This is a genomic window from Spirosoma oryzae, assembly GCF_003002825.1.
Taxonomy (GTDB): Bacteria; Bacteroidota; Bacteroidia; order Cytophagales; family Spirosomataceae; genus Spirosoma; species Spirosoma oryzae.
Map to the genome: position 1 here is coordinate 1 of NZ_PVTE01000038.1, position 40,619 is coordinate 40,619.

Below are 40,619 nucleotides of genomic sequence, written 5' to 3' on the forward strand. Positions count from 1 at the left end.
GATGACAGCGTCAAGGGTCATAGTGAAGATAGATACAGAATGTCCAAGAACGGAAACTTACGATCAAAGCCCGACTTGTGGGTAAACCTCACCCCTAACGGGGAGGGGTTGGGGGTGGGGTCCAGCTACTATGAAAAAACTACTGACTACGCTGCTCGCTGTCGCCAGCCTGACGACGGCGCTGGCGCAGGAGTCGCCGAAGGAGGAAGACTTCTTCAAGATTCAAAAACTGACCGCTCCCGAAGGTACGCTGCTCGAAGTAGGCGGGCTGGTAACGCTGCCGGGCGGTAGTCTGGGCGTAGCCACGCGCCGGGGCGACATCTGGATCGTTGAAAACCCGACGAGCCGCACGCCGTTCTTCCGCAAATTCGCGTCGGGTCTGCACGAAATTCTGGGTCTGGCTTACAAAGACGGGGCGCTTTACTGTGCACAACGCGGTGAGCTGACCAAGATGCAGGACACCAACAACGACGGCAAAGCCGACGTCTTCGAAACCGTATACGCCTGGCCACTATCGGGGCACTATCACGAATACAGTTTCGGTCCGAAGATTGCGCCCGATGGTACCTTCTTCGTCACGGGCAACGTAGCCTTCGGCGACGAGGAATGGTGGCGGGGTGAAAGCCGGGTCCCCTGGCGCGGCTGGACGATGAACATCACGCCTGAAGGCAAGATGCAGCCCTGGGCAACAGGCATGCGCTCGCCATGCGGGCTAGGCATCTTCGACAACGAACTGTTCTACGCCGATAATCAGGGCGACTGGATGGGTTCGGGTGGTATCGTTCACGTCAAGAAAGGCTCCTTCGTCGGTCACCCGGCGGGTCTGCGCTGGACGAGTATGAGCAATTCGCCGGTGAAGCTGTCGCAGGAAGCGTTCTTCGCGAAAATCGACGAACGGCGTCGGCGCGACGATAATGGCCGGGCTATCAAACCCGAAAATATCGCCAATGAAAAGCCGACGCTGCTCTACACGATGAAAGAGCAGTTTCCGGGTACCGACGTACAGGTGCCGGCGGTGTGGCTGCCCCACGGTGTGCTGGGCATTTCCAACTCCGAAATCGTAGAGATTCCGCAGGGTGTATTCGGTCCGTTTGCCGGTCAGTTATTGGTTGGCGATCAGGGCATGAGCAAAATCTCGCGGGTGTTCATGGAGAAGGTAAACGGCGAATACCAGGGTGGAGCCATTGAACTCCGTAACGGCTTCCGGTCGGGCGTCTTGCGGATGGCCTGGGCCAAAGACGGATCACTATTCGTTGGTGAAACTAACCGGGGCTGGGGCTCTGCCGGCGACGCCAACGAAGGTCTGCAACGGTTGGTCTGGAACGGGGCTATACCGTTCGAGATTCGCACGGTAAAAGCGATGCCCGACGGATTTGAAGTAGAATTCACAAAGCCCGTCGACCGGAAATCTGCCGAAGATCTGGCGTCGTACCGCGTCGAAAGCTTCCTGTATAAGTACCACTCGGTTTACGGTAGCCCAACGGTCAACAAAGAAGCGCTACCGCTGAAAGGCGTGAAGGTGTCGGCCGACAACATGAAAGCCCGCATCATCGTAGGTGACATGCGCCGGTACTACATCCATCAGCTGACGCTCGATGGTGTACGCGGTGCCGAAGGATCGTACTCGCTCGTTCACCCGATTGCCTACTACACGCTGAACAACATTCCCGACGGACAAAAGCTGGCGATGAATGAAGTAAGCACCCGCAATTCGGCTACAGCGCCCACCTCAGCAGCACCGGCAACAGCTCCTGCAACGGGTAAGAAAGCAACCGCGACGAAGGGTAAGGTAACGACCGGCGAATCCACGCGGGGAGCGAAGCCGAAGATTCAGGAAGGGCAGGCCGTTTCGATGGCCAAAGCACCAACCTACGACGAGGTGAAAGGCCTGCTCACCCGGCACACTTGTCTGGCTTGTCACCAGGCTAACAAACGGCAGGTTGGTCCGGCCTACGCGGACGTGGCCAAACGTCGGTACACCAACGACCAGATTGTTGAGCTGATCTACCATCCCAAGCCCACCAACTGGCCCGACTACGCCACCGAGATGCCACCCATGCCGCAGGTTCCGAAAGCCGACGCGTTGAAGATTGCCGCGTGGATCAACTCGCTGGCCCCCGCCAGTGGTAGCGGTAGCAGCAGTAACCCTGACGCGCCAAAGCAGTAGTATCGCTTGCCATAGTTGTACAGCCCCCTTCTGGTGAGAGAAGGGGGCTTTTTTATATACTGTCAGTGACGTGTGAATAGCGTCCATTCCCAAAACACCCTATTTTGCGCTTCCCTCTTGTACTGAACGCTACACCGATGCCGCCCCGCTATAGGCTTGCGATCGACAGGCCATCCCTGATTCAACGATTATACGTATTCCTGTTTATCTTGTTACCGGGTGCGTGCTGGTATTGGGGAAACGGCTTGTCCGGCGAGTACTGGTATCTGGTCTGGCTGGCTCCTGTTCCTACGTTGGTAAGCCCAGCTTACACGGACCGAAAGACCAGCTTCCTGTTCGCGTTTGTCGCCTGTCTGATGGGCCGGCTCAGTTGGTTCGTTTATCTACACACTGTCGTTCCACCAGTGCTGGCCAGCCTACTGACAGGAGCGCTGGCGTATGCGTTTGCACGAATCGCTGTTTATTCCGGCGTACAGCTCTGTACGAAACGCAACTGGCGCAGTCTCTTCACATACCCAGTACTGATGACGGCTTTCGAGTATCTGGTGCTGACATGCTCCCCCGATGGGACGGCTACCAGTATGGCCTACACCCAGTCGGATGTACTACCAATCATTCAATCTGCCTCCCTTGCAGGCACACCGGGCATTACCTTCCTCGTCAGTTTATTTCCGGCCTTATGCGCGTTTGGCTGGCTAGCCTGGCAACAGCGAGCGCGTATTCTTCAGGCAGCAGGCCTGGCTCTGCTTATCTACGGATCGGTGCTGGGTTACGGCCTGCTCAGGCTCCATGCGCCGATGTCGTCAGCCGCCCTACAGGCAGGTGTGGTTGTCCTTGACGAAACGAAACACCATACCGACCAGCAGGATAGTCAGCAACAAATGCGCGCGGTGCTGGCTGACTACGGGCGGGCCATTACCACTGTAGCAGCAACTGGTGCACAAGTCGTTTTGCTTCCTGAAACCGCATTTCGACTCACCCCCTTAACCGACAGTCTGGTGATGAACTCGTTGCGGCACATGGCGAAACGTGCCAACACGCGACTTATCGTTGGACTAGCCGACTACAGTCAGCCTGATGCCCACAACACCGCCGTGGTAATCGATGCCAGCGGAAGTCTGTTGACGACCTACACGAAACGCCATTTGGTACGCGGCTTCGAGTCTCAATTCAGTGCGGGTCGGCAAACAGGGCTTTTTCCGATTGACACACTACAGGCAGGCGTCGCTATCTGTAAAGACCTGGACTTTCCGGGCACCATTCGCGACTATGGGCAAGCCCGTACAGCCGTGCTCTTCGTGCCAGCCAACGACTTCAGAATCGACGATTGGCTGCACGCCCGGATGGCGATCCTGCGTGGTGTCGAAAACGGATTTTCCGTCGTACGGGCAGCCCGACAGGGGCGGCTGACAATCAGCGATTCACGGGGACGTGTGTTACGCGAAGCGAAAACAACCATAGGTAACCAATCGCAACTTATCGGTACTGTACCGCTGTCTGCACAAACCACACTGTTTACTCGGGCTGGCAACTGGTTCGGCCTGCTAAACCTCGTCGTCGCTTTTTTCATAGTCCTACCCTACCGACGACGAACATCTGTGTTGCGCATCACTAACTAGTCTTTTTCGGCAGTGCGACACTTTGTCATCACCCCTCTCCCATTTTGGGCGGTCCGCCGTCGCGGGAGGGGCCGGGACGGACGGCCGCTACCAGTGAGGATAAATTACTTCAACGTCAGCACATTCCGTTTGTAGGTGGCTGTCCGGGCGTCGTTGATGACGCCTTTCCAGTTCAGGCCGTAGCCGAAATCGTAGGTGTGGCCGTCGGCGTCGACGTAACACTGCATATCGCGGGGAACGTCTTCCGCCTGTTGCTCGACCGTGCGCATGTTGGCGGGCATTTGCAAAGGCAGGAGCGCTGACGGTTCGTGCGTCCCCGATACGATGTCGAGCAGGGCCTGATCCTGAATACCGAAGTTGGCCAGAATCGCATTAGTCGACGGCTCCAGCTCGGCAAATACCATCGGGTTGTTGAGTCGCACCGACACAACGACGGGCTTACCGTTCATCTTCGCATAAGTATCCGTCACCATCGTCAGATCGGTTGCGTTGATTGTTTTGGTCGATTTGCCGTTATAGCTGCGGTTGGTAAAATTCTCCAGTGGGTCGCCCCCGCCGATACTTGGATTACGCGCTCCCTGCGCCGTGTACGGCCGGTATTGCAGGCTGATCGGTACGTAGCCTGTCTTGCCATCTTTGGCCGTTTCCTTATCGTACCCCCCACCCGACTCCGGGCTCTCGATCACGACAAGCGCGAAGTCCGCTTCGGCAGGTTTGTCAGTCAGCGTGTAGTACTTCTTGAGTACCTCTACGTTGATGGGATAGTTGTTGCTTTCGGGCGTCGGTATACCGAGAAAGTTACGGCCCGCCGGAATAAACCGCTTCGGCACGTACACTTTTTTACCCTTACTTACCGGCAACGCATTCCGCTTGTTTTTCAGCAGCACCACCGACTGCAACTGCGCCTGATAGCCCGCGTTCATGTAGTCGGGCTTACCAACCGTTTGTTTGGTCTGTTCCGGGTTCAGATACGGATTTTCGAACAGGCCCACGCGCAGGCTATTTTGCAGCAGCCGCACCGCCGACAACTCGAATCGAGCCCGCATTGCGGTTTCGCCATGCGCCTTCACGCCCAGTTGGTACGCGCCCATCACTGGCCCCGCATCGTTGTTACCACCATATTGATCGACACCCGCCATCAGGGCTTTGTAGTGCCGTTCGGCCAGCGACAGCTTCTCGACACCCCACGATTTACCGGTCAAAAAGACATCGACAGCCGTTTCATCAGCCGTGATGAGCCAGTCGGTGCAAACTACACCGTCGTACCTGTATTTCTGCCGGAGCAAATCGCCGACGATGTATTTGTTGTAGCTGTTACCGACGTTTTCACCATATTTCTTGTCTTGCCCAAACGAGATCGTGTAATAGGGCATGACAGCCGCCGACGTACTGGTTTTACCGTTCAGCTTGAACGCGCCATCGATAAATGGCATGAGGTGCGTACTGAAATTATTACCGGGATAAACCGCGTATTTACCGTAACCATAGTGCGCATCGCGACCGCCTTCGCCCGAGCCACCACCCGGCCAGTGCTTCACCATCGCGTTGACGCTCGTGTACCCCCAGCCGTTGTTTATTTCCTGCTTACCCGTCGACGTCTGAAAGCCATCGATATACGCACGGGCCAGATCGGTCGTCAGTTTAGGATCTTCGCCAAATGTACCGCTAACCCGGTTCCAGCGCGGATCGGTTGCCAGATCGACCTGTGGCGACAGGGTTGTGGCAATACCCAGCGCCCGGTATTCGGCGGCAGCCACCTGCCCGAACTGCCGTACCAGTTCAGGGTTGAACGTGGCCGCCATACCCAGCGAACCCGGCCACATCGAGATGGTACCGCCAGCACCGGCGTTGAACTCGGCATCGGCACGGGTACCATGACGCGGGTCAGAACTGCTGTTGATCGGAATGCCCAGCCCGATTCCTTCGACCAGTGCCTGTGCATTGTTGTTCCAGTTGGCAGCTGCTTCCGGACTTTGCACCGACGTAATCAGCACGTGCCGCAGGTTATCATTGGTCAGAAACGCCTTTTGCTGATCCGACAGATCACTGACATTGGCCCCGCTCTGCGCAAACACTTTTCCACCGTACGTACCCGCGAAAGGCCCGGCCGGTGCCGCTGGAATAGGCTGGTGTTTACTATACAGCATCAGCCCCGCAATCTGCTCGACGGTCATGCGACTAGCCAGGTCTTTCGCCCGATCCAGCGCAGGTAATCGCCAGTCTTCGTAGGGGTCGAGTCGTCCGTTTTTGTTGAGGTCTTTGAACGCCAGCCCGTCGACGGTGAGCAGTTTGACGCCGGAAGCGGTCGAGTAACCAAGCGTTTGTCCACCGGGATTCGTCACACGAACAATCGTACCAGTTGTTTGGGACGTCCATTGCTGGGGCGTCTGCGCCTGCGCATCGGGCTTTGCCAGCAACAGACTCAGAACGAATGGGTAAGCAAGTAATTTCATACAGGCGACAGGGTTATATCGGCAAGTCTTTAGGTTTCCCAGTAAATGTAAAGCCGCGCTACCACAACTCAATGTCGTGATAGCGCGGCTTTATGTATTTTGTACATACTGTATGATCTGTTGTAGCTTGGACAGGTCCAGGCTACTCATACTAGCAGGCACAGCAACGGCCAATACAGCTCCCGCCTACATAAATTAGCCTGACGGCTCCAGACGTGGACGTCTGGGCTACAATAGTCTACACTTTCTCGAAGACGACGTCGGTGAAGTAGCCTTTACAGTCGGTGAATGACTTCACGACCCGGAAGCCGGTTTGCTGCGCCAGCTGCTCGATCTGGGCGGGGGTGAATTTGCGCGAAATCTCGGTATGGATAATTTCACCGTAGGCAAACGGCACCGTCATGTCCAGCGTATCGATACGTACAGTCTGGGCCTTTTGACTTACCAGATAGCTACGCGCTTCGCCAGTTTCGGGGTTGTACGTTTCGTAATGATCGAACGCGGCCAGATCGAAGTTGGCGTCGAGATCACGGTTCAGCCGACGGAGCAGATTCAGGTTAAAGGCCCGTGTCAGACCCTGCCGATCGTTGTAGGCTGCGTGAATAACAGCGGGGTGTTTTTGCAGGTCAATACCTGTCAGGACCAAATCGCCGGGGCGGAGCCGGTCGTGCAGCTGCCGGTAAAAATCGACGGCTTCGTCAGGCGTAAAATTGCCGATGTTTGACCCAAGAAACAGCACTACCCGCCGGGAGTCAGATTCTTCCGACAATTGCGCTAAGGCGTTGAAATAATCGTCGTGCCGGGCGTTGAGTCGCAGGGAGGGCCACGACCGACGAACATCGGCCACCAAGCCATTGAGCGCATCGACCGAAATATCGACCGGTGCGTAGGCAAAGTCGGCCTGCTCTTCCACAAAGTGACTTAACAGCAGCTTTGTTTTCAGGCCGTCGCCCGCGCCCAGCTCGACCAGATCGAACGAGCGGTCGCCTACGGCAAATAGATCCAGCAAATCAGCCTTATAGCTGTCCAGAATTTCGTACTCCGAGCGCGTCAGGTAGTATTCCGGCGCATGCATGATGTCCTGAAAAATACGGCTCCCTTCCGCGTCGTAGAAGAACCGCGACGACAAGCGTTTGGGTGTCTGTTGCAACCCAGTCCGCACTTCTTCGATCAGCGCCGGATCAATGGTTTGTTCTATCGTAGATTGGTCGTCCTGCGAATCAATCAACCCGTCGAGTACTGCGGGTTCCGCTACTTCACCAATCGTATTCCCGTATATTGCCATTGTGTGCTCGGATGAAAAAAGTTGCGATATGTCGAGCGGGCATGGCCGTCGGGGGTAGCGATCGACGCCCCCCGCAACACGATTTGCCCGCTCATGAATTTGCCATTGTACTCGCCGACCGCGCCTTCGGCGGTAGCGAAACCCGGATAGGGTAGATACGCCGAGTTTGTCCATTCCCAGCGACTCCCCCAGTTGATTTGACTGGCCATGGCTTCCCATTCAAACTCGGTTGGAAGCCGCTGTCCTTTCCAGCGCGCGTAGGCATCGGCTTCGTACTGACTGACATGACATACAGCCGCGTCGGGATCAACCGGTTGAAGTCCATTGAAGGTGTAGGCATGCCAGACATCATCGATGCTGTGCCAGTACAGCGGGGCTTTGGCACCGGTGCGTTTCACCCAGGCCCAGCCATCGGAAAGCCAATACTTAAAGTGTTGGTAGCCACCGGCCTGTATAAAATCGAGATACTCGCCGTTCGTTACCAATGTCCCCGACAGCGTGGTGTCATTCAGGTATACCTTGTGCAGACCTAGCTCGTTGTCGAAACAGAAATCAGTCCCCTTATGACCGATGGTGTACACGCCCTCACGGATCGACACATCCGGTCCGTTTACCAGCCGTGGATTTTCCTGCACCGGCATGTCGATGGCAGGCAGCAGTGGGTTATGGCCCAGAATGTATTTGATGTCGGTGATCAGCAATTCCTGGTGCTGCTGCTCGTGGTTAAAGCCTAGTTCAAGCAGACAAATCAACTCAGGCGTCGGGTCGGCGGCATCGAGGAAGCGGCTCATATGCTCATCGACATAGGCCCGGTACGCATAAATCTGTGAAACGGTAGGTCGGCTCAGGTTACCCCGATCGGTTCTCAGCACCCGTTTTCCGACGGTTTCGTAATAGCTATTGAAGACGAAGCTAAAATCATCGTGAAACACGCGATAGCCCGGCGCATGGGGTACCAGTACGAACGTTTCCCAGAACCAGGTAATGTGCCCTAAATGCCATTTCGGTGGACTAACGTCAGCCATCGGCTGCACCACGTAGTCTTCGGTTTCCAGCCCCCGACAGATAGCTTCGGAATAGTGTCTGACGCGCAGGTATTGCTGCGTAAGCGTATGTTCAGCAATCATACCCCGTTAACTGACTATAGTAGGTGGGTGTTTGCTGTCGTTACAATTATTTATGTGGATAACCGGTATCTGTATACGTCAGCACGGGTTACGGTATTCGGTTTACCGTTTTCGGTACTCCTTATTCCGGCCTTTTCCTCGACCATAGCTCCGTCGAATAGTGCCCCCGTTGCTCACCACAAACCGTAAACCGCATACCGTACTTAATTCTCCGCCAGATACTTATGCACAAAGCTGACGGCCATAGCCCCTTCGCCAACGGCGGAGGCTACGCGGTTCATGGCACCGGCGCGCACGTCGCCCGCAGCAAAAATGCCGGGACTACAGGTTTCCAGCACGAAAGGCTCGCGGCTTTGCTTCCAGACGCGCTTGTACTCGGCATATCTACCCATGTCACGTCCGGTGGCAATAAAACCTTTCGGGTCTTTGATGATGTCCATTTCGATCCAGTCGGTCAGGGGTTTAGCGCCGATGAAAATGAATACACCGCTGGCCGGTTCCGTTTTTTGTTCGTGCGTGTCCATGTTTTCCAGCACCACGCATTCCAGTCGTTCATTACCGGTAGCCGAGACAACCTCCGTGCAGCTTAGTACGTGAATGTTTGGCGTATTGCTGATCTGGTCGATCAGGTACTGCGACATAGTTTCCGACAGGTCGGGGCGACGGATGCAGATGTACACATCCGAGGCCGTGCGGGAGAGATACATGGCCCCCTGCCCCGCTGAATTGCCACCACCAACGACGTAAACCGGCTTTCCTCTGAACGCCAGCGCTTCTGTGGTTGCTGCTCCATAATAGACCCCCGCGCCGGTAAACTTGTCGAGGCTTTCGTTTTCCAGCGTCCGGTACGAAACGCCCGTGCTGAGCACGATGGCCCGCGCGACAACTTCGCTATCGTCGGCCATGCGGATGTGCTTGTACTGCCCCTCCGAATGAATCGATACAACTTCCTGCGGAGCGAGAAACTCGACCCCGAACCGTTGCGCCTGCGTAATGGCCCGGCGCGTCAGATCAGACCCGCTCAGTCCGTTCGGGAAGCCCAGGTAGTTCTCGATGCGTGAACTTGTTCCAGCCTGCCCGCCCGGTGCGCGCTTGTCGATCAAAATTGTCTTTAACCCTTCCGAGCCACCGTAAACGGCAGCCGCCAGCCCCGCCGGTCCGGCACCGATAATCGCCAGGTCGTACAGGCTTTCGTTGGCCGTTGGCTTCAGGCCCAGCTTTTCGCCGACGTCGACCAGTTCTGGTTTCGGCAAAGCCGTCCCGTCGCCCAGCACCACGACCGGCAAGTCCGCCCGACTTAGTTTGTGCAGATCAAGCAGTTCCTGCGCCTGCGGATCGTTCTCGATGTCGAGCCACTGATACGGAAACAGGTTGCCTGCCAGAAAATCCTTCAGCGCGTGCGACTGTGGCGAAAACTGGTAGCCAATCAATCGCAGCCCCTCGAACGTGGGCCGGTAGTTTGATTGCCAGTCGCTGAGCAGATCGTCGAGAACAGGATACAGTTTCTCCTGGGGCGGGTCCCAGGGTTTGGCAATGTAATAATCGAGTTGTACTTCGTTGATGGCCCGCACAGCGGCATCGATGTCGGAGTACGCCGTTAGCAGGGCGCGTTTGGCATTCGGGAAAATCCGGCGCGCTTCGGCCAGAAACGCGACACCCGTCATCTGCGGCATCCGCTGATCCGACAGAAACAGGGCAACTTCCTCCCCTTTCTTTTTCAGCTCGCCTAATGACTCAAGCGCTTCGGTCGCCGAGGTTGTCGCCAGCACCCGGTACTGCTTACGGTATTTCTGCCGCAGATCGTGCTGAATCGCCTGCAACACCTGCGGATCGTCGTCAATGGAAACTATGATGGGAAGACGCATGAGCTATTGATTGAGTGATCGAATGATTGAGTGATGGAATAAGCTGACGCGTGCTGCCATTCAATCACTCAATCATTCGATCATTTAATTGATCGGTAAGCAAATACTAAACTCGGTATGGCCGGGTTGGGAAGCGACCTTTATGGAGCCGTTGTGGTGGTTGACAATGCCCTGCACGATGTCGAGCCCAAGCCCGGTGCCCTTTCCGATTTCCTTTGTCGTAAAGAACGGGTCGAAGATGGAGTCGCGAATGTCGTCGGGAATGCCGGTGCCGGTGTCGCTGATTTTTGTCAGAACAAATGTCAGGCCGTCGTTATGGTGCTCGACTTCGCTGGAGATGGTCAGTTCCCCCCCGTCGGGCATGGCGTCAATAGCGTTGTCGATCAGGTTGGTCCAGACCTGATTCAGCTCACCCGGCCAGCCACAGACCGCTGGCAAATCGTTGGCCAGATTCAGCATAACCGTGACCTTGCTGCCTTTGACCTTGTGATCCAGCAGGGTCAGCGTACTGCGGATACCTTCGCCCAGATCGACCGTCGTTTTGCCCGCCCCCCGGTCCATATGCGTGTAGTTTTTGATCGACCCGACCAACGTACCGATCCGCTCCGACGCGTCGCTGATATCGCGTACCAGCGACTGCGTCACCAGGTTATTGACGATCCAGCTTGTCACGCCACTGATATTGTCAGGACCGACCTGGTCGAGCAGCCAGTTCAGGTCGTCGGTCGTAAAGCCGAACTCAATAAGTGGCCCGACCAGATCCAGATTACCACTATCGACGCCGTAATCGTCGAGCCAGTCGGTCAGTTCGTCTTCGTAGCTACTGCGCTCCAGCAGGCTAAGCTGAAGCGCTTTCTGATCGAGTTTTTTAAACAGCTGCTCATTGACGATATCGACTTTATCGTCGGCTAGTTGCAGGTGCATGATCTGCTTGAAGGCGTCGGGCGTGGCTCGCAAATGCGCTTTCATCGTCTCGGCCGATCGGACAATGGCGGCCACCGGATTGTTCAACTCATGCGCCAGTCCCGCCGATAGCCGCCCCAGCGACGCCATCTTGTCTTCCTGCTGTGTGTAGCGGGTGAAATTGCGCACCCGGGTCGTCATCTGCTGCACCAGTACCTCCGTCAGTTCATAATGCAGGCAGGCCATATCCCGCAGCTTGTCGCGATGCACCTGTAACACCTGCGACGTACTCTCGGCTACTATCCGGTTCGGGATGCTGGTCATGCGCGAGTACGGCAAAGCCCCCAGAATACCGTACTTGTCATACACGGCAATATCGTCTTCGGGGCCGTTTTGTCCGGTGTCGATCACGATACGCCCGTCGAGCACCAGCGTCAGGTGGTTGACCGTTTCGCCAGGTTTTACCAGCACCGTCCCCGCGTTGATGCGCTGCTCCTCCCCGTTGTCGATCAGCCACTGCAACTGTTCGTCGGGGACGTTGGCAAAGACCGGAAACTGTCGAAGTTGTTCAAGCATGATTATGCGGTTGCGTTCATACGGAAACCCAAATTCAAGGAATTAGTTGGCGAACTATTAGTGGTTTGTCAACGTCCGGTAGACAGCCATTTTTCGTTTATCCGTTATGCGCCCTACTCTGCTGCTCCTGTTTGGCTTACTCGCCCTCTCCTTCCGGCCCGATAAGCCCGCCTATCGTCTGTACGACGCGAAAATCAAAGCCGTTTCGTACGAGCAGCTACTGCGCCGGGCTGCCAATGCCGACGTGGTGCTTTTTGGCGAGCTGCATAACAATCCGATTTGTCACTGGCTCGAATTACAATTGGCGAAAGACCTGGCCGAACAGAAAAAAGGGCAACTTGTGTTGGGAGCCGAGATGTTCGAAACCGACAATCAGGTGGCCTTAACCGACTACGTGCAAGGTCGCAGCAGCGACAAGGAGTTTGCCGCGCAGGCCCGGCTGTGGCCTAATTACGACACCGATTACAAACCGCTGACCACGCTGGCTCGTGCGCAGAAACTACCGTTCGTGGCGACGAACATCCCCCGGCGCTACGCTACGCTGGTGGCCCGCAACGGCCTGTCGTCGCTGGACACAGTCTCCGCAGCAACCAAGCGACTTATCGCCCCACTACCTCTAACCGTCGACCTGACGCGGCCGGGTTATAAGGCCATGATGGAGATGATGGGTGGTTCAGGACACGGCAGCAGTGGTGCGCCAAACCCACACGGCAGCACAATTGATATGGCGGCCAACTTCGCCCGCGCTCAGGCGATCAAAGATGCCACGATGGCGTATTTCATTCTCCAGAACCGCAAGCCCGGCCAAACCTTGCTACATATCAATGGTGACTATCACTCGAAAAACTTCGACGGTATCGTCGGCTACCTGCGCGATATGGCCGGCCCTTCGCTGAAAATTCTGACCATATCCTCCGTCGATGTTCCTGACCCTGAAAAACCGAAAGCCGACAGTGAAACGAACCTGAACCAGTTAGCCGATTTCATCCTTGCCATTCCTTCAGACATGACCAAGACCTATTAACCGGCAGGGGGCTAACAATAACGAGTGAAATAATCCGCCCGGCACCCGACGGCCGGTCTTTGTCTATAGAGGTATGAGCTTGTAAGGAAAAGCCACGTATCTGAAGTCGGCACGGCTATGTAGCCTGGACCGGTCCGCCGGCGCGGGTCCACGTCCGGGTGGCCGCGTAGCGGCCTGAAAAGCTACCGCCTGCTTCACTTGGCCTGACGGCCACCCGGACGTGGACCCGCGCCGGCGGACCGGTCCAGGCTACATAGCCGTGCCAGACTACTCGTGCAGCATACTATATTCCAGCACCAGTGCCCAGCAGTGCGCGTCGCAGTGCCAGCGCATCTGCGTGATCGGGCGATGCGCCCATCGGCGGAGCCACGGTGTTTCATAGGCCGTCAACAGTCCGGCGATAAAGAAATTAAACCCGGCGAAATCCGCTTCGATAGCCTCCGTGTCAATCACCGGCGGACGTTCCCCCAATCGCAATAACGTAGTGGCCAGTACGATCTGTTCGAGCCGGTTTGTCGCCTGATTAAGTAGCTGCCGGGCATCGGCGATGAGTTGCGAACGGACCGGCTCCAGTTCAGGAATGGCGAATGCCTGCATGAGCCGACTTATGTGGTAAGCAATCAGCGACGGACGGGCGTAGTGGGGTGCGCAGCCAAACGGATCGCTGCGGTACCGGCCCGACCGGATGATGTCACGCAGATACGTCAGCGAATCGGCATCATGCTGATTGCGGGGCAAGTCGTATTCGTACACACAGTACAGCAGATTACTGAGGGCGCAGGCGTCGAAATCGATGGGCATGGTCTTGCCGAACCAGGTCGAATACGCGCGTAATGACTGGTAGGCCGGGAAGGTATTCCGTACCCAGTACACCGCCCCGTTGGCGTGTTGCGTCAGTTTTTTTTTGAGCCACAACAGTGCTGCTTCGTCGGGCGTCGTGGTCAGGTACACCATCGCCGTATCGTCGATGTCGTCAGGAATGCGAAAATGATCGAATCGTCCAAACAGGTGGCCGTTGGGAAAATGCCGCGAAGGTTTGGTTGGCCAGAAATTATACGTGTCCAGCCCGTCCTTGTTTTTGAACAGCGGGTACGCGTCGACGGCTTTTCGGGTAACGTCATCAACGAGCGCCTGCCCCTCGGCTGGCAATATTGGTCGTAACCGCTGCAAGGTAAAGACCGTGACTGCCGTAAAAAAAACGTTGGTATCTGCCCGCGCGTAGCGAAGACTACGATTACGCCGAACCGACGGAAACAGCCCGTCAGTCTGTTGAAGCCGGGCGATCTGACGCAGTATGTCGACGGGCGAAAGAGTAGTCATTTGGTAACAAAGAGACTACTTTTTTCTGGATAAAGGTTGGATATTTACGACCTGATTTTTCTGCTCCACTCATGGCTACGCTGATTTTATTCGACGATCCCGCTCTCCGCACATCCCTGCTGCCACTGACCTTTACACGGCCAGTAGCCGGCATCCGATTCGGTATTCAGACACTGACTGAAAAGTGGGCTGGCTGGCTGGAGCAAACCCCATCGTTCCTGACGGAAGCGTACCTGAGCGTTAAGTTTCCGATGCAGCCGTCGGACGACAATCTGTACGTCAACGGCGCGGTTTGTCCAACACCGGCCCTTGTCGACGCCCTGAACGAACTAGCGACGGGGCATGGCCTGCGCGATAGCGATGGGCTGGTACTCGCCGTCCGAACGCCACATGCCTTGTCGCAGGCACCCGACATCACCGACGCTTACCACTGGCAGCCGTTTGCTGAACCGCTAACCGTGCTGCGGCACCTGTGGGACATTTTCGTTGAAAACGGCGATCAGATTCGGGCAGATTTCAAGCGACTCACCGAAGGCCGGACTTCCGAGCCGATCACCGATCCATTTACCCGCGTCTATGCACCCGAGAACGTTTTTGTCGAACCGGGCGCAACTATCCGGGCGGCTATTCTCAACGCTGAAGGTGGCCCCATCTACATCGGCAAAAACGCGACGATCAGCGAAGGTAGTATCGTCATCGGGCCGTTCTCACTGGGTGAAGGGTCGACGGTGAACTGGGGTGGGAAGATGCGGTCGAACACGACGATCGGCCCGTTCTGCAAAGTAGGTGGCGAGGTTGGCAACTCCGTATTCTTCGGCTACAGCAACAAAGGCCACGATGGGTTCCTGGGCAATTCGATTATCGGCGAATGGTGTAATCTGGGTGCCAACGTCAACAACTCGAACCTGAAGAACGACTACAGCAACGTCAAAATTTACCATTACGGTACGAAGCAGTTGGAAGATACGGGTCGGCCATTCTGCGGGCTGACTATGGCCGACTACACCAAAGCGGGCATCAGCACGATGTTCAACACCGGTACGGTTGTCGGTGTCAGCGTCAACGTGTTTGGGGGCGGTTTTCAGTACAAACACATCCCGTCGTTTTCGTGGGGTGGTGCCGCCGACGGGTTTACTACCTATCGACTCGACAAGGCGATGCAGGTAGCTGCCGAAGCGTATGCCCGACGGAATCGCCCGTTCGATGAGGTCGAAAAAAACATTTTACGGGCTATCTTTGACCAAAGCCACAGCCTTCCTCCCGAACCGTTGTTTTCATTTTAAGTACAGTATTCGGTTTTCAGTTTACGGTTTTAACCGCTCCCGATCACGCGTCTCGAACAGGGAACCACACAGCACCGTAAACCGTAACCTGTATACCGTAAAACCGTATGCAATTCTCCGATATCGTAGGGCAGGACGCCGTTCAGCAGTTGTTGCTTCGGGCGGTGCAGACAAACCATCTGGCCCACGCGCTGCTGTTCGATGGCCCGACGGGCAGTGCAAATCTGGCCCTAGCGCTGGCGCTGGCTCAGTATGTCAACTGCGAGGACAAACAAGCGACCGATTCATGCGGTCGGTGCGCGTCCTGCGTGAAGATGCAGAAGCTGGTTCATCCCGACCTGCACCTGGTGTTTCCGGTTGCCAATCTGGCTAAGGGAAAGACCTCGGAAGCGTACCTAACCGACTTCCGCAAGTTTCTCCTCGAACAGCCGTACCGCACCCTACCCGACTGGCTCGAAACCATCGGTGCCGACAACAAGCAGGGTAATATCTCGGCCGAAGAAGCGCGCTCGATTCTGCAAAAGCTGTCGCTAAAAGCGTACGAGGGGCCGTACAAGATCATGCTGATCTGGTTGCCGGAGCTGATGAACGTATCGTCGGCCAACGCGCTGCTGAAAGTGCTGGAAGAACCACCCGCACAGACGCTGTTTCTGCTCGTAACCAATCAAGCCGATAAGCTGCTGATTACAATCCTGTCGCGGACGCAGCGCGTGGGCGTACCCGCCTTCGCCGACGACGATATCGCGACGCACCTGCGGCAACACCTCAACCTCGACGAAACCACTGCCCGGCGTATCGCTTATCTGGCCGACGGTAACCTGGCCGAAGCACTACAGCTGAGTACACAGGAAGGCACCGACGACGAACACGCTTGGTTTGCCGAGTGGATGCGCGACTGCTACCGGCAGGATCTGGCCAAGCTGGTCAAGCAGGCGGATCAGTTCGACGGATTCAGCAAGGAGAAACAGAAAGGACTGTTCGACTACAGCATTCGCCTGTGCCGCGATCTGTTTCTGTGGCAACAGGGCGCGGGAGCCTTGCTTCGCCTACCCGACGACGAAATGGCTTTCGTGAAGAACTTTGCCAAGGTGTTGACCACGGCTCATGTCGAGCGTATCGTTACCGATCTGAATCAGGCGGCCTACCACATCGAACGAAATGCCCGCGCCAAGATGGTCATGCTCGATTTGTCACTTACCTTCACCCGACTTATAAAATGAGTTGTAGAGTTTTAGAGTTGGAGAGTTTTACAGTTGTAAAGTTGTAGAGTTGCGGTTCCCCGACGGGACTGGCGCGTTCTGTTTGCGGCCGGATGGGCTGACGCGCCAGCTAACTTTACGACTATCCAACTCTAAAACTCTACAACTACAAAGAAGATGTCCAAGCAACTAATCGGCATGACAGACCGGATCGACTTGCCTGATCTGGGCTTATTCGATATCCATGCCAAAGTCGACACGGGGGCGTATACATCGGCGATACACTGCAAGGATGTTAGGCTCGTACGTACGAAGTCGGGGCAGAAACTCCGGTTCTGGCTGCTTGGTGGCGCAGGCGAGCAACCCCGCCCGTTTTACAGTGGTCAGTTCAGTCAACGCATGATCCGCAACTCGTTTGGCGTGGCTGAATTACGCTACGTCATTCAAACCCGTATAAAATTGTTCAATCGGTTGATTCGGGTCGAATTTACACTGGCCGATCGTGAGCAGATGCGCTACCCGATCTTACTGGGCCGCAAAATTCTGCGTAACCGATTTATCGTTGACGTGTCTCAAAAAGACCTTTCCTATCAGGCTAAACTCGATCAGCCACAGGTGCCAAGTAACGAAGCGCCCTAACCTGTTCTTCAGGAATATCCAGCTCACCCCCTGCTCATTCCGACAATTCACCGCGCTATGCGTATTGCCATCCTATCAACGAACCCCGGCTTGTACTCGACACAACGGCTGCTGACGGCCGCTGCGGAACGTAACCACGAAGCCGTCGTTGTCAATCACCTCAACTGCCACGTCATGATCGAAGGGGGCCGGCCCACGGTGCTACTCGACGGGCAGGAACTCGACTCATTCGACGCGATCATTCCCCGTATCGGCGCATCGGTAACCGACTACGGCTGTGCGGTGGTCAGGCAGTTCGAGATGATGAAGGTCTTCACAACGGCCAAATCGCAGGCCATCATGCGGGCGCGTAACAAGCTCCGTAGCTTACAGGTGCTCTCGAAAGCGGGCGTCGGCCTGCCCAAAACCGTTATCGCCAATCACCCGAGAAACGGCAATGTCAACCGCCTGATCGAACTGGTCGGTGGCCCGCCCGTCGTCATCAAATTACTGGAAGGCACGCAGGGAATCGGCGTCGTACTGGCCGAAACGTCCAAAGCCGCCCGCTCGACAATCGAAGCCTTTTACGGCCTGAAGAAACACGTGCTGGTGCAGGAGTTCGTGGCCGAAGCCAAGGGGTCCGACATTCGGGTCTTCGTGGTCGGAGGTAAAGTTGTCGGAGCCATGCGCCGGCAGGGTATCGAGGGCGAATTCCGGTCGAATCTGCACCGGGGTGGCAACGCGGTTTCCGTCTCGCTGACCGCCGAAGAAGAGCAAACAGCTATCGACGCGAGCCGGGCGCTGGGACTGAAAGTCGCCGGTGTCGATATGCTCCCCTCCGACCGGGGACCGCTGGTACTTGAAGTCAACTCATCACCGGGTCTGGAAGGCATCGAAACGGCAACCGGCATCGACATCGCCAGCCACATCATCGCTTACATCGAAGAGAAAATCATCGGCGACGAAGGCGATACGGTGGGGGTGTAGTTGATTGATAGAATGATTGAGTGATTGAATACATTTGTCTACCCCATTCAATCACTCAATCATTCTATCAATCCGTTATGCCCGCTCTTGATCCTGATTTGAAGAAAGCCATCGTGCGAATGCCTGGTCCGGAGAAGGATAAGCTGCTGCTTCGGCTGATTGCCAAAGATGCCACGCTGACGGAGAAGCTCCAGTTCGAGCTGGTTGAACACGGCCGGACGATCGACGAACGGCGCGAACTGATAAAGGATTTTATTCGGCGAACGGCCAACCTGCACCAGGACACGGCCGCCTGGGTACTGATCGATTTGCGCACCGTCAGCGGCTACATCACGCGGCATGTGAAGGTAACGAAAGACAAGTACGGCGAAGTTGAACTGATGCTGTACATGCTCAATACCTTCTATGACGTACATGCGCATCTGCTGCACAAGTTCAGTCACCGGACGGAGAAGGCGGCTCAATACATTGCCAAGCGTACGGAGATGCTGTTGAAGAAAGTCGTAAAGCTCGACCCAGACTATTACCTCGAATTTTCCGACGACATCAACAAGTTACTCAGTTGGGTACACTATGCCGCCCCAGCCCACTTCGCCCGGCAGTTAGGCTTACCCAAAGAATGGGCTGTTTGACCGTTTTTTCGTAATTTCATCAAAATGATTGCGCCATGGCTACTGATGAATTGAAATTGCTGCTACACCGGCAGATCGACCGGCTTGATGATCCGCAGGACGTACAGGACCTCCTGTTAACAGTAAGTGAATTTATCGGTCAGCGGACAAACGTGTTTACCGAGACTCCGGAGCTACAGACGCAATTAGCGAAAACGCTTGCGACGATCTCGACTGCTCAGCTTACTTCTCACAACGATGTAGCCAAGCAGGCGAAGCAATGGATCACGCGATAGTCTGGACTGAAGACGCTCAGGAAAACTACCGGCAAATAGCCATTTACTTGCTTGATGCGTATGGATTCGATACAGCCGACGCGTTTACAGATACGGTCAATGCCAAGCTGCGAATTTTAGAGAAAAGCCCGTTTATCGGTCGTCGGCTCGATGCGTTACCCTCCGTTCGTAAGCTTCCCGTGCAACCATACAATATGGTCTATTACGCTATTGCCGAACGACAGGTTATTATTTTGAACATCCTCGACAGCCGGCGGTATCCCACGCTTTAGCAAAACCCCTACTCCACTCAAGGTGTTATACCAGTAGTACAACTACACCGAGTACCATGAGTAAAACCGTATTGCTAACTGGAGGAACAGGCACGATCGGCACCCGTCTGACACAATTGCTGCAACAACAGGGGTATCAGGTAAGCTACTTAAGTCGGGAAGCTAAGCCCGTTTCGGGTGTGACTGTCTATCAATGGGATATCCAAAAGGGTCAGATCGATTCAAAAGCCATTCAGACGGCCGACTACATCGTTCATCTGGCCGGAGCTGGTATTGCCGACGGGCGCTGGACCGATGCGCGTAAAGACGACATTCTTGGCAGCCGTACACAATCGACGGAGTTGCTGGCAAAAGCGCTTGCTACCCACGAACATCATGTCGAAGCGTTCGCGGCCTCGTCGGCAATCGGCTATTACGGGGGTGATACTGGTGACCGACCCGTTACGGAAAACACACCAGCGGGGACCGATTTTCTGGCGACCGTTACCCGAGCCTGGGAACGATCGGAAGATCAGGTCGCGGCACTAGGAATTCGTACGGTCAAGTTGCGAACGGGTGTCGTCCTGTCATCGGAGGGGGGCGCGCTACCTAAAATTGTGCAGCCGATTCGACTGGGTGCCGGTGCGCCACTGGGGTCGGGACAGCAGTATATGTCCTGGATTCACATTGACGATATTTGCCGGATGTATATGCAGGCACTAACCGACGCGTCCTGGTCGGGTGTGTACAATGCCACAGCACCGACGCCCGTCACCAACGAGGGACTGATAAAAGCCATCGCCGACGTCCTTAAGCGTCCGTTGATCATGCCCAACGTACCGGCTTTCGCGCTGAAACTGCTGTTTGGTGAAATGGCCATCACCGTGCTGGGCGGCAACTACGTCATCAACAAGCGCATTGCTGACGAGACATCCTTCAACTACAACTACGCCGACCTAAACCTGGCGCTGAAAAACCTGCTTGCTTAACCGATGACCGACTACCTGAAAGATGCGCTCAAAAAAGCCGCGATGTTCTGCGCTTATCAGGAACGCACCCAACAGGAAGTGCGTGACCGGCTCAAGGACTGGGGGGTTATCGGTGACGATGCGGAAGAAGTAATCGCCGAACTGATTCAGCAGAATTACCTCAACGAAGAGCGCTTCGCCAAGTCATTTGCGGGGGGCAAGTTTCGGGTAAAGGGCTGGGGCAAGCGGAAGATCAAGCAACACCTACAGCAGCGGGGCATCACGGGCTACAATCTGGACCAGGCGATGAAGGAAATCGAACCCGACGATTACCGCACCACCCTCGCCGACTTACTCACGAAAAAACGGCAGTCCATCCGCGACGATAATCCGCTGGTCATCAAACAAAAGCTGGTTCGCTATGCGCTCAGTAAAGGCTACGAGTCCGACCTTGTCTGGCAGGTAGTAGAAGGTATGTAGGTATTCGGTTTACGGTTTTCAGTACACGGTTTACGGTGGGTGTCGACTTTTGTGGATGGTTCGTTCCTATCGTACAAACGCGCAATTCGCTACCCGTAAACGGAAAACCGACTACCGTAAACCTCACTTCTCCAGCCGGTACACGCTGTTCCAGTCGTCCTGAAAGATGCGTCTGTAGCGCCCGATACGTTCGGGTGCCGCGTTGGGAATGTCGTAGGCCATATTCAGTTTGGGATCGGTGATGACGTAAGCCGCCTGTTCACGAGCAGCCAGATCGAAGAACTGCGGCACCGACAGCTTCCCGCCATACGCATGCTGATTGAGAAGAAAGTAATAGCTGAGGCTATGGATGCGGTAGTGGCCGATCTGATCGAAGAAAAAGTCGAGCGGGGCAATAACCGTGCTTCCCTCCTTGCCCATCCGCCGGGCGAGAGCCGCCGTTCGCTCGTGCACAATCGGTGCCTGGTTTTCGCCGATCAGCAAGCCACCTTCCACCAGTCCGGAACCCAGCCACAGGACTACGGCGGCCGCACTCAACCTTTGCCCCCACCTGGGCCATCGAACGGCCGAAACGGCAACCGCCCGTCCCGCCAGCAGACAGGTGTAGGGTAGCAGGAGCAGCATGTAATACTTGCTGCTACCCCGCGTCAGCAGCCACATCCAGACCGTTGCCGCCAGCAGGTAAACGACCAGCGGTCGACTTTGCCGGTCATATTGCCAGCTGAACCAGCCGACAAACAGGGACAATACTGTGATAGCGGCTTCAACCTGATTGTGAAATAACATCTGATGAAACGAAGCCAGTGTGCTGAGCTTAGCCATCCAACCGAATAGGTGTCGCGTTGCCGGATCATACCGAAACTGCTCTACCAGCCGCGCCCATTGATTGTCGAGCAGCACGTCGGTGAAGTAGAAGGCGCAGACAACAGCCCAGACAAATCCGTACACGACGCCGGTGCGCCACCGCCGTTGCCAGGCCAGCCAGGTTAGCCCTGCCAGTCCGTACATCAATCCGTTCAGATGAGTCAGAGCCGCCAGGCCCGCAAAAATTGCCGCCATAACCAATCGGCCGGTTGGGCGATCGTTGCCTGTTTGGGCTGTGCTCAGGAAGTAATAGCCCCACAGACCGAAGGCAGCATTCATGGTTTCGGGTCGGGCAACGAAGCCGTACCGTAATACCAGCCCGCAGGAAACGTACAGAAGCACAGTCCAGCCAAACAGCGCCGGTCGATTTGCATTGATACCCAGCATAACGCCCCGTCGGGTCATCGCATACAGCCCGGCGACGTTCAGCGCAGCCCCTGCCGTGCCGAGTGATTCGACGGCCGGAGCACTGAATCCGAACAGCCCTGTCCAGCCTGCCAGCAGGTAGATATACAGCTTATGAAATACGTAGATACGCTCTTCCCAATGGTTGACACCCCGAAAAAACTCGGACCGAACCACCCCGTCGCGCAGAAAGAAATAGGCTTGCTCGGCGAACCAGGCATCGTCGAAATCGGTGGCCCGGTGGTACATAGTAGCCGCGAACAGGAGCAGAAACGGGCCAATCAACCAATAGGGCAACCGGTCGGAGAGAAAGCGATCAGGCATGGATACTCGGAATTTACGCGAAAATACAGGGAACCGGCGGGCTTATGCTTCTCGAAATATGGCCAGTTCCAGAAAACAAATTGATCGACTCGTGAAACAACGACAGTACAAACCAACCTTTGACCCATTAATACCGTTTTAACAAACTACCATTCACCTGTTCGCACATGATACCCCGTCTCTACCCTATACTGCTGTCCGCAGTCCTGCTGACAGCCTGTTCACGCAATCCCGTTACGGGCAAGCGAGAAGTCATCCTGATGTCGAAAGAGCAGGAAATTGCCCTTGGGCAGCAATCACACCCCAGCGTTGTCGCCAGCATGGGTCTGTACGAAGACCAGAAGCTAAACGCCTTCATCAATGAGAAAGGCAAGGCAATGGCTCGTATCTCGCACCGTCCCGATCTGCCCTACCAGTTCTACATCGTCGACTCGCCGGTCGTCAACGCATTTGCCGTGCCGGGTGGGTATGTGTACTTCACGCGGGGCATTATGGCACACTTTAACAACGAAGCGGAGTTTGCCGGGGTGCTGGGCCATGAGATTGGTCATATCACCGCCCGCCACTCAGCCCGGCAGCAAACGTCGCAGTTGTTTGGTACGGTCGGTGTACTGGCCGGCTCTGTACTACTCGACAAAACGGGGCAGCTTACCGACCTGGCATCGCAGGGACTACAACTGGCACTGCTGGGCTACAGCCGGGCCCACGAATCAGAGTCAGACAAAATTGGTGTAGAATACTCCAGCAAAATCGGGTACGACGCCCACCAGATGGCCAATTTCTTCGCGACCATCAAACGCATCTCCGATCAGAGTGGTCAGGCGGTACCGAACATTCTGTCTACACACCCCGATCCCGGCAACCGATATACCAAAGTTCATGAGATGGCGAAGGCGTACCAGGCTGCCAACCCAGCCACGTACCAGGTCGACCGTGAGGATTACCTGCGCATGATCGACGGCATTATCTACGGAGAAGATCCCAAGCAGGGCTTTGTCGAGAACAATATGTTTTATCACCCGGAGTTGCGCTTTCAGTTTCCGGTGCCGAGTGGCTGGCAACATCAGAATTCGCCCGCTCAGTTTCAGATGGGCCCGAAGGACGGTAAGCTGTCGATGATTCTGATGGGTGCCAAAGGCAATTCGTTGGACGAAGCAAGCCAGACACTCGTCAAAGAGTTAGGCCTGAAAGTGCTGGAAAGTAATCGCACGACGATCAACGGTAATCCGGCTTATGTGCTCATTTCGCAGCAGCAGCCCCAACAACAACAGGGGCAGCAGCAACAGCAACAAAGTGCCGCTAACACATTGCAGATCGGTACGTGGCTGATTCAGTACGGCAATTCGATTTACGCCCTGCACGGCCTGTCGACGGCAGCTAATTTCCAGGCGTCATTCGACACTTTTCAGCGGGTAGCGGGCGGCTTCCGCAGCCTGACCGATTCGGAGAAGCTAAACCGCCAACCGGAGCGGGTAAAAATTCAGTCAGCACCACGCAGCGGCACCTTTCAGGAGAATATGGTGGCATTGGGCATGCCAGCCAGCCGCATCGAAGAACTCGGCACCCTCAACAGTCTGAAAGCCGGCGATCAGGTTAACCGGGGCACGCTCCTGAAAACGCTCCGGCGCTAACTGCCGGTAATAAAATAAATCGGGCCTGCTGTCTTACGATAGCAGGCCCGATTTATTTATCCGATAGTCTGGTTCAGACGATCTCTAGTTCAACTGACTTAGGATTCGCCGGGAAGCGTTAAGCACTTCTATACCCACAACTGCCCCGTCTGCGTCGTAGTCGATGATCGTACCAGCGTGCGTTTCATCGCTTTCATCTATAACGTTGTCGGTCAGTCGAATGTAGAGAATGTCTACCTCCCGGTCGTACTTCACTTTCATAAGTACCTGTTATAGCACTGAGTTTTTGTCATCCCTCGCAGGCTCAGGATGACGGTGATAACTTAAAAATCAGCATCCATGACGAAGCCTTTGGGCTCTTCCTTGACGGCTGCGGGTACCGGGTTTTCAGCATCCTGCGGATTTTCCGACGCGGCTTTCATCGCCCGGAACTTGGCCATCACTTCGCCACGCTGGTATTCACCAACGCGCTTTTCGAAGAAGTTGGTCTTGCCCTGTAGCGAGATCATATCCATGAAGTCGAAGGGGTTCGAGACATTGTAGATTTTCTTCAGACCCAGCGTTACCAGCAGGTGATCGGCCACGAAAGCGATGTACTGCTTCATCAGTTCTGCATTCATCCCGATCAGCGACACGGGCAGTGCATCCGACACAAATTCCTGTTCGATTTCAACCGCGTTACGGATGATGTCGTACACCTGCGAATCCGGCATCTTGTTCTGGATGTGATCGGTGTACAGCATGCAGGCAAAGTCGCGGTGGAGACCCTCGTCGCGCGAGATCAGTTCGTTCGAGAACGTCAGGCCTGGCATCAGCCCACGCTTTTTGAGCCAGAAAATCGAGCAGAACGAGCCCGAAAAGAAAATACCTTCAACGGCCGCAAACGCGATCAGGCGTTCGGCAAACGTACCGTTTTCGATCCAGCGCAGCGCCCATTCGGCTTTCTTCTGCACGCAGGGAATGGTATCGACCGCGTTCAGCAGCCGGTCTTTCTCAACAGAGTCTTTGATATATGTATCGATGAGCAGCGAGTAGGTTTCCGAGTGGATATTCTCCATCATCACCTGAAAGCCGTAGAAGCACTTCGCTTCGGCATACTGCACTTCCGACAGAAAATTAACGGCCAGATTCTCGTTGACGATCCCGTCCGACGCGGCAAAGAAGGCCAGTATATGCGAGATAAAGTGCCGCTCGCCATCGTTCAGGTTATTCCAGTCTTTAAGATCCTGACCAAGGTCGATTTCTTCCGCCGTCCAGAACGACGCTTCGTGTGTCTTATAGAACTCCCAGATATCCCAGTGTTTGATCGGGAAGAGCACGAAACGGCTCGGATCTTCCTGCAAAATTGGTTCGATAGTCTCCTGTGGTTGCATAATACGGTTTATGATCTATAATATGTAGGGAATTGATCGGCGTTGGCCGACCAAGCGGATAAGCGTTTAGACAAATTTAACCGTTCCGATTGCTTGCACAAGGTCAATGACCAAATCCTGTTTTCACATAGCCTACTTAATCGTATCGTTATCAACCGATTGGGATTATTGACGCTAACGAACTTCTTTAAAAAGTTCTAAAAAACTTTTGGCTTACTGAAAATCAACACATTACAGGGTATTATCCTGACAGGACACAAAAAAAGGCCGCTTCCGTAGAAACGACCTATACTCTATCTATGGGCTACAGGACTTTTACCAGTCCCGGATGGGAAACGGAGTACTAGAGGCTGTTTTTAATGTCGATCCGCCGATGTAGCTGCTCTTCATCTTTAAACGGTAGCGTCACTGTTACCCGGCCGTGCTCATATATAGCGTCGATCAGGTCACTGTCGACGAAGGTGGGTATGTCGAGCACGCGCATGAACATGGGCACCGCCAACCGCTGCACTGCTTCTTCTTCGTCGTCGGCGTCAGAATCGTTCAGCGTCGTCAACAGCGTATACAGGACGAGCTTGTTACCTTCAACCAATACGTTGAACGCTTCCGGTCCAACACCAGGGGCTTTCAGGCGAACGATCAGTTTATCATCCTCTTTATCGACCTTGAATGTAGCCCGACTCGATCCACCGTGTAGTGTGTTGAGCAGGTCTAGTTGGCCGCCTGTCCCCTGAAATACGTTTTCAATTGCTTTCATAGGATTTGTTGTTTACCGTTCAAGTAATAGCTTATGTACAAACGTCGTGCCCACGCCGGAAGTGGCTATTTTTTCCGCCATTCTGACCGAAAGGAGCCGCTTATTTTTCGCTAAATCTGCCTTATTGACCGAATGAGGGCTATTTTTTAGTCGAACGGTAGGAATGAACCGACAAAATAGCTGGGGAAATAAAGCCCGTATACGTCGGGGATTCTGTTGCCGGGATTCCCCACCCCACAATCGCGTGCTGTGCCCAACACGAATGGCTGTAATGGTGGGATTTAGGCCGTACCTTTGCAACCGTATGCATATCAAAATTGCCACCCGATCCAGCCGCCTGGCCCTCTGGCAGGCTGAACATATACAAGCCCGATTGCAAGCCGACGATGTCACGTCTGAACTGGTCCTGATCGAAACGAAAGGCGACCTGGTTCTCGACCGGTCGCTATCGAAAATCGGCTCGAAAGGCGTCTTCACGCAGGAGCTGGAAGATCAACTCTACGACGGCCGCGTCGACATTGCCGTGCACAGCGCTAAAGACCTACCATCGAGCCTACCGCCCGGCCTGCGCATCATTGCCTTTACCGAACGGGAGGTCGCCAACGACGTACTCGTCAGCCGCAATAAAGAACTATCGCTCACCAGCGGACAACCGTTCGTCATCGGCACTTCGTCAACCCGACGCATTGCCTTGCTGAAACATTACTGCCCACATCTTACCACCATCGACATGCGGGGCAATCTGCAAACCCGCATCCGCAAACTCGATGAAGGGCAGTGCGATGCGTTGCTACTGGCCTACGCGGGTGTTCACCGAATGGGCTACGATGAGCTAATCGTTGAACGTCTGCCGCTGTCGGAATTCACGCCCGCCGTTGGACAAGGCAGTATCGCCATCGAAGCCGCCGATTCACTCGACAAAGAGAAGTACGACGTCATCCGTCGGCTGGTCAATCACGAACGGACCGAAGCGTGCCTGCTGGCCGAACGCTCGTTTCTGAACCGGTTGGAAGGCGGTTGCAGCATTCCGTCTTTTGCCCTGGCTCACTGGAGTGCCGGGCAGGGAAGCCCCGGACAGCTTAGCCTGACGGGTGGCCTGGTTAGTCTCGACGGTACCGACATGCTGCGCGACACCTTCGATGGCCCGTATTCGGAAGCAACGGCGTTGGGTCATGCGCTGGCCGAAAGTATTCTGACGCGTGGGGGCGATACCATTCTGACCAGCATTCGCGAACAGCTATGACCGTTACCATTGCCCGAACCGACGCGCAGATTCGTCGGTGTCTGCCTGCCGTGCTTGCCCTGCGTCCGCAGTTCTCACCCGAACAGGCTCTGGAACAGATTCGCTTCCAGCAAACCGAAGACCGTTACATACTGGCGTTCATTGATCTGGGCGACGACATTGACGCACCGGCAGCAGTTGGGTACCGCATCCTGCACCTGCTGCACAGCGGCAAAACGCTCTACATCGACGACCTGTCAACCCTACCCGACGCACGCGGGAAAGGTTACGCCAGTATATTGCTCGACTTTATCATCGAACAGGCCCGGCAGGCGGGTTGTCAGACCGTTTCGCTGGATTCGGGACAAAACCCCGCCCGCTATGCTGCGCACCGGCTGTACCTGAACAAGGGATTCAACATTACCAGCCATCATTTCCATCTGTCTTTGCAATAGCGTTGCAATTTGGTAGGTTGCAGTGCATTTTTCTGATACAACCGCATTCATGAACCGGCTTTGTGCCACCAAGGGCTATGAATCTCTTTCGAATTAGCTGGCGTAACCTCACCGACCGGCCGCTGAGCAGTTTTCTGAGCGGCCTGCTCATGACCTTTGGCATCACGATTATTTCGCTGCTGCTGTTGTTGAACAAGCAGCTCGACGATCAGTTTCGGCGTAACATCAAGGGCATCGACATGGTGCTGGGGGCGAAAGGCAGCCCGCTGCAACTGATTCTGTCCAGTATCTACCAGATCGATTCGCCCACGGGCAATATTCCGCTCGAAGAAGCCGAAAAGCTGACCCGTAATCCGATGATCAAAACGGCGATTCCGCTGTCGATGGGCGACAACTACCGCTCGTTTCGCATCGTCGGTACGAACAAGAAATACCTCGATCATTTCGGCGCTACCGTCGCGCAGGGTCGGTTGTTTCAACAGGATCTCGACGTGGTCATTGGTCCGCGTGTGGCACAGGTGGCCGGGCTGAAACTGGGCGATACGTTCTCCGGCTCGCACGGGCTTGACGCGGAAGGCGAAGTGCATGCCGATACCAAATACAAAGTCGTCGGTATTCTCAATCAGACCAACACGGTTACCGATCAGCTGATACTGACGCCCGTTTCGAGCGTCTGGGCCATTCACGAGCATCACGACGACGAGCACCACGATGGTGACGCGCACGAAGCCGAGGAAGAACACGACGAAGCGCCACGCGAGATTACCAGCATGCTGATCAAGTTCCGCAATCCGCTGGGGATGATGCTGGCGCGTGGGATCAACAGCAACTCGAAACTACAGGCGGCCCTGCCCAACATCGAGATCAACCGCCTGTTCTCGCTGCTCGGCGTGGGCGTCGAAACGCTGCGCGGCCTGGCGATCGTGATCATGCTGATTTCCGGTATCAGTGTATTTGTGTCGCTCTACAATTCGTTGAAAGAACGACGCTACGAGATGGCGCTGATGCTGTCGATGGGGGCCACGCGCATGCAGTTGTTCGGCATGTTGCTGCTCGAAGGGCTTGTCTTGGCGTTGCTGGGTTTCGTGCTCGGCATCGTACTAAGCCGCGTCGGGCTATGGCTGTTTTCGAGCAGCGTGTCGTCGGAATACCACTACAACCTGGCCGCGTTTGGTATTCTGCCCGAAGAATGGCTCCTGCTGGGCGTCGCCATTCTGATCGGCCTGCTGGCCGCTGCGTTGCCCGCCCTCGGTGTCTACCGAATGAATATTTCCCGTACTCTAGCTGAAGATTAATGCCCCTGTTACGCGCAACGTTCGCTTTTCTTTTTCTCTTTGTTTCGTATCAAAGCCGCGCGCAACTGGCGGCTGGTTATGGTGCCCGCTATGCCCAACCGGGCGTCGACGTGCTGAACTACGACTTCTCGCTAACACTCAGCGATTCGACCAATCGGATTGTCGGCGAAACCAAAATACGGTTTACCCGCGCCGACGATCGGCAGACAGTCTGGTTCGATCTCATCAGTCAGAAGGCTGATTCGACCCGCCCCGATGCAACCGGTATGCGCGTGCGACGTGTGACGCTGGCCAACGGCAAAGCGGCTCCCTTCAGTCAGCGGAACGACCGCGTATTTATCAACCTACCGGCGGCTCCCAATCAGCCGACTGAACTGACGATCGCCTACGCGGGTGTACCGGAACGGGGTCTTGTCATCAGCCACAACAAATTCGGCGATCGTACCTTTTTCGGTGACAACTGGCCCAACAACGCCCGGCATTATCTCCCCGTTGTCGACTACCTCGCCGACAAGGCGACCTGTTCGTTTACGGTCGATGCGCCGGCCGTATACCGCGTCATTGCCAATGGAAAATTCATCAGCGAAACGCCGATCCCCGGCAAGACAGCCCGCAAGCTGACGCGCTGGCAGGAAAGCACACCCATTCCGACAAAAGTGATGGTCATTGGCGCGGCCCGCTTCGCGGTGCAGGATGTCGGCTCAGTCAACGGGGTGCCTGTGGAAAGCTGGCTGTACCCGCAGGACAGTCAGAAAGGGTTTATCGACTACCGCCCAGCCAAAGCGATTCTGGAGTACTTTCAGAATCAGATTGGCCCGTATTCGTACGAAAAACTGGCGAACGTACAGTCGAAAACGGTGTTCGGCGGCATGGAAAACGCGAGTTGCATTTTCTACAACGAGAAGGTCATCGTGGGCCGACCGGACTCTGACGTGGAAGCCCTGTTGGCCCACGAAATTGCGCATCAGTGGTTTGGCAACTCAGCCACCGAAGCCGACTGGTCGCAGCTGTGGTTGAGCGAAGGTTTTGCCACGTATTTCTCGGCGCTGTACCTCGAACATGCCTACGGCAAAGACACGCTCAACGCAGTATTAAATCAGAACAAAGGCCAGATTTTTCGCTTCACAGCCGCCAAGCCCAAAGGCACGATCATCGACTCGACGGCAACGAACCTGAACGACCTGCTGAACCCTAACTCCTACCAGAAAGGTGGCTGGGTGCTGCACATGCTCCGCTGCGAACTCGGCGACGAGTTGTTCTGGAAAGGCATCCGCGCCTACTATGCCGCCTACCGCAACCGCAACGCCCGCACCAGTGATCTCGTCGCGGTTATGGAACAAACGTCCGGCCGGAAACTAGGCACCTTTTTTCAGCAGTGGCTCACGCAGCCGGGCTACCCGGAAGTTGTCTGGGGGTCGAACTACGATGCGAGTAAGCAGACGGTTGTGATCGACGTCCGACAGGCGCAACGTACGGGTTTTTTTACCATTCCGCTTGTGTTCAGCTTCCGCGATGCATCGGGCCGGGAAATCGCCCGCTCCCCCCGTCTGACGATGACTAAGCAGACACAAACCTTTACCATCCCTGCCGTCACCCGCCCCGCCACCGTCGTCATCGACCCCGACAATACCGTGCTGATGCGGGCTGTCGAGATGGGCAAGTAATTTGTACTAACTTACCAGTACGCATCAACCGCTACGACCATGCTCAAGCGCGTTTCCATCCAGAATTTCAAGAGCCTGAAAGACGTCACGCTCAATCTTCAAAAAGTTAACCTTTTGATCGGCCCGAACAATTCGGGAAAGACTAATTTTTTGAAGGCGCTGGAGTACTTCAACTTATCTGTTTTGCAAGATGATATCGCTAGTGAGCGTCTAGCAAGAAAAGTTAGACATACAAATTCATCTGACTCTATGTCAATAGGACTCACGTTTCAACGCAACGACGAAGAGCTAGAATTTAACAGAAAATTTGTCTTTACCAACGGCATCAATTTAGAATCTTCACAACGTATTCTCAGAGAAGGTGTTGTAATAGAAACGAATGAGCAGGGATATCCAGATGTAGCTTTTCTACGGTCTCAATTGGCTTATCTGAGAGTTTACAAACCAGACCCAAACAAACTAACGCAATCAGGTCTGGTCGCGAACAAGGCAGAAGTAGTCAATGCAGATGCCTCTAACTTGGTTGGATTCTTAGATCTAATGATTGGCAAGTACAGACGAACTGCTTTTGATCGTATAGAGAAAGATTTGAATAAATGCGTACCTGAATTTGATGAGATAAGTTTGGACGACGCTCCAGCAACAGATGAACTAAAAAAAACATACGGTGATAAATCATTTAAGCGTATAGGCTTAACAAATAACAAGCAAGGTGTCACTTATTGGGCTGATGAGCTGTCCGAGGGCACCCTATACTTCCTTTCTCTGCTTTGCATCATAAACCAACCAAATCCCCCTAAACTTCTTTTATTAGAAGAGCCAGAAAAAGGAATACATCCTCGACGAATTTGGGAAGTTATGAAGTTCATCTTTCAGCTAGCTGAAGAGAAAGATGTACAAATAATTATAACTACTCACAATGAGCATGTAGTGAACGCTTTCTCATCAATACCCGAATCCGTATTTGTTTTTGACAAAGACGAAGAAACGGGAGCTACTTCAGTAAGAAATCTTCAAAAAGATATTATTGAACCCACTGACCGTATAAACGAAGAACTTGGCCTAGACAAAATTGACCTGACGTCTAATTTAGGAGAATACTGGATGTACGGCTTAATAGGTGGCGTCCCGTCTAATGTACAATGAGACAAACGCGAATAGACTATACACTGGTTGCTGAAGGTCACGCTGAATACGCCTTTATTCCGGCTTATCTACAGCTGATAGCGGCAAGATTCAATGTACAGGTTGTACTCAGTAAGTTAGGCTTTAAAGGCCAGAAAGCAGGAAAAGCTAAAGTACTTAAAGAAGCAAGTGCAATCTTTTCCACTGCCATTGGTCAGGGGCATCAACTACTTATTGTTGGCGTTGATTTGGACAAACCCGACTACGAGCAAGAGCAACCTGGACACACAGCTGAGTGTAGATTACTACTGGATGCACTTGGTAAGACGCACAAAAAATTTGGAGATCGAATCGTGCATTTCGTAACTGTTCAAGCCATCGAACAATGGTTAGCGTACCAAAGCTATCAGACAAATATTGGCAAGAAGTATCCGCCTAACAGTCTGGAGAGCAAAACACAGGATGAACTCAAAAAGCAGTTGTACGGCGAAAAAACGAACGAAGTTGTTACGGAACGCGTCGCAACCAAGATAGCTTCGTCTGCTGACTTCGACGAACTCGCCCGGCAATCGCGCAGTTTCAAACACTTCCACAATCAGGTCGTTCAGTTTTTGCAGGCGTACAGCAAAACTGACTGACCATGAACGTTCATAACTCTATTGTCGACGCCATCGGAAACACTCCGCTGGTGAAACTGAACCGTGTCACCAAGGGTATCCGGGGAACGGTGCTGGCGAAAGTCGAGTATTTCAATCCCGGTAACTCGGTGAAAGACCGCATCGCAATCCGAATGATCGAGGACGCCGAGAAGCGGGGCGACCTGAAACCCGGCGGCACCATCATCGAAGGCACGAGCGGCAACACCGGCTTCGGACTGGCGCTAACCGCCATTGCGAAAGGCTATAAATGCATTTTCACCATGGCCGACAAGCAATCGAAGGAGAAGATCGACATTTTGCGGGCGGTCGGTGCCGAAGTGGTTGTTTGCCCGACGAACGTAGCGCCCGACGATCCGCGGTCGTACTATTCGGTCGCCCGTAAGCTGAACCGCGACATACCGAACTCAATCTACCCCAATCAATACGACAATCTGTCGAACCGGGAAGCTCATTACGATACGACCGGCCCCGAAATCTGGCGCGACACCGACGGACGGATCACACATTTTGCTGCTAGTGTCGGGACGGGCGGGACAATCAGCGGCACGTCGAAATTCCTGAAAGAGCAGAATCCGAACCTTTTCACGCTGGGATTAGACACGTACGGCTCGGTGTTCAAGAAATACAAAGAGACCGGCCTATTCGACCCCGGCGAAATTTACCCGTACCTGACCGAAGGCATCGGCGAGGATATTCTGCCACAGAATGTCGATTTCAGTGTCATCGATCAGTTTATCAAAGTTACCGACAAGGATGCGGCTATCATGGCCCGGCGGCTGTCGCGGGAAGAAGGTTTGTTTGTCGGCTGGTCGTGCGGAACGGCTGTACACGGCGCACTCGAATGGGCCAAGGATAATCTGACCGACGACGACGTGCTGGTAATTCTGCTGCCTGACCACGGCACGCGATACCTCGCCAAAATTTACAACGACACCTGGATGAAGGACCACGGTTTTCTGGAGGACCGTTCGTTCAAAACCGCCCGCGACATCATCCGGCACAAAAGCGCAGGAGCTGGCGACTCGCTGACAACCATCCGTACCGACGTGTCGATCAGTCAGGCAATTCAGGTGCTGAACCGCAACGGTATTTCGCAAATCCCGGTGACGGACGAGACCGATCAGATTGTCGGTAGCCTAACCGATTCGACAGTTCTGAACCGGCTTATCGACGACCCAGCCGTCAAAGATCATCCGGTGAGTGAGGTAATGGACAAGCCGTTTAAATTCGTCGGTCTCGACAATACCATCGACGCCCTGTCGTCGCTCATCGACCGCGACAACAAGGCGCTGCTTGTCCGTGACGAGCGCGAACAGGTACAAATCATCACACAGGCTGACTTGCTGGCGGCTATGACAAATTAGGGGGTCATAGACAGGATTACAGGATTGACAAGATTTTAATCATACAGTTCAGTTCTTATCATTCCGAGCACGCGAGAGTGGAATTACTGACTTACAACCTCCCAAATCCTGTTAATCCTGTAATCCTGTCAAAAAAATCATCGGCGGTTATCGCCCCCTTCCATCATGCTGAGGTAACTGGCGTACCGGCTTTCGGCGATCTCACCCTCGCCTACTGCGTCTTTGACCGCGCAACCGGGTTCGTTGATGTGCAGACAGTTATGAAACCGGCACTGATTGAGCCGCTCCCGCATTTCAGGAAAATAGTGGCTGATTTCTTCCTTTTTCGTATCGACCAGCCCTAACTCTTTAATACCCGGCGTATCGATAATGAACGTCTCCGGTGCCAGCTCAAACATTTCCGCAAACGTCGTCGTGTGAACCCCTTTATTGGCGAATGTCGATACTTCGTTGGTGCGCAGGTTCAGATTCGGCGAGATTGCATTGACGAGCGACGACTTACCAACCCCTGAATGGCCCGAAAGCAACGTCACCTTGTGGTCGAGCAGTTGCCGGAACGCGTCGACGCCTTCGCCTTCGATGGCTGAGGTTGCCAGACAGGTATAACCAATCTGCTCGTACATGTCCATGATCTCCTGCTGGTAGGCCAGCCCGTCTTCATTGAGAATGTCGGACTTATTGAACACGACGGCCGTCGGAATACGGAACGACTCCGCCGATACCAGAAAGCGGTCGATGAATCCGAGTGAGGTACGGGGCAGGGTCAGCGTCGCCAGCAGAACGGCCTGATCGAGGTTGGCCGCCAGCATATGGCCGTGGGCCGTTTTATGTACCGACTGCCGAATGATGTAGTTGTCGCGGGGCAGAATATCAGTGATCACCACCGTATTTTCGATCTCGTCTTCGACGGTAAACGTCACCCGATCGCCTACCGCAATCGGGTTAGTTACTTTAAGGCCCTTGATTTTGAATTTGCCCTTCAGCCGCCCCTGATAGACGTGCCCATCGGCGTTACGAACGTCGTACCAGGAACCTGTTGAGCGGAGTATTAAGCCGGTGTTTGACAATGATTGAATGCCTGAATTATTGAGTGATTGAATGCCTACTGCTCAGCGTCATGCCTGTCTGATAGTATCTTCGTTGCTACGTCCATAACCCGTGCGGTTGCGCCGATGTTCCGTTGTACGTATAAGCGGGTGATTTGGGCAGCTTTTGACCGGTCGGCATACTGGCGGGCGAAGGCAAGTTGTAGTTCGTCGACCGTGCGAACCGGAAATGCCCCCCCTTCTGCAACCAGGTCCACAGCCTCCTGAAACTTGTCGTAGATCGGACCAAAGAAGATAGGCATGCCAAAGGTTGCGGCTTCCAGAATATTATGTAGCCCCTCCCGGAAGGCCCCGCCAATAAAAGCAAACTCCCCATACTGATACAGCGACGATAGCATCCCGACGTTATCGATAAACAACACCCGCTTATCGGCTAGTACACTGAGATCAGTCGGATCAACATCAGAGTAGCGGACCGATGAATGGATCAGGCGTTTCTGCCAGTCGGCGATGGTATCAGCGTCGATTTCGTGGGGTGCTACGATGACTTTCAGCGGCTGCGCGAACTGGTTCAGAAAGGGAACCAGCACGTCCATGTCCAGCGGCCATGCACTGCCGACAACCAAGAGCGGTTGCCCATTTTTGAAGGCTTCGGCAACCGGAATCGTGCGTACCGTCGCGACCGTTTGCGCGACCCGGTCGAAGCGTGTGTCACCCGCCAGCGTTACGTTCGTAATATCTACGCTTTTCAGCAAATCGACCGATTCCTGATTTTGCACCAACAGGTGGTTAAACTGCCGCAACAACTGCCGATAGAAGCCGCCGTACGGTTTAAAGAACAGTTGATTCGGCCGAAATATGGCCGAGAACGACAGTACGGGTATGTTTGCCCGATGCAGTTCGTGCAGATAGTTGGCCCAGAATTCGTACTTGATGAAAAATACCAGACGGGGCTTTACCAGTTGAACGAAACGACGTGCATTGTCGGGCGTGTCGATCGGCAGATAGAAAACATAGTCGGCTCCCGCATAGTCTTTCCGAACCTCGTAGCCTGATGGCGAGAAAAACGTCAGCAGAATACGATAGTGCGGGTAAGCATCGCGAAACGCTTCCATCACGGGCCGTCCCTGTTCGAATTCGCCCAGCGATGCCGCGTGAAACCAGACAATCGGACGTGTATCGACAGCGTGGTTCAGCGTATGCGCAATCGTATCGAGCAGCCCCTGCTGACCAGTCAGCCACCGACGGGCTTTGGCGTGAAACGGAGCCACCAGACGCAGGACAGCAGGATAACTTCGGATACTAATTGAATACAGTTGTGCAACCAGGCCCATGCGTTGGTAGTTAGTAGATGACAAAACTACACACACCCCACAAATCACACACGCACTATGCCAGCATACGATACACTCAGCGAAGCAGTCAGCGCACTTCAACAGCGCGGATACACCAAAGATTTCAACCTGAAATCTGACTGTCTGCACTGCGCGGCCGACGATATTGAACTTCGTCCGGCAGACTTCGATATTGTCGACGTTTATCGGTTTGAAGGGCCGACCGATCCGGGCGACGAAGCCGTTTTGTACGCAATCGAAGGGAAAGATGGCAGTAAAGGAATGCTGGTCGACGCCTACGGAACCTATGCCGAAGCGATCTCACCCGAGATGGCAGAGAAGCTACGATACACCCCGGAGAACTAACGAAACTTTTCAGCCTTAGAATTGATTTTACGTCAACAGTACGTACACTGCCGCAATGAACTGGAATAAGATAACGAGTGACGCACAACTCGACGAAATAAAGGAAGAGTCGGCCAAACAGCCTGTACTTATTTTCAAGCACAGCACGACCTGCTCAATCAGTGCGATGGCGTTGAGCCGCATGGAGCGTAACTGGAGCGACCAGCTGGGGGTAAAACCCTACTACCTAGATTTGCTGGCCAACCGTCCCATCTCGAAGCAGATCGAACAGGTATTCGGCGTTGAGCACGAATCGCCACAGGTGCTGCTGATCCGCAACGGTGAATGTGTGTACGATGCCTCGCACATGGCCATCTCGTTTACAGGACTGCAACAGGCCGTCTAGATCATTAGAACGAAAAAGGGTGAACGATCAATCGTTCACCCTTTTTCGTTTTAGCCTTGCAAGGTAATGCGGGCCCGGTGACAGACGCCCCCAATGGGCGGATTGAATTTCGACACGCTGACTTCGACCGCTTCAAGGTTTGGATATTGCTGCCGAATACCCCGGATAATGCCGTAAGCCACGTGCTCAAGCAAGCGGGCGGGCTGTTGCATCACGTCTTTGGTAATCTGATACAGGTGTTCGTAGTTGACGGTAGCGCTGAGCCGGTCGCGTTGTGCAGCTTCATCAAAGTTGGCCGTCACAACAATATCGACCGAGTACTTATTGCCGATTTTCTGCTCCTCGTCGTAGTAGCCGTGGTACGAAAAAAATTCGAGCCCTTCGAGGGTGATTGTTCCCATTGGTAGTACCGCCTGCGTAAGCGGCTTAAATCTGATCGAAAAACGAACCGCCCCGCCGTGGTTGCTCCGGTTCTGCGACGGGCTTGTCAGCCACTTGGGGCTCAGGTGTTGCCGCTTCAGCAGCAATCGACTGTGGAATTCTGCCGTTCTCGACATCAGCCGCTGTATAAGGTGCCGTTTCCTCGTTGGTTTGCGCGGTTGGCACCGGTTCGTGGCTTGCCGTCGTCGGGAGGTCGGTTTCCGGGATAGCCTCCGGCACGAATGACTCCCGCTCCGTTAGTGGGGGCAGATCGACAGTGGGTGCTGTAGCCGTTTCCGTCGATGTCGATTCATTACGAACGACCGGAGCCTCGTAATCGGGCTTTTGCTGATCCTCGGCCTGCTTCTGATCGTTGATAATCTGCGTCGTTACCTCGTCGATTTTACCCAACAGGTTCTGCCGGGCAAACTTTTTCTCGAACCGGTCGACGCTGTCGAGCGCTTTACCCGCCAGATCACGAATCTGAATACCCAGGTTCTCCTTGTATTTTTCCAGCGCCTTGAAATCGTGTTCCAGCGACTTCAGGTCGTTCAGGATATTGTCTTTCAGGAACCGGGATTGGTTTTCGGCATCCTGAATCATCAGCGCCGACCGCTTCCGGGCGTCAGCCAACAGTTCATCGGCTTTCTGCCGCGATTCGCTCATGTACTGCTCAGCTGCTTTGTTGGCCTGATCGGTAATCTGATGACTGGTATCTTCGGCCGTCTTCAGCGTACGGAACAACGTCATCTCGACTTCTTTCAGCTTACCCAGCTCCTTTTCAGCCAGTTCGAGCTGCATTTTCAGCATCTTGACGTCCATGCTGACCCGCTCCCATTCCTGCGACAGCGAGACTAGAAAGGCATCGACATCTTCGGGTTTATAGCCACGCATCACCTTTTCAAAAGTGTGCTGCCGAATTTCAATTGGCGTGATTTTCATGGAGGAGCCAGGCGTTTGGGTAAAGCTTTGCGTACTGCGCGAGTGAAATAACGGCCAATCTACCACTTTAGCAAAACATAGCGAACTAAATATGCCTATGTGGTCACGTTACCTGGGCTTTCTGAACAGACCACACGGAAATCGTCCGGTCGTCGCTGCCCGAGAGCAGTGTCTGATCGTCGAGCCAGCACACTGTATTAACCGACGTACCGTGCCCGGCATGCCGCGCCCGGTCGACAACTTTCAGCAGGCGAAACGTCTCCGCATCCCACAGTTTGATCGACTTATCCATGCTACCCGTTGCCACCAGTTGCCCGTTGGGTGAATACGCAATCCGGTTGATCGTAAACAGATGGGCAACGATATCCTGATGCAGCGTATACCCTTTTTCGACATCCCACACTTTCAAATGAGCGTCGCGACTACCCGTGAGCAGGAACCGGTAATCGGGCGAATAGGTCAGCGCAAAAACGGAGTTGGTATGGGCCGGAATGGTTCGAATCAGGTCCAGCGTTGTCAGGCTAAAAATCCGCACGCTGTTGTCGCTGTAGCCCACGGCCAGTTCCCGTTCGACGGGGTTGATCGCCAGACAACGGGCCGCCTGTGTAGCCGCTTTCAAGTGACGACGTACGGCCATGTGTTCGGTATCAATCACCGCAACGACGCCGTCGGCCAGCGCGACAAATGCATCGTTTTTGTAAAAATCGATCGCGAAAATAGCCGAACTTGTCAGCTTCAGCGAGTTGAGTTCGCGCTTCTGTACCGGGTCGATCAGGTGGACGCCGTCGTAATTCTGGCCGAGCCAAAGCTGGGCGGTATCCGGCTGTAGCGTGACGGAATAGAGCGAAGCTGGTAACTTTGCCAACAGTTCGCCCTGATCGGGTTTCCCCAGCTGCCAGCGCACCACCAGCCCATCGCCCCCGGCCGAATAAAACGTGCCAGGGTCAGTACCGGGCGTCAGTGCGTAGACGCAGTCGCGATGCCCGCCGAACGTATCGATTTTTGTCACTATCACCCCGCAAAGGTCGCAAACAAAAACCAGCCGACCCAACACACAGGCCATGTCACCCAACGCGCAGCTGCTCACTATTTCACCCGACTGTCAGGCGTTGTTACTGCCCATTGTCGCCGACGAACCGGACTTGCAGGCCGGGCTCCCCCTGACGCAGCCGGAGCTTGACGAGCTGGCCCTGATCCGGCATCCGGCCCAGCGTACGGAATGGCTGGCCTGCCGGGTGGCGATCCGGCAACTGGTCGAGCAGTTAAGTGGAGTGTACAAGGGCCTGTACAAAGATGAATACGGCAAACCGCACTTACGCGGCCTTCCCTGGTCCATTTCGCTGTCGCATACGACGGGCTGGGCGGCTGCCGTGCTTCATCAATCGCGGCCGGTCGGTATCGACATTGAACCGATTCGGGAGCAGTTTCAACGGGTGGTTCCCCGTACGTTATCAGCCAGCGAGATTGCACACGCGGCCGGGCTACCCGAACGGCTGGCCGTGTACTGGTGCGCCAAAGAAAGTTTGTACAAGCTGTACGGTAAACGGCAGCTTACCTTCCGCGAACACCTGCACATCGACCCGTTTACCGACGGAGCCACCCAATTGACCGGCTATGTCCGTCTGCCCGATCATACCGAAACGTTAACGATCTGCTGTTACACCATCGGGCCGGGGCTGCTGGCTGTAGCGTATTGAGTGAACTAGCGATACACCTATCTATGACAACCCCTAAATCCCCTGAAGGGCAGGGCTGTTAAGTTCTTAAATTAACGCTGACGTTAGCCAGATTTCCTTCAGTCCATCTACCCCCCAGCCCCCTAAAGGGGGAGCGTTCCGCGAAGAAACTACTCCCCCTTTAGGGCTAATCTTGTAGGGGTTTCACGTCCTGTACTTAACTGGCTTTATGGACAGGCTTTTTTACCCCTAAATCCCCTGAAGGGGACTTTACTCGCAC

General features: G+C 54.6%; 38 protein-coding genes. 23 read left to right on the forward strand and 15 right to left on the reverse strand.

Annotated elements, in window-relative coordinates:
• Positions 1-130 precede the first annotated feature (130 nt).
• Positions 131-2,167: a c-type cytochrome gene (locus tag CLV58_RS25640; protein WP_106140697.1), complete on the forward strand. Its 2,037-nt coding sequence runs from the start codon at positions 131-133 to the stop codon at positions 2,165-2,167.
• 104 nt (positions 2,168-2,271) lie between these two features.
• Positions 2,272-3,786 (forward strand): apolipoprotein N-acyltransferase, encoded by a 1,515-nt coding sequence (locus tag CLV58_RS25645; protein WP_146141548.1) that lies wholly within the window; start codon positions 2,272-2,274, stop codon positions 3,784-3,786.
• A 104-nt stretch (positions 3,787-3,890) separates the two neighbouring features.
• Here the strand turns inward: CLV58_RS25645 and CLV58_RS25650 are convergent, their stop codons facing one another.
• The 5 genes from CLV58_RS25650 to CLV58_RS25670 form a co-directional block, all read right to left on the reverse strand.
• Positions 3,891-6,239, reverse strand: coding sequence for a glycoside hydrolase family 3 protein (locus tag CLV58_RS25650; RefSeq protein WP_106140699.1), 2,349 nt, complete (start codon positions 6,237-6,239; stop codon positions 3,891-3,893).
• A gap of 238 nt (positions 6,240-6,477) precedes the next feature.
• A complete protein-coding gene (gene egtD / locus CLV58_RS25655) occupies positions 6,478-7,524 on the reverse strand; it encodes an L-histidine N(alpha)-methyltransferase (protein ID WP_106140700.1) in 1,047 nt (348 codons plus the stop codon).
• Positions 7,491-8,651 (reverse strand): ergothioneine biosynthesis protein EgtB, encoded by a 1,161-nt coding sequence (gene egtB, locus CLV58_RS25660; protein ID WP_106140701.1) that lies wholly within the window; start codon positions 8,649-8,651, stop codon positions 7,491-7,493. Before egtB ends, egtD begins: the two co-directional genes overlap by 34 nt.
• A gap of 203 nt (positions 8,652-8,854) precedes the next feature.
• The gene (locus CLV58_RS25665) at positions 8,855-10,516 is read right to left on the reverse strand and encodes an FAD-dependent oxidoreductase (RefSeq protein WP_106140702.1); all 1,662 of its coding nucleotides are present in this window, start codon (positions 10,514-10,516) and stop codon (positions 8,855-8,857) included.
• Positions 10,517-10,600: 84 nt separating this feature from the next.
• Complete coding sequence (locus CLV58_RS25670) at positions 10,601-11,995, reverse strand: ATP-binding protein (RefSeq protein ID WP_342748955.1); 1,395 nt, start codon at positions 11,993-11,995, stop codon at positions 10,601-10,603.
• A 106-nt stretch (positions 11,996-12,101) separates the two neighbouring features.
• Between CLV58_RS25670 and CLV58_RS25675 the strand changes: the two genes are divergently transcribed.
• Entirely contained in the window at positions 12,102-13,019 is a 918-nt protein-coding gene (locus CLV58_RS25675; protein WP_106140704.1) for a ChaN family lipoprotein, read from the forward strand.
• A 267-nt stretch (positions 13,020-13,286) separates the two neighbouring features.
• On the opposite strand, the gene CLV58_RS25680 is transcribed toward CLV58_RS25675, so the two are convergent.
• Entirely contained in the window at positions 13,287-14,339 is a 1,053-nt protein-coding gene (locus tag CLV58_RS25680; protein ID WP_106140705.1) for a hypothetical protein, read from the reverse strand.
• A 71-nt stretch (positions 14,340-14,410) separates the two neighbouring features.
• On the opposite strand from CLV58_RS25680, the gene CLV58_RS25685 reads away from it, so the two are divergent.
• The 9 genes from CLV58_RS25685 to CLV58_RS25725 all read left to right on the forward strand — a co-directional run bounded on the left by CLV58_RS25685 (position 14,411) and on the right by CLV58_RS25725 (position 21,032).
• Positions 14,411-15,622 (forward strand): putative sugar nucleotidyl transferase, encoded by a 1,212-nt coding sequence (locus CLV58_RS25685; RefSeq protein WP_106140706.1) that lies wholly within the window; start codon positions 14,411-14,413, stop codon positions 15,620-15,622.
• A gap of 107 nt (positions 15,623-15,729) precedes the next feature.
• Positions 15,730-16,842, forward strand: coding sequence for a DNA polymerase III subunit (locus tag CLV58_RS25690; protein ID WP_106140707.1), 1,113 nt, complete (start codon positions 15,730-15,732; stop codon positions 16,840-16,842).
• Positions 16,843-16,998: 156 nt separating this feature from the next.
• Positions 16,999-17,460, forward strand: a complete 462-nt coding sequence (locus CLV58_RS25695) for an ATP-dependent zinc protease family protein (RefSeq protein WP_245882471.1) — start codon at positions 16,999-17,001, stop codon at positions 17,458-17,460.
• A 57-nt stretch (positions 17,461-17,517) separates the two neighbouring features.
• Positions 17,518-18,426 (forward strand): 30S ribosomal protein S6--L-glutamate ligase, encoded by a 909-nt coding sequence (gene rimK, locus CLV58_RS25700; RefSeq protein ID WP_106140708.1) that lies wholly within the window; start codon positions 17,518-17,520, stop codon positions 18,424-18,426.
• 77 nt (positions 18,427-18,503) lie between these two features.
• A complete protein-coding gene (locus tag CLV58_RS25705) occupies positions 18,504-19,058 on the forward strand; it encodes a hypothetical protein (protein WP_106140709.1) in 555 nt (184 codons plus the stop codon).
• Between the two features lie 35 nt (positions 19,059-19,093).
• Positions 19,094-19,333: a hypothetical protein gene (locus CLV58_RS25710; protein WP_106140710.1), complete on the forward strand. Its 240-nt coding sequence runs from the start codon at positions 19,094-19,096 to the stop codon at positions 19,331-19,333.
• Positions 19,318-19,605, forward strand: a complete 288-nt coding sequence (locus CLV58_RS25715) for a type II toxin-antitoxin system RelE/ParE family toxin (protein ID WP_106140711.1) — start codon at positions 19,318-19,320, stop codon at positions 19,603-19,605. The genes CLV58_RS25710 and CLV58_RS25715 overlap by 16 nt, the downstream gene beginning before the upstream one ends.
• Before the next feature lie 56 nt (positions 19,606-19,661).
• Positions 19,662-20,573: a TIGR01777 family oxidoreductase gene (locus CLV58_RS25720; protein WP_106140712.1), complete on the forward strand. Its 912-nt coding sequence runs from the start codon at positions 19,662-19,664 to the stop codon at positions 20,571-20,573.
• Between the two features lie 3 nt (positions 20,574-20,576).
• Positions 20,577-21,032 carry a regulatory protein RecX gene (locus CLV58_RS25725; RefSeq protein WP_106140713.1) on the forward strand — a complete coding sequence of 152 codons (456 nt, stop codon included), beginning with the start codon at positions 20,577-20,579 and terminating at the stop codon, positions 21,030-21,032.
• Positions 21,033-21,155: 123 nt separating this feature from the next.
• Here the strand turns inward: CLV58_RS25725 and CLV58_RS25730 are convergent, their stop codons facing one another.
• Positions 21,156-22,625, reverse strand: a complete 1,470-nt coding sequence (locus CLV58_RS25730) for a glycosyltransferase family 39 protein (RefSeq protein WP_106140714.1) — start codon at positions 22,623-22,625, stop codon at positions 21,156-21,158.
• A 167-nt stretch (positions 22,626-22,792) separates the two neighbouring features.
• Here CLV58_RS25730 and CLV58_RS25735 point away from each other — a divergent pair, with 167 nt between their 5' ends.
• The gene (locus CLV58_RS25735; RefSeq protein WP_106140715.1) at positions 22,793-24,256 is read left to right on the forward strand and encodes a M48 family metalloprotease; all 1,464 of its coding nucleotides are present in this window, start codon (positions 22,793-22,795) and stop codon (positions 24,254-24,256) included.
• A gap of 84 nt (positions 24,257-24,340) precedes the next feature.
• Here the strand turns inward: CLV58_RS25735 and CLV58_RS25740 are convergent, their stop codons facing one another.
• From CLV58_RS25740 to CLV58_RS25750, 3 genes are all read right to left on the reverse strand, one after another.
• Positions 24,341-24,517, reverse strand: a complete 177-nt coding sequence (locus tag CLV58_RS25740; RefSeq protein WP_106140716.1) for a DUF2283 domain-containing protein — start codon at positions 24,515-24,517, stop codon at positions 24,341-24,343.
• A 62-nt stretch (positions 24,518-24,579) separates the two neighbouring features.
• Complete coding sequence (locus CLV58_RS25745; protein ID WP_106140717.1) at positions 24,580-25,629, reverse strand: ribonucleotide-diphosphate reductase subunit beta; 1,050 nt, start codon at positions 25,627-25,629, stop codon at positions 24,580-24,582.
• Positions 25,630-25,972: 343 nt separating this feature from the next.
• Positions 25,973-26,386 (reverse strand): Hsp20/alpha crystallin family protein, encoded by a 414-nt coding sequence (locus CLV58_RS25750; protein WP_106140718.1) that lies wholly within the window; start codon positions 26,384-26,386, stop codon positions 25,973-25,975.
• A 304-nt stretch (positions 26,387-26,690) separates the two neighbouring features.
• Here CLV58_RS25750 and hemC point away from each other — a divergent pair, with 304 nt between their 5' ends.
• The 7 genes from hemC (at position 26,691) to CLV58_RS25785 (ending at position 34,170) form a co-directional block, all read left to right on the forward strand.
• A complete protein-coding gene (hemC, locus tag CLV58_RS25755) occupies positions 26,691-27,629 on the forward strand; it encodes a hydroxymethylbilane synthase (RefSeq protein WP_106140719.1) in 939 nt (312 codons plus the stop codon).
• Positions 27,626-28,063 (forward strand): GNAT family N-acetyltransferase, encoded by a 438-nt coding sequence (locus tag CLV58_RS25760; RefSeq protein WP_106140720.1) that lies wholly within the window; start codon positions 27,626-27,628, stop codon positions 28,061-28,063. The genes hemC and CLV58_RS25760 overlap by 4 nt, the downstream gene beginning before the upstream one ends.
• A gap of 77 nt (positions 28,064-28,140) precedes the next feature.
• Positions 28,141-29,358, forward strand: a complete 1,218-nt coding sequence (locus CLV58_RS25765; RefSeq protein WP_106140721.1) for an ABC transporter permease — start codon at positions 28,141-28,143, stop codon at positions 29,356-29,358.
• Entirely contained in the window at positions 29,358-31,022 is a 1,665-nt protein-coding gene (locus CLV58_RS25770) for a M1 family metallopeptidase (RefSeq protein ID WP_106140722.1), read from the forward strand. The genes CLV58_RS25765 and CLV58_RS25770 overlap by 1 nt, the downstream gene beginning before the upstream one ends.
• A 39-nt stretch (positions 31,023-31,061) precedes the next feature.
• Positions 31,062-32,168 carry an AAA family ATPase gene (locus tag CLV58_RS25775; protein WP_106140723.1) on the forward strand — a complete coding sequence of 369 codons (1,107 nt, stop codon included), beginning with the start codon at positions 31,062-31,064 and terminating at the stop codon, positions 32,166-32,168.
• The gene (locus CLV58_RS25780) at positions 32,165-32,785 is read left to right on the forward strand and encodes a hypothetical protein (RefSeq protein ID WP_106140724.1); all 621 of its coding nucleotides are present in this window, start codon (positions 32,165-32,167) and stop codon (positions 32,783-32,785) included. Before CLV58_RS25775 ends, CLV58_RS25780 begins: the two co-directional genes overlap by 4 nt.
• A gap of 2 nt (positions 32,786-32,787) precedes the next feature.
• Positions 32,788-34,170, forward strand: coding sequence for a cystathionine beta-synthase (locus CLV58_RS25785; RefSeq protein ID WP_106140725.1), 1,383 nt, complete (start codon positions 32,788-32,790; stop codon positions 34,168-34,170).
• A 137-nt stretch (positions 34,171-34,307) separates the two neighbouring features.
• Here the strand turns inward: CLV58_RS25785 and rsgA are convergent, their stop codons facing one another.
• Both rsgA and CLV58_RS25795 read right to left on the reverse strand, forming a co-directional pair.
• Positions 34,308-35,237, reverse strand: a complete 930-nt coding sequence (gene rsgA / locus CLV58_RS25790) for a ribosome small subunit-dependent GTPase A (protein WP_106140726.1) — start codon at positions 35,235-35,237, stop codon at positions 34,308-34,310.
• A 35-nt stretch (positions 35,238-35,272) separates the two neighbouring features.
• Positions 35,273-36,550: a 3-deoxy-D-manno-octulosonic acid transferase gene (locus tag CLV58_RS25795; protein WP_425443564.1), complete on the reverse strand. Its 1,278-nt coding sequence runs from the start codon at positions 36,548-36,550 to the stop codon at positions 35,273-35,275.
• A gap of 57 nt (positions 36,551-36,607) precedes the next feature.
• On the opposite strand from CLV58_RS25795, the gene CLV58_RS25800 reads away from it, so the two are divergent.
• Both CLV58_RS25800 and ytxJ read left to right on the forward strand, forming a co-directional pair.
• Complete coding sequence (locus CLV58_RS25800) at positions 36,608-36,916, forward strand: phosphoribosylpyrophosphate synthetase (protein ID WP_106140727.1); 309 nt, start codon at positions 36,608-36,610, stop codon at positions 36,914-36,916.
• Between the two features lie 55 nt (positions 36,917-36,971).
• Positions 36,972-37,301: a bacillithiol system redox-active protein YtxJ gene (ytxJ, locus tag CLV58_RS25805; protein ID WP_106140728.1), complete on the forward strand. Its 330-nt coding sequence runs from the start codon at positions 36,972-36,974 to the stop codon at positions 37,299-37,301.
• Between the two features lie 50 nt (positions 37,302-37,351).
• Here ytxJ and folB read toward each other — a convergent pair whose 3' ends face one another.
• The 3 genes from folB to CLV58_RS25820 all read right to left on the reverse strand — a co-directional run bounded on the left by folB (position 37,352) and on the right by CLV58_RS25820 (position 39,678).
• Positions 37,352-37,702 (reverse strand): dihydroneopterin aldolase, encoded by a 351-nt coding sequence (gene folB, locus CLV58_RS25810; protein ID WP_106140729.1) that lies wholly within the window; start codon positions 37,700-37,702, stop codon positions 37,352-37,354.
• Positions 37,703-37,727: 25 nt separating this feature from the next.
• On the reverse strand, positions 37,728-38,663 hold the full coding sequence (locus CLV58_RS25815; protein WP_106140730.1) for a DivIVA domain-containing protein: 936 nt from the start codon (positions 38,661-38,663) through the stop codon (positions 37,728-37,730).
• Between the two features lie 103 nt (positions 38,664-38,766).
• Positions 38,767-39,678: a WD40 repeat domain-containing protein gene (locus CLV58_RS25820; protein ID WP_106140734.1), complete on the reverse strand. Its 912-nt coding sequence runs from the start codon at positions 39,676-39,678 to the stop codon at positions 38,767-38,769.
• Between the two features lie 46 nt (positions 39,679-39,724).
• Between CLV58_RS25820 and CLV58_RS25825 the strand changes: the two genes are divergently transcribed.
• Entirely contained in the window at positions 39,725-40,360 is a 636-nt protein-coding gene (locus CLV58_RS25825; RefSeq protein ID WP_106140731.1) for a 4'-phosphopantetheinyl transferase family protein, read from the forward strand.
• The last annotated feature ends 259 nt before the right edge of the window (positions 40,361-40,619 follow it).

Bases quoted from the DNA above. Each gene is read 5' to 3' on its own strand.
- CLV58_RS25780 (WP_106140724.1), top strand. From the start codon at position 32,165: ATGAGACAAACGCGAATAGACTATACACTGGTTGCTGAAGGTCACGCT.
- CLV58_RS25730 (WP_106140714.1), bottom strand. From the start codon at position 22,625: ATGCCTGATCGCTTTCTCTCCGACCGGTTGCCCTATTGGTTGATTGGC.
- folB (WP_106140729.1), bottom strand. From the start codon at position 37,702: ATGGGAACAATCACCCTCGAAGGGCTCGAATTTTTTTCGTACCACGGC.
- CLV58_RS25665 (WP_106140702.1), bottom strand. From the start codon at position 10,516: ATGCGTCTTCCCATCATAGTTTCCATTGACGACGATCCGCAGGTGTTG.
- CLV58_RS25825 (WP_106140731.1), top strand. From the start codon at position 39,725: ATGTCACCCAACGCGCAGCTGCTCACTATTTCACCCGACTGTCAGGCG.
- CLV58_RS25685 (WP_106140706.1), top strand. From the start codon at position 14,411: ATGGCTACGCTGATTTTATTCGACGATCCCGCTCTCCGCACATCCCTG.
- CLV58_RS25690 (WP_106140707.1), top strand. From the start codon at position 15,730: ATGCAATTCTCCGATATCGTAGGGCAGGACGCCGTTCAGCAGTTGTTG.
- CLV58_RS25710 (WP_106140710.1), top strand. From the start codon at position 19,094: ATGGCTACTGATGAATTGAAATTGCTGCTACACCGGCAGATCGACCGG.
- CLV58_RS25680 (WP_106140705.1), bottom strand. From the start codon at position 14,339: ATGACTACTCTTTCGCCCGTCGACATACTGCGTCAGATCGCCCGGCTT.
- CLV58_RS25770 (WP_106140722.1), top strand. From the start codon at position 29,358: ATGCCCCTGTTACGCGCAACGTTCGCTTTTCTTTTTCTCTTTGTTTCG.
- CLV58_RS25675 (WP_106140704.1), top strand. From the start codon at position 12,102: ATGCGCCCTACTCTGCTGCTCCTGTTTGGCTTACTCGCCCTCTCCTTC.
- rimK (WP_106140708.1), top strand. From the start codon at position 17,518: ATGCGTATTGCCATCCTATCAACGAACCCCGGCTTGTACTCGACACAA.
- CLV58_RS25720 (WP_106140712.1), top strand. From the start codon at position 19,662: ATGAGTAAAACCGTATTGCTAACTGGAGGAACAGGCACGATCGGCACC.
- egtD (WP_106140700.1), bottom strand. From the start codon at position 7,524: ATGGCAATATACGGGAATACGATTGGTGAAGTAGCGGAACCCGCAGTA.
- CLV58_RS25725 (WP_106140713.1), top strand. From the start codon at position 20,577: ATGACCGACTACCTGAAAGATGCGCTCAAAAAAGCCGCGATGTTCTGC.
- CLV58_RS25745 (WP_106140717.1), bottom strand. From the start codon at position 25,629: ATGCAACCACAGGAGACTATCGAACCAATTTTGCAGGAAGATCCGAGC.
- ytxJ (WP_106140728.1), top strand. From the start codon at position 36,972: ATGAACTGGAATAAGATAACGAGTGACGCACAACTCGACGAAATAAAG.
- CLV58_RS25740 (WP_106140716.1), bottom strand. From the start codon at position 24,517: ATGAAAGTGAAGTACGACCGGGAGGTAGACATTCTCTACATTCGACTG.
- CLV58_RS25695 (WP_245882471.1), top strand. From the start codon at position 16,999: ATGTCCAAGCAACTAATCGGCATGACAGACCGGATCGACTTGCCTGAT.
- egtB (WP_106140701.1), bottom strand. From the start codon at position 8,651: ATGATTGCTGAACATACGCTTACGCAGCAATACCTGCGCGTCAGACAC.
- CLV58_RS25750 (WP_106140718.1), bottom strand. From the start codon at position 26,386: ATGAAAGCAATTGAAAACGTATTTCAGGGGACAGGCGGCCAACTAGAC.
- CLV58_RS25715 (WP_106140711.1), top strand. From the start codon at position 19,318: ATGGATCACGCGATAGTCTGGACTGAAGACGCTCAGGAAAACTACCGG.
- CLV58_RS25670 (WP_342748955.1), bottom strand. From the start codon at position 11,995: ATGCTTGAACAACTTCGACAGTTTCCGGTCTTTGCCAACGTCCCCGAC.
- CLV58_RS25800 (WP_106140727.1), top strand. From the start codon at position 36,608: ATGCCAGCATACGATACACTCAGCGAAGCAGTCAGCGCACTTCAACAG.
- CLV58_RS25765 (WP_106140721.1), top strand. From the start codon at position 28,141: ATGAATCTCTTTCGAATTAGCTGGCGTAACCTCACCGACCGGCCGCTG.
- CLV58_RS25735 (WP_106140715.1), top strand. From the start codon at position 22,793: ATGATACCCCGTCTCTACCCTATACTGCTGTCCGCAGTCCTGCTGACA.
- CLV58_RS25705 (WP_106140709.1), top strand. From the start codon at position 18,504: ATGCCCGCTCTTGATCCTGATTTGAAGAAAGCCATCGTGCGAATGCCT.
- CLV58_RS25760 (WP_106140720.1), top strand. From the start codon at position 27,626: ATGACCGTTACCATTGCCCGAACCGACGCGCAGATTCGTCGGTGTCTG.
- CLV58_RS25785 (WP_106140725.1), top strand. From the start codon at position 32,788: ATGAACGTTCATAACTCTATTGTCGACGCCATCGGAAACACTCCGCTG.
- hemC (WP_106140719.1), top strand. From the start codon at position 26,691: ATGCATATCAAAATTGCCACCCGATCCAGCCGCCTGGCCCTCTGGCAG.
- CLV58_RS25650 (WP_106140699.1), bottom strand. From the start codon at position 6,239: ATGAAATTACTTGCTTACCCATTCGTTCTGAGTCTGTTGCTGGCAAAG.
- CLV58_RS25815 (WP_106140730.1), bottom strand. From the start codon at position 38,663: ATGAAAATCACGCCAATTGAAATTCGGCAGCACACTTTTGAAAAGGTG.
- CLV58_RS25640 (WP_106140697.1), top strand. From the start codon at position 131: ATGAAAAAACTACTGACTACGCTGCTCGCTGTCGCCAGCCTGACGACG.
- CLV58_RS25795 (WP_425443564.1), bottom strand. From the start codon at position 36,550: ATGGGCCTGGTTGCACAACTGTATTCAATTAGTATCCGAAGTTATCCT.
- CLV58_RS25775 (WP_106140723.1), top strand. From the start codon at position 31,062: ATGCTCAAGCGCGTTTCCATCCAGAATTTCAAGAGCCTGAAAGACGTC.